Source organism: Streptomyces sp. NPDC036822, assembly GCF_055609145.1.
In genome coordinates this window covers 396,230-453,443 of the sequence record NZ_JBVJPY010000004.1, presented here as the reverse complement: position 1 = coordinate 453,443, position 57,214 = coordinate 396,230, and the positions used below count along the sequence as shown (strand labels likewise).

General features: G+C 71.1%; 46 protein-coding genes and 1 pseudogene (2 of these 47 cut by a window edge). 12 read left to right on the top strand and 35 right to left on the bottom strand.

Annotated features, from left to right (window positions below; all coding sequences use genetic code 11):
- Nucleotides 1-124, top strand: the final stretch of a protein-coding gene (locus ACZ68P_RS12575) for a DUF350 domain-containing protein (RefSeq protein WP_471005357.1). Its footprint begins 299 nt before the window's first position; only the last 124 of its 423 coding nucleotides appear in the window; its start codon lies beyond the left edge, outside the window; the stop codon is at nt 122-124.
- Between the two features lie 64 nt (nt 125-188).
- Here the strand turns inward: ACZ68P_RS12575 and ACZ68P_RS12570 are convergent, their stop codons facing one another.
- From ACZ68P_RS12570 to ACZ68P_RS12560, 3 genes are read right to left on the bottom strand one after another with little or no spacing between them, the layout of a single operon-like run.
- Complete coding sequence (locus tag ACZ68P_RS12570; RefSeq protein ID WP_471005356.1) at nt 189-659, bottom strand: hypothetical protein; 471 nt, start codon at nt 657-659, stop codon at nt 189-191.
- Complete coding sequence (locus ACZ68P_RS12565; protein WP_471005355.1) at nt 656-2,092, bottom strand: WGR domain-containing protein; 1,437 nt, start codon at nt 2,090-2,092, stop codon at nt 656-658. Before ACZ68P_RS12565 ends, ACZ68P_RS12570 begins: the two co-directional genes overlap by 4 nt.
- A 48-nt stretch (nt 2,093-2,140) precedes the next feature.
- Nucleotides 2,141-3,703: a glycoside hydrolase family 71 protein gene (locus ACZ68P_RS12560; protein WP_471005354.1), complete on the bottom strand. Its 1,563-nt coding sequence runs from the start codon at nt 3,701-3,703 to the stop codon at nt 2,141-2,143.
- Nucleotides 3,704-4,276: 573 nt separating this feature from the next.
- Between ACZ68P_RS12560 and ACZ68P_RS12555 the strand changes: the two genes are divergently transcribed.
- On the top strand, nt 4,277-5,752 hold the full coding sequence (locus ACZ68P_RS12555; RefSeq protein ID WP_471005619.1) for a sugar transferase: 1,476 nt from the start codon (nt 4,277-4,279) through the stop codon (nt 5,750-5,752).
- Between the two features lie 18 nt (nt 5,753-5,770).
- On the opposite strand, the gene ACZ68P_RS12550 is transcribed toward ACZ68P_RS12555, so the two are convergent.
- Nucleotides 5,771-6,748: a GDP-L-fucose synthase family protein gene (locus tag ACZ68P_RS12550; RefSeq protein WP_471005353.1), complete on the bottom strand. Its 978-nt coding sequence runs from the start codon at nt 6,746-6,748 to the stop codon at nt 5,771-5,773.
- 143 nt (nt 6,749-6,891) lie between these two features.
- On the opposite strand from ACZ68P_RS12550, the gene gmd reads away from it, so the two are divergent.
- From gmd to ACZ68P_RS12535, 3 genes are all read left to right on the top strand, one after another.
- A complete protein-coding gene (gene gmd, locus ACZ68P_RS12545; protein ID WP_471005352.1) occupies nt 6,892-7,905 on the top strand; it encodes a GDP-mannose 4,6-dehydratase in 1,014 nt (337 codons plus the stop codon).
- Between the two features lie 91 nt (nt 7,906-7,996).
- Nucleotides 7,997-10,777 (top strand): CBM96 family carbohydrate-binding protein, encoded by a 2,781-nt coding sequence (locus ACZ68P_RS12540; protein WP_471005351.1) that lies wholly within the window; start codon nt 7,997-7,999, stop codon nt 10,775-10,777.
- Nucleotides 10,778-10,862: 85 nt separating this feature from the next.
- Nucleotides 10,863-11,543 carry a hypothetical protein gene (locus ACZ68P_RS12535; protein WP_471005350.1) on the top strand — a complete coding sequence of 227 codons (681 nt, stop codon included), beginning with the start codon at nt 10,863-10,865 and terminating at the stop codon, nt 11,541-11,543.
- Here the strand turns inward: ACZ68P_RS12535 and ACZ68P_RS12530 are convergent.
- Nucleotides 11,522-12,664, bottom strand: a complete 1,143-nt coding sequence (locus tag ACZ68P_RS12530; RefSeq protein WP_471005618.1) for a glycosyltransferase — start codon at nt 12,662-12,664, stop codon at nt 11,522-11,524. The two genes, ACZ68P_RS12535 and ACZ68P_RS12530, sit on opposite strands and share 22 nt — an antisense overlap.
- 5 nt (nt 12,665-12,669) lie before the next feature.
- Complete coding sequence (locus ACZ68P_RS12525; protein WP_471005349.1) at nt 12,670-13,206, bottom strand: WcaF family extracellular polysaccharide biosynthesis acetyltransferase; 537 nt, start codon at nt 13,204-13,206, stop codon at nt 12,670-12,672.
- Between the two features lie 162 nt (nt 13,207-13,368).
- Here ACZ68P_RS12525 and ACZ68P_RS12520 point away from each other — a divergent pair, with 162 nt between their 5' ends.
- Nucleotides 13,369-14,874, top strand: coding sequence for a hypothetical protein (locus tag ACZ68P_RS12520; RefSeq protein WP_471005348.1), 1,506 nt, complete (start codon nt 13,369-13,371; stop codon nt 14,872-14,874).
- Here the strand turns inward: ACZ68P_RS12520 and ACZ68P_RS12515 are convergent.
- From ACZ68P_RS12515 to ACZ68P_RS12505, 3 genes are read right to left on the bottom strand one after another with little or no spacing between them, the layout of a single operon-like run.
- Nucleotides 14,847-16,088 (bottom strand): MATE family efflux transporter, encoded by a 1,242-nt coding sequence (locus ACZ68P_RS12515; RefSeq protein WP_471005347.1) that lies wholly within the window; start codon nt 16,086-16,088, stop codon nt 14,847-14,849. The genes ACZ68P_RS12520 and ACZ68P_RS12515 overlap by 28 nt on opposite strands.
- Nucleotides 16,085-17,872, bottom strand: coding sequence for a tyrosine-protein kinase domain-containing protein (locus tag ACZ68P_RS12510; RefSeq protein ID WP_471005346.1), 1,788 nt, complete (start codon nt 17,870-17,872; stop codon nt 16,085-16,087). The genes ACZ68P_RS12515 and ACZ68P_RS12510 overlap by 4 nt, the downstream gene beginning before the upstream one ends.
- Entirely contained in the window at nt 17,869-19,074 is a 1,206-nt protein-coding gene (locus ACZ68P_RS12505) for a glycosyltransferase family 4 protein (protein ID WP_471005617.1), read from the bottom strand. The genes ACZ68P_RS12510 and ACZ68P_RS12505 overlap by 4 nt, the downstream gene beginning before the upstream one ends.
- A gap of 200 nt (nt 19,075-19,274) precedes the next feature.
- On the opposite strand from ACZ68P_RS12505, the gene ACZ68P_RS12500 reads away from it, so the two are divergent.
- Nucleotides 19,275-19,748, top strand: a complete 474-nt coding sequence (locus tag ACZ68P_RS12500; RefSeq protein ID WP_471005345.1) for an FAD synthase family protein — start codon at nt 19,275-19,277, stop codon at nt 19,746-19,748.
- Here ACZ68P_RS12500 and ACZ68P_RS12495 read toward each other — a convergent pair.
- The 4 genes from ACZ68P_RS12495 to ACZ68P_RS12480 form a co-directional block, all read right to left on the bottom strand.
- Nucleotides 19,729-20,451 carry a CDP-alcohol phosphatidyltransferase family protein gene (locus ACZ68P_RS12495; protein ID WP_471005344.1) on the bottom strand — a complete coding sequence of 241 codons (723 nt, stop codon included), beginning with the start codon at nt 20,449-20,451 and terminating at the stop codon, nt 19,729-19,731. The two genes, ACZ68P_RS12500 and ACZ68P_RS12495, sit on opposite strands and share 20 nt — an antisense overlap.
- A gap of 109 nt (nt 20,452-20,560) precedes the next feature.
- Entirely contained in the window at nt 20,561-21,259 is a 699-nt protein-coding gene (locus tag ACZ68P_RS12490) for an ABC transporter ATP-binding protein (RefSeq protein ID WP_471005343.1), read from the bottom strand.
- Nucleotides 21,260-21,294: 35 nt separating this feature from the next.
- A complete protein-coding gene (locus tag ACZ68P_RS12485) occupies nt 21,295-22,752 on the bottom strand; it encodes an ABC transporter permease (RefSeq protein ID WP_471005342.1) in 1,458 nt (485 codons plus the stop codon).
- 111 nt (nt 22,753-22,863) lie between these two features.
- Nucleotides 22,864-24,261, bottom strand: a complete 1,398-nt coding sequence (locus ACZ68P_RS12480) for an ROK family protein (protein WP_471005341.1) — start codon at nt 24,259-24,261, stop codon at nt 22,864-22,866.
- Between the two features lie 311 nt (nt 24,262-24,572).
- On the opposite strand from ACZ68P_RS12480, the gene ACZ68P_RS12475 reads away from it, so the two are divergent.
- A complete protein-coding gene (locus ACZ68P_RS12475; RefSeq protein WP_471005340.1) occupies nt 24,573-25,499 on the top strand; it encodes a ketopantoate reductase family protein in 927 nt (308 codons plus the stop codon).
- A 186-nt stretch (nt 25,500-25,685) separates the two neighbouring features.
- On the opposite strand, the gene ACZ68P_RS12470 is transcribed toward ACZ68P_RS12475, so the two are convergent.
- Both ACZ68P_RS12470 and ACZ68P_RS12465 read right to left on the bottom strand, forming a co-directional pair.
- Nucleotides 25,686-26,255, bottom strand: a complete 570-nt coding sequence (locus ACZ68P_RS12470) for a DinB family protein (RefSeq protein ID WP_471005339.1) — start codon at nt 26,253-26,255, stop codon at nt 25,686-25,688.
- Nucleotide 26,256: 1 nt separating this feature from the next.
- The gene (locus tag ACZ68P_RS12465) at nt 26,257-27,591 is read right to left on the bottom strand and encodes a radical SAM protein (protein WP_471005338.1); all 1,335 of its coding nucleotides are present in this window, start codon (nt 27,589-27,591) and stop codon (nt 26,257-26,259) included.
- Between the two features lie 215 nt (nt 27,592-27,806).
- On the opposite strand from ACZ68P_RS12465, the gene ACZ68P_RS12460 reads away from it, so the two are divergent.
- Nucleotides 27,807-28,520 (top strand): hypothetical protein, encoded by a 714-nt coding sequence (locus ACZ68P_RS12460; protein ID WP_471005337.1) that lies wholly within the window; start codon nt 27,807-27,809, stop codon nt 28,518-28,520.
- Nucleotides 28,521-28,606: 86 nt separating this feature from the next.
- Here the strand turns inward: ACZ68P_RS12460 and ACZ68P_RS12455 are convergent, their stop codons facing one another.
- Complete coding sequence (locus ACZ68P_RS12455) at nt 28,607-36,514, bottom strand: polymorphic toxin-type HINT domain-containing protein (RefSeq protein ID WP_471005615.1); 7,908 nt, start codon at nt 36,512-36,514, stop codon at nt 28,607-28,609.
- A gap of 590 nt (nt 36,515-37,104) precedes the next feature.
- On the opposite strand from ACZ68P_RS12455, the gene ACZ68P_RS12450 reads away from it, so the two are divergent.
- Nucleotides 37,105-40,233 carry a hypothetical protein gene (locus ACZ68P_RS12450; protein WP_471005336.1) on the top strand — a complete coding sequence of 1,043 codons (3,129 nt, stop codon included), beginning with the start codon at nt 37,105-37,107 and terminating at the stop codon, nt 40,231-40,233.
- Between the two features lie 146 nt (nt 40,234-40,379).
- On the opposite strand, the gene ACZ68P_RS12445 is transcribed toward ACZ68P_RS12450, so the two are convergent.
- From ACZ68P_RS12445 to ACZ68P_RS12375, 15 genes and pseudogenes are all read right to left on the bottom strand, one after another.
- A complete protein-coding gene (locus ACZ68P_RS12445; protein WP_471005335.1) occupies nt 40,380-41,993 on the bottom strand; it encodes a phospholipase D family protein in 1,614 nt (537 codons plus the stop codon).
- Between the two features lie 109 nt (nt 41,994-42,102).
- Complete coding sequence (locus ACZ68P_RS12440) at nt 42,103-42,258, bottom strand: DUF6131 family protein (RefSeq protein ID WP_365722796.1); 156 nt, start codon at nt 42,256-42,258, stop codon at nt 42,103-42,105.
- A gap of 202 nt (nt 42,259-42,460) precedes the next feature.
- A complete protein-coding gene (locus ACZ68P_RS12435) occupies nt 42,461-42,634 on the bottom strand; it encodes a hypothetical protein (RefSeq protein WP_471005334.1) in 174 nt (57 codons plus the stop codon).
- 54 nt (nt 42,635-42,688) lie between these two features.
- Nucleotides 42,689-43,303, bottom strand: a complete 615-nt coding sequence (locus ACZ68P_RS12430; RefSeq protein ID WP_471005333.1) for a flavodoxin family protein — start codon at nt 43,301-43,303, stop codon at nt 42,689-42,691.
- 207 nt (nt 43,304-43,510) lie between these two features.
- Nucleotides 43,511-43,924, bottom strand: coding sequence for a hypothetical protein (locus tag ACZ68P_RS12425; protein WP_471005332.1), 414 nt, complete (start codon nt 43,922-43,924; stop codon nt 43,511-43,513).
- An 80-nt stretch (nt 43,925-44,004) separates the two neighbouring features.
- Nucleotides 44,005-44,295 carry a gas vesicle protein K gene (locus ACZ68P_RS12420; RefSeq protein ID WP_391134839.1) on the bottom strand — a complete coding sequence of 97 codons (291 nt, stop codon included), beginning with the start codon at nt 44,293-44,295 and terminating at the stop codon, nt 44,005-44,007.
- Entirely contained in the window at nt 44,292-44,567 is a 276-nt protein-coding gene (locus tag ACZ68P_RS12415; protein WP_471005331.1) for a gas vesicle protein, read from the bottom strand. Before ACZ68P_RS12415 ends, ACZ68P_RS12420 begins: the two co-directional genes overlap by 4 nt.
- Nucleotides 44,564-45,592, bottom strand: coding sequence for a GvpL/GvpF family gas vesicle protein (locus ACZ68P_RS12410; RefSeq protein WP_471005330.1), 1,029 nt, complete (start codon nt 45,590-45,592; stop codon nt 44,564-44,566). The genes ACZ68P_RS12415 and ACZ68P_RS12410 overlap by 4 nt, the downstream gene beginning before the upstream one ends.
- Entirely contained in the window at nt 45,589-46,056 is a 468-nt protein-coding gene (locus ACZ68P_RS12405; RefSeq protein ID WP_471005329.1) for a gas vesicle protein, read from the bottom strand. Before ACZ68P_RS12405 ends, ACZ68P_RS12410 begins: the two co-directional genes overlap by 4 nt.
- Before the next feature lie 202 nt (nt 46,057-46,258).
- On the bottom strand, nt 46,259-46,513 hold the full coding sequence (locus ACZ68P_RS12400) for a gas vesicle protein GvpG (protein WP_471005328.1): 255 nt from the start codon (nt 46,511-46,513) through the stop codon (nt 46,259-46,261).
- A gap of 24 nt (nt 46,514-46,537) precedes the next feature.
- Nucleotides 46,538-47,251: a GvpL/GvpF family gas vesicle protein gene (locus ACZ68P_RS12395; RefSeq protein ID WP_471005327.1), complete on the bottom strand. Its 714-nt coding sequence runs from the start codon at nt 47,249-47,251 to the stop codon at nt 46,538-46,540.
- Between the two features lie 3 nt (nt 47,252-47,254).
- On the bottom strand, nt 47,255-47,689 hold the full coding sequence (locus ACZ68P_RS12390; RefSeq protein ID WP_471005326.1) for a gas vesicle structural protein GvpA: 435 nt from the start codon (nt 47,687-47,689) through the stop codon (nt 47,255-47,257).
- Nucleotides 47,690-47,762: 73 nt separating this feature from the next.
- A complete protein-coding gene (locus ACZ68P_RS12385; protein ID WP_471005325.1) occupies nt 47,763-48,062 on the bottom strand; it encodes a gas vesicle protein GvpO in 300 nt (99 codons plus the stop codon).
- A 584-nt stretch (nt 48,063-48,646) separates the two neighbouring features.
- Nucleotides 48,647-48,903: pseudogene (locus ACZ68P_RS12380) on the bottom strand (hypothetical protein).
- A complete protein-coding gene (locus tag ACZ68P_RS12375) occupies nt 48,903-49,139 on the bottom strand; it encodes a hypothetical protein (RefSeq protein WP_471005324.1) in 237 nt (78 codons plus the stop codon). Before ACZ68P_RS12375 ends, ACZ68P_RS12380 begins: the two are co-directional and overlap by 1 nt.
- Nucleotides 49,140-49,448: 309 nt before the next feature.
- Here ACZ68P_RS12375 and ACZ68P_RS12370 point away from each other — a divergent pair, with 309 nt between their 5' ends.
- Both ACZ68P_RS12370 and ACZ68P_RS12365 read left to right on the top strand, forming a co-directional pair.
- Nucleotides 49,449-50,000 carry a hypothetical protein gene (locus ACZ68P_RS12370; protein WP_471005323.1) on the top strand — a complete coding sequence of 184 codons (552 nt, stop codon included), beginning with the start codon at nt 49,449-49,451 and terminating at the stop codon, nt 49,998-50,000.
- Nucleotides 50,001-50,008: 8 nt separating this feature from the next.
- A complete protein-coding gene (locus ACZ68P_RS12365; RefSeq protein WP_471005322.1) occupies nt 50,009-52,855 on the top strand; it encodes a M56 family metallopeptidase in 2,847 nt (948 codons plus the stop codon).
- 303 nt (nt 52,856-53,158) lie between these two features.
- Here the strand turns inward: ACZ68P_RS12365 and ACZ68P_RS12360 are convergent, their stop codons facing one another.
- The 4 genes from ACZ68P_RS12360 to ACZ68P_RS12345 form a co-directional block, all read right to left on the bottom strand.
- The gene (locus ACZ68P_RS12360) at nt 53,159-53,590 is read right to left on the bottom strand and encodes a DNA ligase-like domain-containing protein (protein WP_471005321.1); all 432 of its coding nucleotides are present in this window, start codon (nt 53,588-53,590) and stop codon (nt 53,159-53,161) included.
- Nucleotides 53,591-53,780: 190 nt separating this feature from the next.
- Entirely contained in the window at nt 53,781-55,847 is a 2,067-nt protein-coding gene (locus ACZ68P_RS12355) for an iron ABC transporter permease (protein ID WP_471005320.1), read from the bottom strand.
- 4 nt (nt 55,848-55,851) lie between these two features.
- Nucleotides 55,852-56,829 carry an iron-siderophore ABC transporter substrate-binding protein gene (locus tag ACZ68P_RS12350; protein ID WP_471005319.1) on the bottom strand — a complete coding sequence of 326 codons (978 nt, stop codon included), beginning with the start codon at nt 56,827-56,829 and terminating at the stop codon, nt 55,852-55,854.
- Nucleotides 56,826-57,214: the 3' portion of an ABC transporter ATP-binding protein gene (locus ACZ68P_RS12345; protein ID WP_365722363.1), read on the bottom strand. The gene runs 472 nt beyond the window's last position; only the last 389 of its 861 coding nucleotides appear in the window; the start codon falls outside the window, past its right edge; it ends in the stop codon at nt 56,826-56,828. Before ACZ68P_RS12345 ends, ACZ68P_RS12350 begins: the two co-directional genes overlap by 4 nt.

The window sequence follows — 57,214 nt, the reverse complement described above, 5'->3', positions numbered from 1 at the left end:
GGACCTGGTGACGCCCGGCAAGCTGGGCGCGACCCTCGTCGACCCCGAGCCGCACCCGGCGGTCTGGGTGACGGCCTCCTGCAACCTGGCTGTCTCCGCCATCCTCTCCGCCTCCATCGCCTGACCCCACGGACGGGCCGCCGCCGGGGCGGCGGCCCCATCGCGGGCGCGCCCGCGCCTCGTGCCCGTCACCCCCGCGGCAGGTGGTCGGCCGGCTCGACCTCCAGGAAGCGCCGTCCGCGCGGTCCCCGGTAGAGCAGCGCCTCCCATCCGACGCGTTCCAGGACGGGGACGAGCCCGGTGAGCGCGGGCTCCTCTTCCCGGGCCGCCCCGCCGCCCGGTGGCCCCAGCCACTCCACGACGGCGGTGCCCGGCCGCTCCCCGGCCGTGACGCGGTAGCCGGTCACCACTCGTGCGCCGGAGTCGTCGACGGCGGAGGGGACGGTCTTCGCCGCCTCCAGGGCGAGGGCGACCGCCCTGACCGGCTGTCTTCGCTCCCATTCCGCGGGCAGGGTGCGCGTGTCGTCACCCCGCCCGCTCAACCTCCGGATCTGCAGCAGCCCTTCCCAGGCCGCACGCACCTCCCTGGACCGCTGCTCGGCCTCTCCTCGCGGCGGCGGGCCGTCCCCCGTCGCCGCCTCGAAGGTCCCGCCGGTCACAGCAGTCGCCTGATGTCGCCGCGGACACGGTAGAAGCCGCCCGAGGCCGGATGCAGGGCATCCACCACGTACCGCGCCCCGGCCTCCCGGATCGCGCGGGGGAACTGCACGTTCCACGAGGGTTCGTAGCCCTCGGAGAGCACGTGCACCCGAGTCCTGCCGCCTTCCTGGACACACTCCACGATCACCGAGCCGGCCGGTGCGGCGCTCACCGCCGTCACGGCCGACACCGTCGTCGCCGGTTCGTACGTCGGCAGGGCGGCGGCGAGCTTGATGTCCCTGGCGACCGGGACCGTGCCCTCCTGGGCGGCGGAGATCGCCGCCTCGCTCGCGTCGACGCAGACCAGCGAGCCGTCCGTGGTGACCAGGTAGAGGCGTTCCTCGCGGTACTGCATGGAGAGCGCGGAGCCGTTTCCGGTGCCCAGCTTCCAGAGCCGGGTGCCGTCCTCGGCGAAGCAGTAGACCGAGGAGGCGGAGTCGGCGGCGAACACGAACCGGCCGCCCGGCGAGGTCGCGCAGGAGTACACGGGGCTGTCGCAGGCGTAGACGGCTTCGACACGCCCGTCCTTCTTCGCCAGGCGCTGCACCTTGCGGTGGGCGGTGCCCGCGTAGACGGCGGCGTCCTCCTGCCAGCCGAAGAGGACGCCGCCCGCGGTCGCGGTGTGCCACAGCTCGCCACCCCCGTCGGGGGCGTACGCCGTGACGCCCTTGCTGTGGCCGTGGTAGACGGCGTCGCCGTCGGCGCGGACCATCCAGGCGTGCTCGCCCCGGCTGTTGCGGGACCACTGGTGCTCGTCCTCGTGGTCGATGACGGTCAGCCGGCCGGACCGGTCGGCGACGTCGAGCACGCCCTCGTGGATGTCCAGCCAGAAGATGTCGACGTCCGAGGCGATGTCGTAGGCGGCGAAGGGAAGCTTCGACGACAGGTCGTACACCCGGCCGTCGTCACAGCCGGCGTAGATCCAGAAGTCGTCCGCGACCAGGCACTTCACGCCGTCCGGGAGACTGAACCGGGCCTGGACCTCGCCCGTGTGGTCCAGGGTGTACACCGATCCGGCCTGGTTGCCGACGTAGACGTGCTGGTCGTCCACGTGGATGCCGAAGGCGGCGGAGCCGGTCCTGAACCGCCACAGGACCGGGGCGGCCGCGCGTGCCGTGGAGGGAGCGGAGACGACCTCGCGGCGGGTGACCGCGCGGGCCGCGCGCTGTCCCTGCACCGCCGGGGCGTACCCCTTGCGGACCTTCTCGCCTATCTTCTTGGCCGCCGCGGCACGGGCCTTCTCCGCGGTGGGGAAGGTCGATGTCTGGGTCTGACCCGGCGAGCCGATCCGTCCGTAACGGACCGACACCACGAGGTCGTCGATCGTCACTTCGTAGAACTTGTGCGCGCCGCCGCCGTCCTGCGACAGCTCCAGATAGGTCTTCGTCGTCATGTCGAAAACCGTAGGCGCTGCCACTGACAACGGCCTGTCCGCGAGGGGTCAGCGCTGGCTGCGGCCGCTGGTCACGGCGTAGTACTGGAGGTCCTGCCGGTCGATCGGACGGCGCACCGGGTAGCGGCTCGTCACCGTCGTCGTGGTCACGCCGTCCCGCACGACGGTCGCCTCGCTGTGTCCGGTGCGCAGCGGCAGGAGTTGCGCGTGCACACCCGACGGAGCCTCGTACGCGCCCTTCACTCCCCCGGTGCCGGTGCGGATCTGCGCGGGGGCGGTGAGGAAGCTGAGCACCTCCACCGCGTCCCGGGGCGGGGCCGTGCCCTCACGCGGCTCTATCACCTTCGGCTGGGCGGCGGCGGGAGGCCTGTCGCCGGCGAACTGGACGCGGGAGGTCAGATAGAGGGTGTCCCGCACGATCTTCGGCCAGGCTCCGGTCTTGAACCGCGTGAGGTAGTAGGAGGAGAGGTCGAGGTAGGCGTAGCCGTTGTGCAGGGACGGGGCGAAGTGCGTGCCTTCGGAGTAGTCGTTCCAGGTGGTGAGTTGCACCCAGTCGGCGCCGGACGCGAGGGCCGCGCCCCAGCTCGCGCGGAGTGTCTCGGTGTTGCCCGCCTCGTCGTAGACGCCCTGGTTGGGGCGGGCGTCCTGGACGGAGACGGGCTGCATCCAGATCTTGCCGAGCTTGTGGGCGCGCGAGGCGTCGGCGGTGGCGCCGGACTGGCGGTGGTAGGTGCGGCTGCCCCATTCGGAGAAGCCGTGGCTGATGGCGGCGTACCGCTCACGGTCGGGTGTGAAGTCGAGGAAGAGCGGGACGAGCGCGGTGCGGACGCCGTGCCGGGTCCGCAGTTCGTCCATGGTCCGCTGCCACCAGGCGGGCTCCTTCTCCTCCGCCTTGAAGGGGGAGACGACGAGCCGGCCGTCGGCCAGCCGGTGGGCCGAGGGGTGGCGGGCGAGTTGCGCGAGCGAATCGGCGAGGGCGGCGGGGGTGGTGCTGAGCGAGGTCATGTCCGGCATGAGCTGGATGCGGAAGCCGGGGTCCTCCTCGGCCGCGGCGCGCATCAGCAGCTCGACGCGCTCCCAGTTGCGCCCCTTCTGCGACAGGAGGTCGACGGTGAACCCGTCGAGTCCGGCGTCGCGCGCGGTGCGGACCTCCTGGCGCAGGTGGGCCAGCTCCCACTCCCCCGTCTGGGGTCCGGCGGGCAGCGGCCGGTCGCGCAGGAGCCCGCCGTAGGCGCGGTGTTTGCCCTTCTCGCCGTCCGCCGTCAGGTAGTTGCGGCTGTAGTAGTCGCTCCGCGGCGGCTGGTTGTCGAGCGAGAGCGGGTAGGGCGTGAAGTAGTGGGCGAAGACCAACTTGCCGGAGGACCGCAGGGTGCGGGTGTCGGGCAGGTCGAAGGGGAGGGCGGCGCTGTACTGCTCCGGTCGCGCGGTGGTCCGTTCCGCGGTGTCGCCGTCGCGCAGCGCCGCCGCCGCGCCGATGCCGGCGAGCGAGCCGGCCAGCAGGACGCCGAGGACGAGCCCGGGCAGGAGTCTGCGCCGTCCCGGCGCCCGGTGGGACCGCGCGCCGCGGGTGCGGCGGCCCGGCTGGGCGGGTGGTGTGGGGGTGGGCGCCATGGGGTCCCTCCGGCGGGTCGAGGCTGCCGCGGTCCCGCGGGCTGCGCTGCCAGTAGTACAACCGATCCCACGGCACGGGACAACAACCGTCCGGGGCGTGGCGAGCGACCCTCGACGGCCCGGCCGGTACCGCTTGCGCGCCCGGCGGCGGGGGTGACCGGGGACGGGTCGGACGGCGGGTGGTTCCGCTTCGCTCTCCACCGGAGGGCGAATTCCTTTTCGTCCGGAAGGTCCTGCTGTCGATCGGGGCAGGCCACTCCCGGAGGACTGTGCTTTGCGCCACAGTGAGAACGTCCGGGAAGGTGAGGTTCACCTTCCCTCTGCCGGTCCGGGAGGTTCCTCCCCCCGCCTCACGTGCGTCAACTCCGCTTCTGTGAGCGTATTATGCGGTCGGTCATGCGGACGCGGGCCGCCTTGTCACGAGATGAACACGCCATCACCTTCTGAGGTCGTTCGCGTGAACCGCAGCGGACGTGGGCGAGTTTGTCGTACTGTTCCGCGTTGCGACGCTTGCTCATCGGTCAGGGGCCCGACGAGTACAGCCGCGAACGTCGACACGTGCCGGGGGGGTACATGTGGCATGCCCGTACAACTGAGACCCATTCTGTCCGCACTGGAACCGGTCCACGACCGGTCCATCCTCATCCGCGTGCCAAAGCGCGCTGGTATCCGGTCCTCGCGCTGGCGGTGGACGTCGTCGGGGTGGGGCTGCCCACCGCGCTGATCCTGCACGCCGAGCGACAGCCGTACGCCCTCTCGGGCCCGGTGGTCGCCGCTCTCGCCTGGGTCGGGGTGCGCGCGCTGCGGCGCCGGTACGCCGGACGCGAGCTGGGCGAGTCCCGTGGCAGCCTGCCGGTGCTGCACGACTGGCTGATCCTGCTGGGCGTGCTCGCCGTGGTGCGGGCCGCCGCCGATCTGCACCACCCGGCGCTGCTGTGCCTGGGGGCCCTGCTGCCGGCGCCCGTCCTCACGCTGACGTGCACGAAGCTGACCTGGCGCCACCTGGTCGCCGCCCGTCGGGAGGCGCAGGTCGTCACCCGGGTCCTCGTCCTGGGCGAGCCCCGGGCCGCCGGTGATGTCGCCGAGCACCTCGCGGGCCGCACCGAGCACCCGTACGTGGTGGTCGGTGTCGTCGCCATCGGTGAGGGCCCGGTCCGTACCGGCGCCCCGGTGGCGGCCCGGCTCGGGGTGCTGATGCCCGAGGCCGCCGACGGGGACACCGCGCCCGTCCTGGCCGCGGCCGGCGAGCTGGAGGCCGACGTCGTGCTGGTCGCGGCGGGTGCCCGGATGGCCGGTGAGCGCCTGCGCAGGCTCGCCTGGGGGCTGCACGACGCGGGCAAGGAGCTCGCGCTGGCGCCCGGTCTCGTGGAGTTCGCCGTGAAGCGCCTGGAGACCACGTCGGCGGCCGGGATGGCGCTGCTGAGGGTCGCGCCGCCGGTGCGCAGCGGTGTGCAGCAGGTGCTGAAGTCCGTGATGGACCGGGCGGGCGCCGCGCTCGGCCTGCTCGCCCTGTCGCCGCTGTTCCTCGGGATAGGGGCGGCGGTGCGCCTGACCTCTCCGGGGCCGGTGTTCTACCGCCAGATACGCGTCGGTCAGGCCCGGGTCCCGTTCGTGATGTGGAAGTTCCGCACCATGTACGTGGACGCCGACGCCCGCAAGGCCGAGCTGTCGCACGCCAACGAGCACGACGGCCTGATGTTCAAGATGCGCCGCGACCCCCGTGTGACGCGGGTGGGCCGGCTGCTGCGGCGCACCTCGCTCGACGAACTGCCGCAGCTGATCAACGTGCTGCTCGGTTCGATGTCCCTGGTCGGCCCGCGTCCGCCGCTGCCGGAGGAGGTGGCGCGGTACGGGGACGTGGAGCTGCGCCGGCTCTCCGTGCGGCCCGGGATGACGGGTCTGTGGCAGATAAGCGGCCGCTCCGACCTGTCCTGGGACGAGACGGTCGAGCTTGACCTGCACTATGTCGACAACTGGTCCTTCACCAGCGACGTCGACGTCATGGCCCGTACGTTCCGCGCCGTCGTCGACGGTCGCGGAGCGTACTGACGGGCCGGTCCCATGGGTTCAGTTCTGTTCGCGCCACCATGCGTAGGTGGACGCGATGCCGTCCCGGAGGGCGATCCTCGGCTTCCAACCGAGGCCGGTCAGCCGGGACACGTCGAGGAGCTTGCGCGGCGTCCCGTCGGGCTTGCCGGTGTCCCAGGCCAGCCGGCCCTGGTATCCGGTGACGTCGGCGACGGTCTCGGCAAGTTCGCGGATGGTGAGGTCCTCGCCGCAGCCGATGTTGACCGGCTCGTCGGCGTCGTACGACCGCAGCAGGACGGCGCAGGCCGAGGCGAGGTCGTCGACGTGCAGGAACTCGCGGCGCGGGGTGCCGGAGCCCCAGAGCACGATCTCCTCGCGCCCTTCCTCGCGGGCCTCGTGGAAGCGGCGGATCAGCGCCGGGAGGACGTGCGAGGTCTCGAGGTCGAAGTTGTCCCCGGGGCCGTAGAGGTTGGTCGGCATCGCGGAGATGTAGGCGGCGCCGTACTGCTTGCGGTACGCCTGGACCTGCACGATGCCGGCGATCTTGGCGAGCGCGTAGGCCTCGTTGGTGGGCTCGAGCGGGCCCGTCAGGAGCGCGTCCTCGTGGATGGGCTGGGGTGCCAGCTTGGGGTAGATGCAGGACGACCCGAGGAAGAGCAGCCGCTCGACCCCGGCCGCGTGCGCGCCCGCGACGACGCTGAGCTGGATCTGGAGGTTCTCCTCCAGGAACTGCACCGGATAGGTGCTGTTCGCCATGATGCCGCCGACCTTGGCGGCCGCGAGCACCACGGCGTCGGGACGCGTTCCGGCGAGGAACTCGGCGGTGCGTGCCGCGTCGCGGAGGTCGAGCTCGGCGCGGGTACGGGTGATCACCTCGTGCCCGTCCGCGGTCAGCCGACGGGCCACGGCGGCGCCGACCAGGCCGCGGTGCCCCGCGACGAACACGCGGGCGCGCTCCGGCAGGTAGGACGGTGCTTCCGTCCGGTCGGTCGTCGGGTCGGTCGTCGATTGAGTCATGGTCCGGATCATGCCAGGCCGCCGAGGACGACAACACACCAGATCCGGATTTTCTCCTTGTTCCATCACAGACCCGTATGTCACGGGATATTCGCACGCTACGGACCGGCTGGGGGCCGGTCCGTTCGGGAGGGGCACCACGCATGAGCAAGACCGCACTCATCACCGGCGTGACCGGTCAGGACGGCTCGTACCTGACGGAACTGCTGCTGTCCAAGGGCTACACGGTGCACGGACTCGTCCGCCGTTCGTCCAGCTTCAACACGGAGCGGATCGACCACGTCTACCAGGATCCGCAGCAGGCGAACCGGTCGTTCGTGCTGCACCACGCGGACCTCTCGGACGGGGTCGCCCTGGTGAACCTGCTCCGGGACATCCAGCCCGACGAGGTCTACAACCTCGGGGCGCAGTCCCATGTGCGGGTCTCCTTCGACGCCCCGCTGTACACGGGTGACGTGACGGGCCTCGGCGCGCTGCGGCTCCTGGAGGCGATCCGGGCGAGCGGCGTGGACACCCGGATCTACCAGGCGTCGTCGTCCGAGATGTTCGGCGCGACGCCGCCGCCGCAGAACGAGGGGACGCCGTTCCACCCGCGCAGCCCCTACGGCGCCGCCAAGGTCTTCGCGTACTGGGCCACGGTGAACTACCGCGAGGCGTACGACATGTTCGCCGTCAACGGGATCCTCTTCAACCACGAGTCCCCGCGCCGCGGCGAGACGTTCGTGACCCGCAAGATCACCCGGGCCGTGGCACGGATCAAGGCCGGTCTGCAGGACCGGCTCTACCTGGGCAACCTCGACGCCGTCCGGGACTGGGGGTACGCCCCCGAGTACGTCGACGCGATGTGGCGGATGCTCCAGCAGGACGAGCCGACCGACTACGTGGTGGCGACCGGGGTCCCGGCGACGGTCCGGCAGTTCCTGGAGACGGCCTTCTCGCACGCCGGGCTCGACTGGGCGGAGTTCGTACGGTTCGACCCGAAGTACGAGCGCCCGAGCGAGGTCGACGCGCTGATCGGGGACGCGAGCAAGGCAAACGATCTACTTGGCTGGAAGCCTGCCGTCCTCGTGGAGGAACTGGCGCGGATCATGGTGGACGCGGATGTCCGTCTTGTCCAGGATCAGCTGGCTGGCGCGACCGTTCGAATAGACCGCTGACCTGCGCATTCAGTAGGCGCAACGTACCGGATTGGTCAAGTGCGCAACGATGCCGTCCGGTTCGTCATATGGTTCGCATTCATCACATCGCATGGCACGACTTCGCGCCACATGTACTGGGCTATCACGCCTGGGGGGAACATTGCGTAGAACCTGGGGGCTCACCTCTGCCCTCGTCCTCACCGTCGGGGCGGCGGTCGCGGCCGGCGGCTCGCTGCTGGCCCCGACGGCCGCGGCACTGACGCCGCCCGTCGCCTTCACCGCGGACGATCTGCCGACCTGGCAGACGAACGGCATCGTCTGGGCACTCGCCGAGGCGAACGACACCGTCTTCGTCGGCGGCACCTTCTCCGAGGTGCGGCCGCCCGAAGGCGGCGCCGGCACCCCGAAGGGCGCCGTCAACTTCGCCGCGATGAACGCGGCGACGGGCGCGCCCACCAACTGCTCCCTGTCCTTCACGGTCGGCGACGGCACCGCCACCGTGCGGACCCTCGTGGTCTCGCCGGACAAGAAGACGCTGTACGCGGGCGGCTACTTCGGCGCCGTCAACGGCACGCCCGTCTCCAGCGTGGCGGCGATCGACATCGCCACCTGCACGCCGAAGGCGAGCTTCACGCCGAGCTTCCCCGCCACGGTGCGGGCGCTCGCCGTCACCGACACCACCATCTACGCCGCCGGCGACTTCGGCACCGTCGAGGGCCAGACCCGCGAGCGGTTCGCGGCCATCACCACCGCCGGCGCCCTGCTGCCGTTCCGGGCCGACGCGGACGAGCCCGGCCGGGCCGTCGAGGTCACCCCCGACGGGCAGCACGTGCTGCTCGGCGGCGACTTCTTCAGCGTCAACGGCGCCAACTCGCACGCCCTCGCCGTGGTCGACGCCACCAGCGGCGCCGTGACGAAGGCGTACCCCAACGGCTGGATCCCGCAGAACTCGGTCGTCAAGGACATCGAGACCGACGCGACCGGCTTCTACACCGGCAACGAGGGCACGGGCGGCGGCGTCTTCGACGGACGCATCGCCCTGAACCTCTCGGACTTCGAGCAGCGCTGGCGCGACACCTGCCTGGGCGCCACGCAGGCGGTCCGCTCGTACGAGGGCGTGCTCTACAGCGCCTCGCACGCGCACGACTGCTCCAGCGTGGGCGAGTTCCCGGATGGACGCCGCTACCACCTGCTCGCGCAGCCGACGACGTCGACCGGCAAGCTCGGCTGGTTTCCCGACACCAACGACGGCATCGGCGAGGGCATCGGCCCGCGCGCCTTCGCCATCTCCGGCACCGGCACCACGAAGTACATGTGGGTGGGCGGCGAGTTCACCACGGCCAACGGCGCTCCGGCGCAGGGCCTGACCCGCTTCTCCTCCGGTCCCGACACCGGTGCGCCGACCGTCCCCGTGGCGAGCGCCGCGGCCGTCGGACCCGGCGCCGTGCAGGTCCGCTGGCGCTCCAGCCTCGACCTGGACGACTCCAAGCTGACGTACAAGGTCTACCGCAACGGCGCGGCCACCCCGGTCGCGACCGTCGACGGCGACTCCCTGCACTGGTCGCGTCCGCAGGTCTCCTTCAAGGACACCAACGTGACCCCCGGCCAGACCTACACCTACCGGGTGACGGCCTCGGACGCGGACGGCAACACCAGCGCCCTGTCCGCGACGTCCACGGTGACCGTCCCGACCTCCCCTGAGCCGTACGCCTCCCAGGTGGTCGCCGACGGTGCCGGCCTGTACTGGCGCTTCGACGAGTCGACGACGCCGTACGCCGCCGACTCCTCGGACGCGAACAACAGCGGTCTGTACGTCAACGCCCCGGCGCTGCGCCAGACCCCGGCCGCCGTCACCGGAGCCTCCACGGCCGTGGCCCTCAACGGCACGGACGAGCAGATCCACACCGACAAGCGCCAGAACGTGACCGGCTCGTTCACCGTCGAGACGTGGTTCAAGACGACCACGAACCGCGGCGGCAAGCTGATCGGCTTCGGCAACAACACCACCCGCAACAGCGGCAGCTACGACAAGCACCTGTACATGACGAACACCGGCAACGTGGTGTTCGGCGTCTACACCGGCACCACCCGTACGCTCACCTCGTGGGGCTCGTACAACAACGGCGCCTGGCACCACGCGGTCGGCACCCAGGGCCCGGACGGGATGCGGCTGTACATCGACGGTCAGCTCGCCGGCTCGAACAACGTCACCACCAACCAGCAGTACGCGGGCTACTGGCACGTCGGAGCCGACAACCTCTCCGGCTGGCCGCTGCGTCCGACGAGCAGCTTCTTCGCGGGCCAGCTCGACGAGGCCGCCGTCTACCCGTCGGCGCTCACCGCGGCGCAGGTCGCCAAGCACTACAGCCTGGCCACCGCTCCGGCCGACACGGTCAGCACCGTGACCGCGACGGAGGACAGCTACGTCAACGCCGGCGCCCCGGGCACCAACTACGGCGCCTCCAGCTCCATGGCGGTGCGCGGTACCTCGGCGTACGAGTCGTACCTGCGGTTCACGCTGCCGTCCGCCCCGGCCGGCACCGTCCTCAAGAGCGCCCGTCTCGCGGTGAAGACCACCACGATGACCGGCGCGGGTTCGACGGACAGCCAGTCCGTCGTCCCGGTGACCGGAGCATGGACCGAGGCAGGGGTGACCTACACCAACCGCCCCGCGCTCGGCCCCGCCCCGATCGGCACGCTGAGCGGCGCCACGGACGGCTCGGCGATCTACTCGGCCGCGCTGGACACCTCGGCGATCTCGGCGGCGCTCGGCAGCTCGTACAGCGTCGCGCTGACCAGCGTAGGGACCGACCCGCTGTGGCTCTGGTCGTCCGAGGCGGCAGCGGCGGAGGGCACTCCGCAGCTGGTGCTGACCTTCGGCGCCCCGTAAGCAGCACGCAGTACACCTCATGAAAAGGCCGCGGGGGCCCGGCTCGGCCGGGGCCCCGCGGCCGACGTACCACAGGAGCTACCTCATGCGTCGTCCACTTCACCGGCGCCCGGCCGCCGCGGCGGCCGTGCTGGCCGCCCTGCTCGCCCTCCCCGCCTGCTCGTCGTCCGGCGACGACAAGGCCGACGGGCGGCCGACGGCGGGCCCGTCCCGGCCGGCGGCCGTACCCGACCGGCAGACCGAGGTGGCGCCGACCGGCCCCACCCCCTCCGCGTCCAGGGGACCGGTCGTGCCGGACGCCGAACTCAAGCCCGTCACGGGCTCGTTCACCAAGGACCAGAAGTCCTATCTGAGCGGACGCGTCCCCAAGGACACCGACCCCGCCGCCGTGCTGCAGACCGGCCAGGAGTCCTGCCAGCGCCTGGAGCGCACCGCCAAGCGGGACAAGGACGCGGCCGTCGGCGCGATCATCGCCGGCGACATCAAGGACGCCGAGGCGACGGTCGCCCATCTGTGCCCCGCGCAGAAGCCGCTGCTCGCCACCGCGAGCACCGGCTTTCCCGACGGCACCACCAAGAGCCCCGAGGCAGGCACGTACCGCGCGCTCACCACCGACCCGGCGTGCTCCTGGCGCGCCCTCGGCGACGGCGGCAAGGTCCTGGCCTCCGGACCGCCGCTCGGCTCCGACGGCCAGGTGAAGGCGAAGATCCCCGCGGGCACCGTGGAGTTCGTTTCCTCGGGCTGCTACGCCTGGCTGCCCGCCTGACCCTTCCGCGCCCTCTCGTAGACACCGAGCAGCGTGTCGAGGACGGCATCCATCGAGAACGCCTCCGTGGCCAGCTTCCGGGCCGCCGCGGAGGCGTCGTCGTTCGCCCGGGGGTCCAGCAGGGCGCGGACGGCGGGGGCCAGACCGGCGGCATCGGTGACGACGCGGCCCGCACCCGCCTCCTCGATGTCGCGGGCGAGGCCGTTGGAGGTGGTGACGACGGCCGGGGTGCCGACCGAGAGCGACTCCAGCACGGACATGGGGAACGGTTCGTCGACGGACGGCAGGACGTAGACGTGCGCCCGGCGCAGCTCCTCCAGCATCCGCTCGGCCGACAGCGGTCCCGGCCGGCTCACCCGGTCCTCCAGACCCAGTTCGGCGACGAGCGCGTCCACCGCGGGCCGCTCGCCCTCGTCGGGGCCGGCCAGGACGAAGTGGGCGTCGGGGTGGTGGCGCAGGATCTCCGGCACGGCCGCGACGAAGTCGGTGGGCCGCTTGCGGGCCTGCAGACGGGCCGCGTAGAGGACGCGGGGCGGCCCGGCCGGTGCGGGGCGCGGCTCCTGGGCGGGGACGCCGTTGACGAGCCGTACCGACCGCTCCAGCGGGACGCCGGCGACGGCGTCCAGGTCCTTGCGCTCGCGCCCGGTCAGGTGGAGGACGGCCGAGGCGCCGCGCAGGACACGCCGGACCGCCACGGCGTCCAGGACCTTGGCGAGCACCTTGCCGCTCGGGTCGACCATGCCGTGGGTCTGGAGCACGAGCGGGCGCCCGGCCCGCAGCGCGGCGAGGGCGACGGGGAGGGTCACCAGGTCCCGCGCCAGGTGCACGTGGACGATGTCGGCGTTCCGCACCAGGGCGCCGGCTCCCGCGAGCATCGCGGGCGAGGTGATGCCGCTGAAGCCGAGCGGCAGGATCGACCGGGCCTGGTAGAGGCGGGCGGGCACGCCCTCCACCTCCGTGGGCAGCGAGCCGCCCGCCGCGTCGAAGCCGTCGCCGAGCGCGGTCAGCCGCGCCTGGTGACCGCGCGAGGCGAGGCCCTGGCAGAGGTTGAGCGCCACTCGGACGGGCCCGCCGAAGGCGTGGGTGGGGCTGTGCAGCGTGACGGCGTGCAGGACACGCAGGCCGCTCATACCGGCATCGGGAGGGGTCGGCGGCCCTCGGCCGTGTGCAGGGTCAGCTCGGGCAGGTCCTTGTGCAGCGTGGTCCCGGCGGCGACGACCGCGTGGTGCCCGACGGTGACGCCCGCGAGGACGGTGGCGCGGGCCGCGACCCACGCGCCATCCTCGACGGTGATCGGGGCGTTGCGGTAGCGGAAGTCGGCCGCCCGGTGGTCGTGACTGCCGGTGCACAGCAGCGCCTCCTGGGAGACGCAGACATGGGCGCCGAGCGTGATGGGCTCCAGGTTGAGCAGCCAGGCGCCCTCGCCGATCCAGGCGTGGTCACCGACCGTGAGCTTCCAGGGCCACAGGACCCTGACCCGGTGCCGTATCAGCACGCCGTCGCCGATGGTCGCGCCGAAGGCGCGCAGCAGCGCGACCCGCAGCCGGGCCGGACAGAACCAGGCCATGAAGACCGTGTTCATCACCGCGAACCACAGGGCCTGCGTCAGCAGGCCGCGGCCCTTGTCGTAGCCGGCCAGTGTGAAGGCCGGAAGATTCCTCATGAGTTCGGTTCACCCCCCGTCGGCGCCTCCCCTGGTGCCGACGAGGTCAGACTAACGGTTGACGCGAGGTGGCCGGGGAGCGTCGGTAGACTGCCGCGTGAGGTTCCGGGGGCGGGGGCAGCGACTTCTCGGCGCGGGGCCGCAGGGAAGCCAGGGGGCGGGATGACGACCGATGTACGCGGTACGGCCACACAGGCGCGCCCGGCGCCGCCCGCGCCCGCCCCGTTGCTGCTCGCTCCCGCCGTGTCCCCGCGCACGCTGCTCTCCCGCGCGCTGTCGATCCCGCTGGTGCTCGGCTTCTCGGTGTTCCTGCCGCTACTCGTGGCGATCCAGCCGGGCGCGGGGGCGCGGGACGCCGCCTACTACCTGCAGATCGCCCTGACGATCTACGCCGGCGCCCGGCTCTCGGCGATGATCCTGACGAGCCGACGCAAGCTGCTCCAGGGATCGTTCTGGCTCTTCGTCTACATGGCGATGGGGGTGGCGCCGCTGGCTCAGGCGGTGCTCGGCCGGGTGCCGACCCCGGTGGTCGGCCCGCGGTCGGACCTGACGATGGCGGTCGCCCTGGTCCTGGTCGGCTGCGCCGCCTTCGACCTGGGGTCGCTGCTGGCCCGCGGCCGGCCGGGCGGCTCGAAGCGGGCCGAGGAGCGTCCGGCGCTCGTGCACCGGCGCCGGCTGTACTTCCTGGTGCTGCTCGCCTTCGCGTGCAGCGGGCTGTTCGTCGTCAAACTGGGCGGTCCCGCGGTCTTCTTCTCCAGCCGTCAGGAGATCATCGCGGGGATCGAGGAGGCCGGCGTCTCGCAGGCCGACTCCCAGGCCGGGCAGGCGTTCCTGCGCGGCTTCGGCACGGTCCCCGCGCTGTTCGCCCTGCTGGTGTACTGCCGGTGGCTGGTCACCTCGCGCCGGGCCCGGCGGCGGCCGATGGTGATCGCGGTCTTCCTCGCCCTGGTGCTGCTCAACGGCGTGGTGAACAACCCGATCTCCAACCCGCGGTACTGGTTCCTGACGGTGATGTTCTCGCTGCTGTTCACCGTCTTCCCGGTGAGCGCGGCGATGTACCGCTCGGCGCTCAGCCTGGGCGTGGTGATGGCGCTGATCGTCTTCCCGTTCTCCGACCGGTTCCGCTACGACGAGAAGAACTACCGTCCGGTGGAGACGACGTCGGTGCTGGAGCCGCTGGCGCTGAAGGACTACGACCAGGTCGGCATGTTCGCCAACACCATCACGCTGGTGAACTCCGGGAGCCGGCACCGCTACGGCCGTCAGCTCGCCGGGTCCGTGTTCTTCGCGGTGCCCCGCTCGGTGTGGGCGGGCAAGCCGCGGGACACCGGCGTGATGGTCGGTCAGTGGATGGGCACGGTCAACACCAACCTGTCCTCGCCGATCTGGGCGGAGCTGTGGATCGACTTCGGGGCCGTCGGCATGGGCGCCGGGATGCTGGGGCTCGGCTACGCCGCGGCGCGCGTGGACGGACGGTTCGCCCGCCGGGGTACGCGCAGGGCGCCACCGGGCAGCCTGATCTCGCTGGTGGTGCCGCTGGTCGCGGGCTACTCCTTCATCCTGCTGCGCGGTCCGCTGCTCCAGGCGTCGGGCCGGGTGGCGATCGCCCTGATCTGCATCGCCCTGGTGACCACCTGGCGTCAGGACAAGGGCGCCGTGCTGCGCTGACCCTCCGCCTGCTCCGCGAGGGGCTCGGCGCGGGTGCGGGCGACGCGGGACCACGCGGCGACGGCCTTGAGGGCCGAGCCGGCGGCCAGGCCCCAGGCGGCCCCGGCCGCGCCTGCGATGACGTAGCCGCCGAGCATCAGGGCGACCGCCAGCAGGGAGAAGACCACCTGCACGGAGAGGGTGGCGCGGGGGCTGAGGACGCGGAGGGTGACGAGCGCACAGGTGCCGGCCGCCATCACGGCGTACTGGCTGCCGGTCGCGGGCAGCAGCGCGGCGGCGGCGTCCCAGGTGTCACCGAGGAGCCGGCGGCCGAGGTGCGCGGGCAGTGCGTACAGGGCCGTCGCCCAGCCCGCCGCGAGGACGGCGAGGACGCCGGCGAGGCCGGCGGCGGCGCGCACGGTGGCGCGGCGGGAGCCGGCGCGGCCGAGGAGGGGCGGGCCGAAGGCGTTGACCGAGGTGAACAGGACGTTGAGCGGGCCGAAGAGGGTGGAGGCGCCGCGCAGCGCGCCGACGGCGAGCGGGGCGGCGAAGAGTCCGAGGCCCAGGACGGCGAGCTGGCTGGAGGCGTTGCCGACGGCGTACTCGACGACGAAGCGGCGGCCGAGGTGGCCCTTGCGGAGGTAGCGGCGCGGGTCGCCGGGGCGGCCGCGCACGTGGGGGCGCAGGAGCGCGAGTCCGAGGAGTACGGCGGGCAGCGCCGACAGTCCCCAGACGAGGACCAGCCGGGCCGGTGAGGCGGCGTGCGGCTGGAGGATCAGGGCGGGAAGGGCGCAGGCGAGGCGCAGCGTGTCGGCGGCGAGGGCGCGGTGCGGCTGCCGGAGCGCGGAGAAGGCGTAGCGCAGGCCGTCCTGGACGAGGACGACGGGGAGCACCAGGCCGAGGGCGAGGAACGCCCGGCCCGTGCCGCCTCCGGTGAGCGCCCCGCCGACGGCGAGCAGGAGTCCGCCGGTCGTGGAGGCCATGGCCGTGAAGGAGACGGCGGCGCGGGCGGCCGCGCCGACCGACGCGTCCTCGCCCTTCTCCAGGACGACGCTCTGGCCGACGAAGGCCATGTTGAGGCCCATGAGGACGGTGAAGGTGATGTAGACCATGGAGAAGGCCGCGAAGCCGTCCGCGGTGGACGCCCTCGCCGCGATCACCAGGACGGCGATGTTGGTGAGGCTGGACGCCGCCTGGTCGAGGACCGAGGCGGCGACCGTGACGGCACGTCTCACCGATCGCCGGCGTGGAGGTCGCCGCCCCGCGCGGACTTCGCCCCGCGCAGGTCGCTCGGGCGGAGCGACCTCAGCGTGACGGTGTCGGAGCCGTCACCGGGGACGACCTGCTCCGGCTCGGAGACGGGATCGGTCTCGGGGCCGGTGTCGGTGTCGGTGTCGTACTCCTCCGGCTCGGACGGCCGGGGGGCCGGGGGACGGCCCCGGCCGCCGCCGCGGCGTCCGGCGGGCTGCTTGGCGGCGCGCCCGCGGCCGGGGGTGTGGACGACGGCGCCGAGGACGGTGCCGCCCGCGCCGGCGATGAGTTCGCGGATGCGCTGGAGGTCGGCCCGGTGCACGCTGCGCGGGTCGCAGACGATCAGGACGCCGTCGACCCGGTCGACGAGCGCGAGCGCGTCGGCGTAGTTGAGGACGGGCGGTGCCAGCACCACGACGGTGGAGTTGGGCGAGTCGGCCTCGGAGATGAGCCGGGAGACGCGGGGCGCGGTCAGGGCGCGGGCGACGTTGCGGACGCGCTCGCCCGGGACGAGGCCGAAGGAGCCGGACTCGCCGGCGTCCACGGAGAGCTGGCGGCGGGAGGGCCAGCCGCTCTCCTCGGTGCCCGTGGGCTCCACCGGATGGCTCCAGCGGGGCGCGCTCGCGGCGTGGGCGCGCAGGCGTCCGGCGAGCGTGGGGGTGCGCAGGTCGGCCTCGATGAGGAGGACGTCCTTGCCGGTCTCGGCGAAGGAGGCGGCGAGGTGCGAGGCGACGGCCACGGCGGCGTCGTTGGAGCCGCGCGGGGCGACCACGAGCAGGCGTCGGCGGTCGGCGAACCGCTGGTCGTAGGCGAGCCGGAAGGCGACGGAGCGGTACTCCTCGGCGATCCGGGCGTCGGTGTGGTCGTCGGCGAGCAGGACGTCGGTGGCGCCGCGCGGCAGGGTGCCGAGGACGGGTGCGCGGACGGCGCGGGCGACGTCGCCCGCGGAGCGCGGCGAGGGGTCGAAGACGAGCCGGACCCAGGCGGCGAGCAGACCGAGGGCCACGCCGACGAGGGCGCCGAGGCCGAGGCTCATGGTGAGGCCGGGTCCGTCGGAGTAGCCGGGGGCGCTGGCGACGCGGATGATCGTGCCCGGTGACATGTCGAGCGACTTGAGCTGGCTGATCCGGGCGTCGAGTTCGTTGATGCGGTTGAGCAGGTTGGTCTTGACGCCGTACTCGGCGTCGCGAGCCGCCCCGTCGGCCATCCGGTCGAGTTCCTTGGTCTTCTGGTCGTGCTTCTTGGCGACCTCGTCGAGCTGCTTCTGCTGCCCTTCGAGCATGGTGGCCCGTACGTCGGTCCACTGCTTCTGGCGCAGGTCCAGATAGGCCTTGGTGACGGCGTTGGCCCGGTCGGCGGCCGCCTGCGGGGTGTCCGCGGTGTAGGTGAACTGGAGGACCTGGCTCTGGGGCGGGTTGGTGACCTGGAGGTCCTTCTGCAGGCTGCCGATGGTGCCGGTCCAGCCGAGCTTCTTGGCGGCCTGCTCGGCGACGCTGCTGCTGAGCGCGGTCTGCCGCTCGGACCCCATGTTGAGCGTCTTGTCCTGCGAGATGCTCGGGTTGAAGGGGTCGTTGACGGGGGCGCGGAGGACGACCTGGCTGGTGGCGACGTACGTGTCGGCGTTGGAGACGCCGAACCAGACACCGCCGAGGAGGCCGATGCCGATGCCGGCGCCGATGATGGAGCGGTAGCGCAGGAGCTGGCGGAACTGGTCCCGCAGCAGTTCCGGTTCGTCGTCCTCCACCGCGGAGACGTGCGTGTGTGTCACGTGCTCGGACCCCCCAGAGCCTCGTCGATCAGTGCGTCGATCCGGGCCAGTCCGGCCTTCCGGGTCAGGTGGGCCTCGACATGGCGGGGCCCCTGGGCACCGAGTGCGTCGGCGGCCGCCGGATCGTCGCCGAGTCTACGGACTTCGGCGAGCAGGGCGTCGGGGTCCTCCGGCGGGACGAGCACTCCGGCCCCGGAGCGCAGCACTTCGAGGGCGGTTCCGCCCTCGGCGGCGACGGAGGCGACGACGGGCCGGCCGGCGGCGAAGTAGGAGGTCAGTTTGGAGGGGACGCTCATGTCGAGGACCGAGGCGCGCTGGGTGACGGCGAGGACGTCGGCTGCGGCGAGGACGTCGGGGAACTCGTCGTCGCCGACGGGCTCCATGAAGTCGAGGTTGTCGACTCCGGCGGCCAGCGTCTCGAGGTGGGCGCGCTGGTTGCCGTCGCCGAGCAGGACGATCCGGATCTTGGGGTCGCGGCGGGCGGCCTCGACCAGGACGTCGAGCCCCTGCTTGAGGCCCATGTTCCCGGAGTGCAGGACGACGGTCTCGCCGTCACGCCAGCCGAGGCGGGCCCTGGTCTGGTCCCGGGGCGCCGTGGGACGGGCGACGTGCGACCAGTTGGGTACGAGCCGGATGCGCGCGCGGTCGACGCCGAGGGCGGCGACCTTGTCGACGAACGTCTCGTGGATGACGCCGACGAGGGCCGCCCCGCGCAGGGCGTAGCTCTCGGCCCTCGCGGCGAGGGTGGCGGCCCGGTCGCCGCCGCGGATGCCGCTCTGCGCGGCGGCGGCGCCCATGAGGTCCTGGACGACGGGCACGTACGGGACGCGCCAGCGGGCGGCGAGGCGGGCGCCGATGATGCCGCCGGCGAGGCTGGGCATCTGCGACAGGACGGCGTCGGGCCGGGCCATGGAGGGCGGGGCGAGCAGGCCGTGGGCGAGCACGCTGGCCTCGAAGGCGGCCCTCTTCAGCGCGGTCTGGCGGGGCGGGACGGTGTGGCGTCTACGGTGGACGACGACCCCGGCACGCTCCTCGGTGCGGCGCCAGGCGCGGGCGTAGGCCGGGTCGAGGGACCAGGAGGGGTAGTGCGGCATTCCGGCCAGGACGTGGGTCTCGTGACCGCTGCTCGCCCAGTGTTCCGCGATCTGGGTGGCGTACGGGCCTATGCCCGCGTGCTCGGGGGCGTAGTTGGTGGACACCATCAGCAGGCGCCGACGCCCGCCGGGCGTACCCTTTCCGGTCGACGTGCCGCTCACTGCTTCCCCCATGCCGGTCCCCCTCTTCCCCGTACCCGGACCAAGGCCCCACCCTAGTCGTTCACTCTGTCTCAACGGAACGTGCACGCTATCGTTCGAAAATCCTTCGCGCTGGGGAGCGCGAACGCACCAGGGGGGTTCCTCGTATGACCGCAGGCAGGCCGCATCGGGTCGGGTACGCACCGGGGGCGTACGATCTGTTCCATATCGGACATCTGAATATCCTTCGGCACGCGCGCAGTCAGTGCGACTATCTGGTGGCCGGGGTGGTGTCGGACGAGATGGCGGAGCTGGCCAAGGGCCGCCGTCCGATGATTCCGCTCGTGGAGCGGCTGGAGATCGTGCGCAGCGTGAAGTACGTCGACGCGGCTTTCGTGGAGACCGTGCCGGACAAGCTGGAGACCTGGAAGCAGGTCCGGTTCGACGTGCTGTTCAAGGGCGACGACTGGCGGGGGACTCCCAAGGGCGAGAAGCTCGAGCGGGATTTCGCGGGCGTGGGGGTGGAGATCGTCTACTTCCCGTACACGGTCCACACCTCGAGCACGCAGCTGCGGCGCTCGCTCGACCTCCTGACGCAGGAGGCCGGGCCGGCGGCGGGGGTCAGCGAGGGACAGCGCTGAGTTCGCGGAACCACTTCGCCAGGAAGGCGAGGAGGAACAGCGCGCTCAGGGCGCCGAGTGCGGCGTAGGCCCAGCGGAACGCCGGGCCCGCGCCGAGCAGGAGGAAGACCAGGCAGAAGACGCCGTGGTCGACGGGGAGCAGCGCGAGCGAGCGGAGCGTGGAGGGCGCCGGAGCCGGTGCCCCGGGCGCCGGGCGGGGCTTGAGCTTCTCGGTGAGGAGCCCGCCGAAGAAGGTGACGACGGCGGCGAGCTGGAAGCCGAGGGGGACGAGCAGCCAGACGTCGTCCGTCGTTCCGAAATGTCCGGCATGGCGATAGAACGCGATGAGGACGACGAGGTGCAGCGCGGTGATCTTGGCGCTGTCGACGACGTGGTCGAGCCACTCCCCCGCGGCGCTGCCGCCGCCGCGCAGCCGGGCGAGCTGGCCGTCCGCGGAGTCGAAGGCGAAGCCGACCGCGAGGCCGAGCCAGACCAGCAGGCCGAGCGTCCAGGACGGAGTGCCCAGAGCCACCCCCGCGACCGCAGCGAAGCTGAAGGCCGCGCTGATGAGGGTGACCTGGTTGGGCGTCAGGCGGGCGGCGTACGCCGCCGCCGCGAGGTACCGCCCGACCGGCCGGTTGACGAAGCGCGAGTAGAGGGAGACCCCCTTCGCGGACTTCTGGGCTGATTTCAGCTCGGTCAGCGCGGTACCGATCGTTCCCACGAACCCCCCCGGGTCATGATGCGTATGGTCACACTTTCGTATGTGATGGTCCACATCATGACAGCACCGGCGGGGCGGTCCGGACAGACCGCCCCGGGGAGGGTGGATCTCACACGTCCAGCGCCTGCGCGTGACGGTTCTCCTTGAGGGTGATCCGTCCCTTGCGGAGGGTCGCCACCCGCGGGGATCGACGGGCGATGGCGCTGTCGTGGGTGACCATCACGAAGGTCAGGCCGTGTTCCTTCCACAGCCCTTCGAGCAGCTCGACGATCTCGTCGCGCATCGACTCGTCGAGGTTGCCCGTCGGCTCGTCGGCCAGGAGCACCCTGGGCCGTTTCACCAGCGCGCGGGCGATCGCGACGCGCTGCTGCTGTCCGCCGGAGAGCTCCGACGGCAGATGCCCCCGACGCTCGCCGAGACCGACGGACTCCAGCGCCTCCGCCGCGCGCGAGCGCCGTTCGGCGGTCCTGACGCCCAGCGGCACGAGGGCGGTCTCCACGTTCTCCTGCGCGGTGAGGGTGGGGATGAGGTTGAAGCTCTGGAAGACGAAACCGATGGTCCGGCTGCGGACGGTCGTCAGCCGGCTCTCCGAGAGCGTGGCCAGATCGGTGCCGTCGAGCAGGACGCTGCCCGCGGTGGGCCGGTCGAGGCCGCCCAGCATCTGCAGCAGCGTGGACTTGCCGCCGCCCGTGGGCCCCTGGATGACCAGTCGGTCGCCCGCGCCGAGGGTGAGGTCGATGCCGGCGAGGGCGTCGACCCTCTCCTGGCCGCGGCGGTACTGCTTGGTGACGCCTGTGAGTGAGTACATGGTGGCTGCTCCTGCGGTACGGGAAGGGATGCGGGTCACTCGACGCGGCGCAGCGCGTCCGCGGGGCGCAGACGCGAGGCGCGCCAGGCGCCGAAGCCGCCCGCGACGAGCCCGCCGCCGAGGGCGAGGACCACGGCGAGGCCGACGGTGGTCGCGCTGACCGGGGCGGTCAGCGCGATGTCGAGCGTGTTGCCGGCGCCGTCGGGTGCGCCCGCGCTCCCCATGGGGCCGCCGAACATCCGGCCGCCGCCGCCCGGTCCGCCCGTCAGGGCGCCGGAACCGAGTTCGGCGGTCAGCGTCGGGGCGGCGGCGGACACGGCGTACGCGCCGGCCAGCCCCACGACGATGCCGAGGGCGCCGCCGATGAGGCCGTTGACCAGTGCTTCGCCCATGACCTGGCGGGTCACCCGGCCGCTCTTCCAGCCGAGGGCCTTGAGCGTGCCGAACTCGCGCACCCGGCGGCTGACCGCCGAGGAGGTGAGCAGTCCGGCGACGAGGACCGCGGCGATCAGCACGGCGTACGAGAGCCACCGGCCGACGTTGGTGGCGAGGTCGGCGGCGGTGTCGAGCGAGCCGGAGACGGTCTCGGCGAGATCGGCGGAGGTGGTGACCGTGGTGCCGGACACGTTCTGCTGGATGGACGCCTTGACGGCGTCGATCCGCGTCGAGTCGGTGGCCTTCACGTAGACGGTGGTGATCTTGTCCTTGGAGTCGGACAGGGTCTGCGCCTGCGCGAGCGGCAGATAGACCTGCGCGGCGGCCTGGCCGCTGTCGGCGGTGGCGATGCCGACGATCTCGAACGTCACGCCCTTGACCGCGAGCGTCCCGCCGACCTTGAGGCCCTCCTGCTTGGCGTAGGCGCTGTCGAGCACGACGACCTTCGCGTCGGTCTCGGTGGTCGTGAAGGTGCGGCCCTCGGTGACGGTGGAGGTGGTCAGGGGGCCGAGGTCCGGGGCGGTGACGTCGGTGCCGTAGAGGGTGAAGGAGTCGACGTCGAAGGCGGCGCCACCGCCCTCGACACGGCCTCCGCCGGCGCCGCCTCCCGGGGTGCCGGGTTCGGCGGGCCGTGCCTGCTGAAGCCGGCCCCGCTCGAACTCACCATTGATCTTGAGGTTGGTGAGGCTGAGTCCGCCCACGGCCGCGGCGACGCCGGCCTGCTTCTCCACCGTGGCGACGGTGGAGGCGGGCAGGGTCTCGAACCCCTGGACCATCAGCCGGTCGCTGCTCTGCTCCTCACCCTCCTCCTTGGCGTCGAACCGGAACCGCGGGCGCCGCACCTCCCCCGCTGCGGGCTCCGCGCGGGCCTTGGTGACCGTCAGGTCGGTGCCGAGCCCGTAGAGCGACTCCAGGACCCGCGTCTGCGCCTGCTTCATCCCGGAGGTGACGGAGTTGACGACGATGACCAACGCGATCCCGAGCGCCAGCCCGGAGGCGACGACGAGCGCCGCCTTTCTGCGACGGCGCAGTTCGCGCCGGAGGTAGGTGAAGAACATGGGCGCGAAGCTAGGCGCGGGGGGTGATGGCCGGATAAGGCGCGCGTGAGGATGACATGAGAGTCCGCCAGGGGGGTGGGGACGGGTATCGCGGAGCGGGTGGAGGGAGCGTCAGCCGGTGTACGAGAGGGGATCGGCGAGCACCTCTCGGATGACGACGGCGGCCGCGCCCCGGGCCGCGTCGGCGGAGGCGGACGCGGCGCGCAGGCGACCGGCGGAGGGCTTCCACAGGCCGGAGACCACACGGCGCTCCAGTTCGGCCTCGACGGCGGGTCCCAGACGGGCCATCAGGCGGGGGTAGACCCCGCCGAGCACGACCGCCTCCGGGTCGAGCAGGTTCACCGCGCCGGCCAGGGCGAGTCCGAGCATCCGCCCGGCCTCCTCGACGGCGGCCACGGCACGGGGCTCGCCGTCCTCGACCCGCCGGACCAGCTCGTCGACCCCGGAGGCGGCGAGGTGGGCGGGGAGCGGCGGGCCGGGGGCGGGTGCAGATGGCCCGGGGGCGGGGGACGACGGACCGGGAGCGGAGGGCAGCGCGCCGGATGCGGACGAGGGCGGTCCGGGGGCAGGGGGCAGCGCGCCGGATGCGGACGAGGGCGGTCCGGGGGCGGGCACGTCGGTGATGCCCGCCGCCCGCAGCAGCGCCGCCTGACCGGCGTACTGCTCCAGGCACCCCCGCGAGCCGCAGCGGCACAGCGGGCCGCCCGCGTCCACGGGCAGGTGGCCGATCTCCCCGGCGAAGCCGTGCGCGCCGCGCAGCAGTTCGCCGTGGACGACGATCGCGCCGCCGACGCCGATCTCGCCCGTCAGGTGCACGAAGCTGCGCACCGGGCCCTGGGCGCCGAACCACAGCTCCGCCAGCGCCGCCGCGTTCGCCTCGTTGTCGGATGCGACCGCGAGCTGCGGGAGCCCGGGGCGCTCGGCGGCGAGCGCCTCGGCGAAGAGCCGGTCGGCCTCCACCCGGTTCCAGCCGAGGTTGGGGGCCTGGTGGACGGTCCCCGCGGAGACGAGGCCGGGCAGGGCGAGCTGTACGCCCACCGGGTTCAACCGCCGTACCGCCGCCGTCTCCAGGGCCCGGGCGGCGATCCGGGCGGCACGCCGCAGGACCTCCGCGGGTCCGGCCGCGCGGTTGTCGACGGTCTCGGTGATCCGGACCCGGTCGGCGCCCGCCAGGTCGACGACGCAGACGGACACGTAGTCGACGTTGATCTCGACCCCGAGCGCCGCCGGACCGGTGTCCGCGGCCTTGAGGACGGTGCCCGGCCGCCCCGCCTGACCGCTGAAGGTCTTGCCCGACTCGACCAGCAAGCCGTTCTCCATGAGCTGCTCGACGAGCGAGGAGACGGCGGCCCTGGTCAGTCCGACACGAGCCGCGACGGCGGCGCGGGTGGTCTCGCCCGCCTCGTGGACGGTACGGAGCACGAGGCTGAGGTTGTGCCGGCGCACGCTCGCCTTGTCGGCCTTGGGTTCCACCGGGTGCGCGCTCCCGGTCGCCGGAGTCTTCTTCATCGTGCGCCGAGCCTAGCCGCCCCGCTGCGCGCGACCTCGTGCCCCGCTCCTCCCTCTTCCGATGGAGAGTTCGATGAGCGAACCGTTTCCGCTACGGTCGGCAGCGTGTCCCCCGTACCCGGGCCCGGTCCGGCGAGCGACGCCGACGACCCGGTGCCCCGGGCCCTGTCCCGGCCGTACCGCCTGCTCCCGCCCCTGCGCCCCGCACCGCACCACCGGCGGGTCCGCCGCCCGTCCGTTTCCAGGCGGCCCGGCCCGGACTCCGGACCCGGCTCCAGCTCCAGCTCCAGCTCCAAGAGAGGCTCACACATATGAATATCCTGGTCGTCGGCGCCGGGGCCACCGGAGGCTACTTCGGGGCCCTGCTGGCCCGTGCCGGACAGGACGTGACGTTCCTGGTCCGCCCGCACCGAGCCGCCGTCCTGCGCGAGCGCGGGCTGCGCGTCACCGGACGGGACGGGGAATGGGCCGTGGAGCCCAGGCTCGTCACCGCCGACGCGCTGAACACCCCTTACGATCTGGTCCTGCTGTCCGTGAAGTCCACGGCCCTGGAGCAGGCCGTCGAGGACATAGCCCCTGCCGTCGGCCCCGACACGGCGATCGTGCCGCTGCTGAACGGCCTCGCCCACATCGACGCCCTCAACGCCCGCTTCGGCACCGCGCCGGTCCTCGGCGGCGTCGCCAAGGTGGTCACCACCCTGAGCGAGGCGGGGGACATCGTCCGCCTCGCGCCCCTCGCCCATCTGACGATCGGCGAGCAGGACGGCCCGCCCTCGCCGCGCGTGGAGAAGATCAGGTCCGTGCTCGCCAAGGCGGGCATCGACGTCCTCGTGTCCGAGGACGTGACGGCCTCGATGTGGCACAAGTGGGTGTTCATCACCACCTTCGGCGCCGTGACCTCGCTGATGCGCGGAACGGTCGGCGAGGTCAACGCCCAGCCCGGGGGCGCGGACCTCGGCCCGGCGGTCCTCGCGGAGGCGGCGGCGGTGGCGGCCGCGGCGGGCCACCCCGTACCGGAGCGGGAGCTGACGGCGACGCTGGACATCGTGACGGCGACCGGGTCCTCCATGGTCCCGTCCCTCTACCGCGACCTGACGGCCGGGCGCCCCACCGAGGTCGAGCACCTCTTCGGCGATCTGCTGCACCGGGCCCGCGCCCTTTCGGTGGCGACACCGCTGCTGGACCTGGCCACCCTCCACCTCCGCGTGCACCAACGGCGCGCCACGGCGGCCTCCTAGTCCCCGGGCAAGGGCCCTGGCCGCGGGCCGGGGCGGACGGCCCGGCGGTCGTCCGGAGCGTCCGGCGCGGGCCGGACGTCGAACCGCACCACGGAAGCCCTCCGACCTCGCGGCGAACCGGGCCTCGGCCGGCAGGACAGGCCGGGCCCCTTTCAGGCGGCCCTCAAGAGGACGGCTCGGCGCTTCTCACACGCCGACGGCTCCGTCGATCCGTTCGCGCAGCAGATCGGCGTGGCCGTTGTGGCGGGCGTACTCCTCGATCATGTGGATGAGCACCCAGCGCAGGGAGACCGTCCCGCGCCACGCGTCCTCGCCCTCCACGTCGAGGCCGGGCGCCTCGGCGGCGAACCGCCGGCCGAACGCCACCTCCTCGCGCCATGCCTTCCAGGCGTCCCCGACCGCCGAGGGGGTGGCCGAGGCTCCGTCGAAGTCCTCGTCGGGGTGGTCGTCGGTGACGAAGAGGGCGGGCGCGTCCTTGCCGGCCAGGACGCGCCGGAACCAGCGGCGTTCCACCTCGGCGAGGTGGCGCACGAGACCGAGCAGCGACAGCGTGGACGGCTCGACGGACCGCCGCGCCAGTTCCTCACCGAGGCCGGAGCACTTCAGCTCCAGTGTGTGGCGCTGGGCCTCGAGGACGTCGATCAGCATGCGCCGCTCGTCGCCGGTCGTGGGGCCCTGGAAACGCCGGTCGGCGTCGTCACCGGTGAACAGCTCGGCCCGTCGGCGCGGGATCCGGGAGGCGTCCTGGCCTGTCATGTCAGTCGGCCGGCCCTTCCAGCCCTTCCAGGCTGTCCATGAACGAGCTGACGGAGAACACCGCGCGACCGGGACCGGCCGGGCCGTATCCGGGGGGCGAGCTGAGGCCGAACTCCTCCAGCGTCGCCCGGTAGGTCTCCAGGAGACGGATGTGGTACTCCAGCGGCGCGCCGAGGGGGTTCGCCTTGCCCAGGGGCGTGGTGGGTTCGGGGCACCAGGTGGTGAAGCGGGGCACGACACCGTTCGACATGAAGAACCGCAGCCCCTCGGCGGTGGACTCGATCGCCTCGCTGACCTTGGTGAACCCGAACGGCTCGGCCATCTCGATGCCGGCGACGAAGTTGGGGATCACGTTGCGCGGTCCGAAGATCTCGGTGGAGTCCAGGATGCGGCGGTGCCACTCGTCGCGGCCGACGTAGCGCTCCTTGCCGGGGCAGTGCAGCTGGAAGAGCCGGCGGTCCCACACCTCGAAGTTGGGGTGATAGATCCGGATCCCGTAGTCGTGGAAGCGCTGGACGGCGTCGCGGGGCAGCGCCTGGGCGACGACCTTGCCGATCCAGCGCCCGGGGAAGCGCTCCTCGATCGCCTTGGCGTAGTGACCGTAGAAGTCGGCCTCGTCCCGGCCGCCGACCTGCGAGGTGATCGACCCGCCGGTGAGCGTGTAGGCGCGGGAGGTCCCGGCGGTGTCGTACCGGTCGATGATCTCCAGCGCCTCCAGCACCTCCTCGACCGGCTTGACCCCGGTGTACGGCCGGCCGGCCGCCTTGTGCTGGCGCCAGTTGTGGTTGATGTCGCAGAACTGGCACTCCTCCTTGGCACCGAAGTACTGGCACACCCGGAAGACGGTCAGATAGACGAGGTAGCCCCACTGGATGGTGGGCGCGACCTCCATCACGGACTTGCCGTTCGACAGCGTGTGCCGGTAGTACTCCGGCATCGGCGGCAGCCCGACGTCCGCGATCCGCGTCCCGTCGAGATAGAGCCCGAGCGCCCCGTCCTCCCCGGCGCGGACGACGTACGGCGAGTCGGGATTGACCCGCACGGACACGACGGTCCGGCGCAGGTCATAGGGCCCGCCGGTGAGAACGATCTCCTCGGGCGGCCGGTTCAGCGCGGCGGCACCGAGCTCGGGGAGGGTGCGGTGGTCGAAGGAGAAGATGAAGTACGACTTCGGCTTGACGTCCCCGGATCCCCCGTCGGCCGTCCCACTGAGCGCGGACTCGTCGAAGGCCATGCCGCCCCGCAGCAGGTCCTCCTTGATCACGGCTTCCCGCGGCACGTGCGGAAAGCGCCCCATCAGTCCCTCGACCAGCGCGGTACGGCTGAGGCTCTCCATGTGCTGCTCCATCCCTGACTCCGTTGAGGATCACCTCGAAGCGTATCCCCGCCGGAAAGGGGCGCGGAGCCGGGATAGAGGGATCCGCCGGGCAGAGACCCAGGTACGGCGAGCCGACGTCTGCGTAGCGATCACAGGGCATGCGGGCCCGACCCGGGCGGCGGCGAACCTTGCTCGGACCCATTGGCTACCGCCCTTCGCCGTATGCTTCCGGCGTGGAAGAGCTCCTGCACCCCAGCAACGACAGCGTCCGGCATTTTCTCCACCGCTGGTACGGAACATCAGGCGATTCACCAGAAACCCTCGCCTTCTCGAAACCGGAGATAATCCCCCCGGAACTGGCCGACTGGCATCTGGCTGCTGCGTCGACCGGCTCGCAAGTCACCTTCCAGGACCATCCCGTGTCCCCGGCGGATCTTAAGACGGCCGCTGATGGAATGTTGGTGTTCTGGATCGAGAATCAACAAGGCTATTACTGGGCCATCGATACCGGAACAACAGAGCGTCGAGTTTTCGACCGTACGAACACCTCAGACCGTTGGAGGCCTACGGCGGAGAACCTGCAGCAGTTCTTGTTGCGCAGCACGGTGCACGAGGCACTGCTCGGGACGGAGGTGAAGTTTTCCGCCATCGTACCGATCGAGATGCTCGAGTCCGGTGCTCTCCCCGGGTTCTTCACGCTGCCGTTCGTAGCACCGATCAACCAGTCGTCATCGACCCGCTGGATGTGCAGTCGCGACGCTCTGGCAAGGGTGGCTCCGCCGCCGGCCGGATACGCCCCGCCCGGCGAGGAGTACCGGATGCTCACCGTCGCCGCGCCTCGCGGCACGGATCTCCTGCAGTATCGCACCGGCCTGGAATCCCACATTCTCGCCAGGCCCAATCGCGAGAAGCGAGGTGCCGAAACCTTGGATAAGCCCCCCTTCTGAATGCAAAGAACCGGGGCAGGAAACACGTCTGCCGGTGAAGCGTTCTTACGCTTCACCGGCAGACTGTCATCCTAGATCACCCGGAATCATCTTCTGTTTCCGACGAACGGGGCACCCGTTCGCCCACCCGCGGTAACCCAGAGTTGCGCTCCCTCGGGCAAGGCGTCCTCTATATTGACCCCTCCCTGGTAGGCTCGTCCGTCGCAGTAAGCGCAGACACTGCTGTGGTTGATGTAGATGCGGCCTACCCGGATGTTATTGAGCCGCATATAAGCCGCAGCCTGCATTTCGACGTGATGCCGGTTTTCCTCCGTCATACCCGGAATGGTCCGCCAGTCGACGACCTGGTTGACATCAAGAAACGCATTAGGGTCTCCGCGGTCGCCACTGAGGAACCCGCCCGCGTCCGGCCCGCTGCCGAGCGGAATCTGGTCGACTTGGACGTCCAGTACGGCCGAGGTGACGTGTGACTGCTCGCCGGTCCACGTCTCACACGCCTGTCCGCTGGTGTTGTGGGTGAGAACGGGAGTCCCCGCCGCCAGCGCGTAGTACGTGTGGACGTCACCTACGGTGAGGTTGTGAACCGTGGCGTTTTGAGCGGTTCGACGCCGGATATCCGCGATCTGGACATAGGTGCCGGCGCTGGTCTGGAGCCACTGGCCGGACTGAAGGTCGCCGGCTTCGATCCACGCACCCAGCTCGGGGACCCAGAAGGGATGGCCGTCGGTCGCGGTGACCTGGGCCGTCTTCGAGCCTGCCGTGCCATCAGTGTCGATGGTCACCTCGATCAGGCGCTTGAGCCCTCGTCCCTTGATCTCGGCGGTGACGGTCTCAACGCGGGTCTCCCCGGTTTCCGGATCCGTCGCCCAGACCTTGTCGCCGGTCTTGACCTTCTCGATCGGCTTGGTGGAGCCGTCGGCCATCAGCACCCTCGTGCCAGGCACGAAGCTGTTGCATGTGCCGCCGCCCTCGGCCCTGCCGGAGCCGCCGCTGCCGCTGGTACCACCCTTGCTGCGAGCAGAGCCACCCGAGCTGCCACCAGGCTTGCTGAGGCTGGTCTTGCCGCCACCGCCCTTGCCGCCGCCCTTCCCGGAGCCTGAGGAGGAGGAGGCCTTCGGGGCCGCCTTCTTCTGGGCCTGCTTCTGGACGGGGTTGCCCGTCTTCTTCTTCGCGGCGGCTGCCCTGTCAGCCGTTCTTTTCGCCTGCTCGGCCGCCTTCTTCTTGGCTCTCTGGGCGGCCTCCTTCTTGGCCTTCTCGATCGCTGCCTTCTTGGCAGCGAGTGCTGCCTCCTCTGCGGCCTTGGCTGCCTTGAGGACGGCCTCGGCGGCCTTCTTCGCGGCCTTGAACGCCTGGATGGCATCGATCGTGCGGTTGACGGCCTTCAGGACTGACGGGATCTTGCCGAGCTTGGTCCACGGGATGGCCCCGATGATCAGACTGCCGCATGACCACATGTCACCGCCGAAGCAGGCCATGGCGTCGTTGATGCCGATGAAGTCCTTGAGCGTCTCCCAGGCCACGGCGAGGATCACCGAAGTCAGGGACTTGCCCATGGTCGACTGCGCCTGCGCGACCTGCGCCGCACTCAAACCCGCACCCGCGAGAGCTGCGGCCTTCTCCGACGTGGTCAGCGAGATGGAAAGACCCGTCGGGTCCGCGTGCGTGACCGGATTGTTGTGGGCGTAGGCGTACCCGTTGGACTGGAGCGGGTCGTTCAGGTCCAGGATCGGGTCGGCGGACAGGAAGCGTCCGACCACCGGGTCGTAGAGACGGGCGCCGAGCGGCTGGTAGCCGGAGGCGTCGTCACGGGTCTTGCCCAGGAATCCCTTGTGTGTCTGCAGGTTCGCACCCGCGGTATCCGCACCACGCTGATTACCGAAGGGGTCCTGCTTGCGGATCCGGACCGGCTGGCCGCTGTAGAGGGCGACCTCCGCGTACGCGCTGCCCTGGTGATCCGTGGTCTGTGCGACCAGTGCCTCACCACCGGTGCCACTGGCATAGCGCATGACCGCCCCGCCGGGGGCGGAGTAGGTGCGCTGCGTGTTGACCAGGACGCCGCCCTGCTGGACGGTGACCTCGGCCTCGCCCAGGTGCAGGGTCGCCTGCTTGCCCTGGATGGTCAGCAGCCGATCGCCGCTGGGGCCGTAGATGTGACGGGTGTCATTCTGCGGCGACCACAACTGTGCGGCGGAAGCACCGTCACAGGTTGCCAGCACAATGGCCGTGGCATTGACGTTGGCCGCGCCCTGGACCGCCAGGCACAAGCCCGAGGAGTGAGTGAGCTGGCCGGCCGCACTGCGCTTCAGTTCCTGTGCGGTCGTGCCGTTGCACTTCTGGACCTGCAGCGCCGAACCGACCGTATTGGCCGCCGGCTGCAAGCACCACGTGTCGTACACCGACAGGGTGCCCAGGTTCGGATCCGTCTGCGGCGCACTGTCGTTACCCGGCTTCGGCGTGAACTTCCAGCTCTGCGCCACAGTGCTGTTGCACTGATACAGCTGGATCGGCTGACCGGCGGCCGCGAGCCCGGACTTGAGGTCAAGGCACTTCTGCCCCAGACCCACGTACGGGGTCTTGCCACCGGAGCCCTGGCCCGTGATCCGGTCGACCTGGCCGTCGGGCGTCCAGGTCAGCTCCTGCTTGTCACCGTTCTCGACGGAGGCGACGGACTTGGTCTCCCCCGTCAGCTCGTAGAGACGCTGAGCCTCCGCCTTCACCGCTGCGCCGGCCGGCGTGGTGAACCTCTTCGTCACCTTTGTCAGCGTGCGCGGCTGCTCCTTGGTGGAGCCCTTGCCGTAGGCGTAGTCGGTGACGGCGTCCTTGGTGGTGGCGCCGGTGAGGTCCTTCTCGGTCAGCTTGGTGCGGTTGCCGAGGAGGTCGTAGTCGTACTCCTGCCAGTAGCCGGAGTTGTCCTGGCCCGCCGCCACGTTGAGGGTGCCGTCGGTGTTCTTGGGAGTGGTACAGGCGGTCTGGTCCTTGGAGGTCCAGGCCGACTTCAGCTGACCCAGCGGGTCATAGGCGAAGCACTGCCGCTCTTCGATTCCGACGGCCTGCTCACGGACTCCCGTGACGTTGCCGGCGGGGTCGTAGGTGTAGGAGCGGTTCGAGACGAGGTTGCCGCCTGTCAGGGTGGCAGTGGTCTGCTCCCGGTAAACCCGCTGCTCTTGAAGTTCGCCGCTGCCTTCGTCGAACGAGTTCTGCGTCCATACCCGGTAAGGCTGAGCGCCCAGGGTGGAACGCATGACCTGACCGTAGGGCGAGTAGACGGTCTCGGAGCCGTACCAGTCCTTGCCGGAGATGGAGAGCGGCAGACCGTCCTTGCTGTAACGGACAACCAGCTTCTCAGCCGCCAGCTTGCCGACTGCAGGAAGTGCCGCCTCGTCCAGCAGGCCGGTGTCGGTGTAGGTGTAGCCGTAGGTGTAGTCCTTGGCCAGGCCCCAGGTGTCGGCGAGCGTCTGCGGCAGGCTCAGGGTGGTGGACGTCGGCTGGTAGTCCTTCGTATAACCGTTGACCTTCTGGGTATATGCCTGTCCGTCGGTGTAGCGGGTGGCGGTGGCGGGAAGACCCTTGCCGCCGGCCACGGTGTCGTAGGTGAGATCAGCCAGGACGTCGCCGTTGGCGTCGTTCAGTCGCTGCTGCTTCGGCCGCGACAACTCGTCATAGGCGTTCCACACCTTCACGCCGCGGGCGTTGGTCGTGGTCAGCACGCGGTCACGGTGGTCGTACGAGGTACTTGTCGTCCCAGAGTCGGGATCGGTCGCTGTCTGCATACGGCCGCGGTGGTCGTAGGTCCACGTCCACGGGTGAGTCGGGTCGGCCGACTGCGTGGCCTTCGTCATCTGGCCGAGCGCGTTGTACTGGTATCCCGTCGACGTGAAGCCGCCGGGCGCCGCCGGGTTGAATGTGTCCGTGCGGACGGTGCGGCCGAGCGCGTCGGTGTAGACCCGGTAGGACGAAGCACCCGAAGGGTGGATGACCTTGGACCAGTCCTGGCCATACTCGTAGCGGGTGGCCCGCTCCGGGTATGCCTTGGAGATGGTCTCCTTGGTGGTCGGGTCGACCCACTTCATGTACGGGGTCTCGTTCACCACGCGGCCGAGGCCGTCGTAGGCGTAGCGGGTGATGTTGGGGATCGCGGTGTCGGCGAGCGGGGTGAAGAGCTCGCCGGGCTTGGCGTCCTGGGTGAGGTAGGCGTTGTTGGTCTGGTAGACCTCGCCGGCGCTGTTGTACAGCGTGTCCGTGATCAGGTATCCGTCGCCGCTCTCCGGCTCCTCCAGCGACTGGCGCTCACGGCCGAGGCCGTCGTAGAGCGTGACGGAGGTCTCGATCCGGTCCCCGTGCCCCCGCGTATAGGTGGTGACGTAGGGAGGCTTGCGGACCTTCAGGGTGGGGTCGTTCGGGTCGGTCTCCTCGGCCGGGATCGTGTATTCGGCCTTGAAGTCCGGCACCGTGGTGGTGGCGCGGCCGGGGGCCCATGCCTCGGCGAGGCGGCCCAGCGGATCGTACTTCGCTTCGCTGACGTGGCCGTTGACGTCGGTCGTCTTGAGTCCGACGGTGCGGCCCGGCTCCAATTCCTGGACCTGGCTGTGGCCGAGGGAGTTGGCTTGGGTGACCTTGAAGACCTGTCCGGTCGGGGGGTCGTACGTGATGGTGGAGGATTTCTGGTCCGGGTCGGTCTCCCGGATGACACGGCCGATGGCGTCGAAAGCCTTGGTTCCGTTGGACTGGAAGGCGGTGCCTTCACCGTTCAGGGACCAGGACTCGGTCGCCAGCCCCCGTGTGGTACCGGAAAGCGCCGTGCCGTAGGCGCTGGCGTCATAGGCAGTACGGATGGCACTGCTGAGGGTGCTCAGATCCGACCAGTTGGCGTTCGCGCAACTCGTGGGCGAATTCGAGACCTGCTTGGTCAGGCCGATGATGTTCTTGTCGACCTGGTGGAGGTACTCGGACTTGGTGCAGGACTCGTCGCCGGTCTTGCCGGTGTCGCCGAAGGACTCGACGAGCGTCGGCAGACCATGGGTCGACTCGTACGTCGTCAGCGTCCGCACCGAGCGCTGGGTGCGCGGGTCGTCGGCGTTCGTGCCGGACGACTTGGTGTAGGCGATTTCCTCGGGCTCGGTGACGCGCCAGGCCTTGAGGTCGGTCAGGCCGTCCTCGCGGTCGCGCTTGCCGAGTTCGGTGGCCTCCAGCCTGGTGGTCGAGCGGGAGAGCCAGTTGGTGTCCGCGTCGGTCGCGTTGCTGTAGGTGAGCTCTTCGGCTATTCGGCCGGCGAAGGGCTCGCGGTCCTTGGCGATCTCGACGCCGTGGACGTCCGTGACGGGGACGGTGTCGCCCAGGCCGCGGTAGTAGCGGGTGACCGCCTTGGTGCGGGGGCTGTCGAGGCCGGGGGTGTTCTCGCCCGTGGAGCCTTCACCGCTGTCCGCGTCTGACGGCTTGGGGCCGGTGAGGACGGTGGTCTGCTCGAAGCCCGCGAACGTCGAGTACGTGCGCGTGGACTTCTTGGAGAACTCCGCCTCGGCGAGCTTCCAGCCGGCGTTCTTGTACTCGTAGGACGTCTTCGTGCCGTACGAGCCGGCGACGTTCGGGAGCTCTTCGATCGACTCGACCACGTACTTGTGGAACCAGTCGATGTCCTCGACCTCGGGGTCGGGGTTCCAGTACGTGGGGTAGCACAGGCGGTTGTTGGCCTTCAGGCCGGCCGTGTCCGTCTTGATCGGCAGACCCGTGCCGGTGGCGCACTGGCCTTCGATCGGCTTGTACGTGACGACAGTCTCGCCGCCGTACTCGTTGATCACACGGGCGATGCGCAGGCGCGAGAAGCCGGGGCGGCTGGGGTTGAACGCCTTGACCCGGTTGGGCATGTCCTCGGCGTTGGACTCGAAACGCACCGAGTTCAGCGTGACGCTCGCGTCGGTGGAGCCGTTGCGGGCGTAACCGGTGCGCTGGACGGACTCCAGCCACAGGGCCGTGTTCGGGCCGGTCTTCAGAGCCGCGAAGCTCTGGTTCAGCTTGTACTCGTCGACGACCTGCCGGGCGGTGGTGTCCGTGCGGCGCTGGGCCGAGGTGGTGATCTTGTCCAGGCGCTTACGCGTCCAGAACGTCGGTCCGGCGTTCCAGCACTTCTGCTTGTACGTGGTCGTGACCGGCGCGCAGCGCAGGTCGGCCGGGGTGTCGTACCAGATGCGGTACTTGCCCATGTCCTTCGAGGCGAAGTTCTCCTCGACACAGGTCAGCGTGCCCTCGGTGAAGCAGCGCTCCTCGACGGAGAAGTTCACCCGCGCCGGGGCAGGAGCGGAGAAGATGCTCTCCTTGCGCTGGCCGTAGTCGATGCGCGACAGGTAGCCGTCGCGGTGGTACTCGACCGGGGCCTTGAAGTTGAAGTTCCGCGCGTAGTAGTTCAGATCGCGCTTCCACCACAGCGACATGGCGTTGCCGTGGATGTCCTCGACGTAGTCGAGGTTCCAGCGCCAGGCCTGGTTGCAGAAGGAGTTCTTCCAGTCACCGGCCTTGTAGCAGGGCTCGCCCGCGTGGTTGCCGTACACCGGGACGGCCAGGACCGAGTCGGTGTAGGGGTCGTCAGCGGCGGTGCCGTTGTCCGACCAGCCCGGGAGCTTGTTCAGACCGAAGTGGTACCGCGTACCGTCCTTCGTGGTGACGACCCAGTACTCACCGTCGGCATCCTTGATCATGCCGGTGCCGGTACGCGGGTCCTTGGTGGTGTCCTTGATCCGCTCGATCTTCGAACCGTCACCGTTGGCCGTGAACCACTGCTGCTTGGCCGCGTCCCACACCAGCTCGGTCGTCATGCCACCGAGGCTCAGGGTGGCGTTCTCCGAGCCGTAGCACTGGTCCGCCGTCTTGTGGGTGGCGTTGTTCGACCCGGCCCGCTTGGAGTCCTCGCGGCAGTTGGCGTACGTACGGGTGATGGAACCCGCGTTGTAGTCCCAGCCGTCACCGATCCAGGAAGCCTGGTTGTTGGTGGAGGAGGTACGGCCGTCGACCGACTGGGACGAGTAGCCCAGGCCGATCTTCGGCATCAGGCCGCCGGCGGTCTCCGGGACCTGCACCTGGTAGTTGTAGGTGAACGCGCCCGAAGACGAGCCCGAGGACCAGGACCCGGAAGACAGCAGCGGCGAGGCGGTGAAGTCACCGGACACCGAGGAACCGGTGTCCATCATGCCGACCGCGCCCCCGCCGGTCGACGTCCCGGCGGCCGAGAAGGACGCCTTGCGGGCCGTGGGACCGGTACTTCCCTCGTCGTCGAGGAGCTGGGCGACCGGGATCGTGCCGGTCAGGACCGTGCGGGTCTTGGCGCCCTTGGCCGCGGTGGACTTGGTCGGGGCGTCCTTGGCGGGCACCTCCGCCACCGACGTCTTCAGGCGCTCGAAACCGACGCCCTCGTCCTTGCCGCCCGCCATCGTGGTGGTGCCGTCGTCGGCACACTCACCCGCGTTCGGATCCGAGTACACACACTCCGGCAGCAGCGTCAGACCGAAACGCTCAGCCGCCTGCGGACCGTAGAGGTCGGCGAAACCGGTCGTGTCCACACTCAGCGCGACCTGCGCGGCGGGGTCGACACCGGCCGGCGGTGTGACCTTCATGATCATGCCGGACACGCCGGCGTCCTGCGACGCCTCGACCGGCTTCAGGTCGACACTCCACTGACCGTCCAGCGCCGTCGGGTCCCCGCCCTCGGGAACACCGATCGCGACCGGCAGATTGGCCGAGAGCGGGACCGTGGTGCCCGGCGCGCTCGTCTCCGTCAGCGTCGCCGTACCCAGGTCCGCGACCCACGGCGTGATCGCCGTCGGTACGTACGGCGTGACCGGCACCTCAGGAGCGGTCGTCAGCGCCTTCTGCGCCGTCTCATCACCCTCGAGCTCCGTGCTCTGGGGAATGTCCGGCAGATCGACCTGCGAGGTCTGCTCCTCGCGGCTCATCCCGTCGCCCGGAATCGCCAACGCCTGCGAACTGAGGCTCGTCACCGTCAGCATCGAGGACAACAAGAGGACGGTCGCCGTGCGGCTCAGCCGCCGGCGCCGTCGTTGTGACTCCGTCACGGCTAGGCGTCCCCGCCCCAGCCATGACGGTGGACCTGAAGAACGCATCGCGTCGACTCCCACCCAGGTAATACAGACAACAGAGAAGGTGCAGAAACACCAAAGAGCGCACGTCCGTTCAGACGCGCGCGTCGGCACTGTCCGTCATGACCTGGGGAAACTCAAGATCACGCGCTGTGACGACCCTCCCGCCGAGTGAGTTGTCTCACTCGGCATTCTTGACCAGAGCACATCACTTACGATCTTTCAGAAAGATCCGGTAATAAGGGTCATCCCTGCCATTTCCTGGGGCGGAAAGCCCCAAGAGTGGAGATGTCGGTCGTCACAGAGGCCAACTCCCGCCCGTGAGTCACGGATTAATAAAATTCTCATCTGTGGACGCCCTCCTCCGGACATGTGATCGTGTGCGCGCCCATCCGCCCCACGGTTCGCCGTTGGGGCTGTCTGTGCTGTCCCATTCCGCCTGGTTTTTACGGGAGTAGACCGCCGTGTCCGCGCCGCCACCCAGATTTCTCAGCCCATTCGTGCGCACGCGCACCAGGCTGTCCCTGACTCTCGGCCTCATTCTGGCCGCCCTCACCGCTGCCCTCATCCCGTGGTGGCAGCCCCAGACCCCGCCCGTCGCCCAGGGCAACAGCAAGGCCACCGAGGCGAAGCCGGCGGCCACCGGTCCGCGTGACGAAGCCGCCGCCGTCGCCGAGGCCAAGCGGTCCAAGAAGCAGGTGCTCGTCGACACGGCGACCACCGCGACCCGGCAGACGTGGGCCCTGCCCAACGGGCAGATGCGCACCCGGATGCATGCCTCACCGCAGCGGGCGAAGAACGCCGACGGCGAGTGGGCCCCGATCGACAACACACTGGTCCGATCGGCCAAGGCCCCGCGCGGGCTCGGCATCGTCCCCGTCAACGCCGCCGTCCCGGTCCGCTTCTCCAGCGGCAGCAAGGACGCCGCTCGTGCGGACCGTTCGTTCACCCGCGCCCCGCAGCCCGGCCAGACCGTCCTCGCGGAGATGGACGTCGCCGGTCACAGCGTCGCCTACACCTGGCCCGGCGCCCTGCCCGAGCCGGTCCTCGACGGCCCGCGCGCCCTCTACTCCGAGGTCCTGCCCGGCGTCGACCTGCTGCTGGTCGCGCGTGAGGAGGGCGGTGTCGCCCAGCTCCTCATCGTCAAGACCCCCGAAGCGGCCAAGCAAGAGGCGCTGAAGTCCGTCGCGTACGGCCTGAGCTCCAAGACGGCCACCTTCCAGCTCGACGCCCCCAAGGGCCGCGTGCTCGTCTCGGACAAGGCCGGCAAGGAAGTCGCCTCGATCCCCACCCCCTTCGCGTGGGACTCCAGCGGCCAGGACCCCGAGGCGCCCCAGAGCGCTCCTCGTACGTCCGTCGCCACCCCCGCCGACGTGCTCAAGCTCTCCGGTCTGACCGGCATCGAGCCCGGCGCACAGTCCGCGCAGCTGCCCGTCACGCTCGACGGCGACAAGACGAGCACCGCGCGGCTGGCCCTCAACGTGGACGCCACCGGCCTGCTCACCAAGCCCGGCGTGAAGTTCCCCGTCTTCGTCGACCCGACGATGAACTCCGCCTGGCAGGCGTGGACGACGGCTTACAAGAAGTACCCCAACAGCAGCTTCTGGAACGGCACCAACTTCTCCTCCGGTACCTCCGACGCCCGCGTGGGCTACGAGAGCGACACCGGCGGCCTGGGCCGCTCCTTCTGGCGCATGGGCTTCGACCCCGCCATGAAGGGCGCCACGGTCACCCGCGCCTCCTACAAGGTGCTGAACAACCACTCCTGGTCCTGCACCACTCGTGAGTTCCAGTTCTACCTGACCGGCGGAATCTCCACCGGCACCACCTGGAACGCGCAGCCTTCCTGGTCCACGCACTTGCAGTCGAAGTCCTTCGCCCACGGCTGGTCGACGTCCTGCCCGGACGCGTACGAGGCGTTCGACAACGCCAACGTGAAGGCGGCCGCGCAGACGGCGGCGAACAACGGCTGGTCGAACATCACCCTCGGCATGCGCGCCACGACCGAGACGGACACGCAGACCTGGCGCAAGTTCCGCGCCACCTCCGCCACGCTCGAGGTCGACTACAACCGTCCGCCGAGCGAGCCCACCGCCGGAACGAGCACCCCCGGTGGTGCCTGCGTGCCCGGTCCGGGTGGCGGCGTCACGATCGGCAAGACCAACATCACCCTGTCGGCCAACGCCAAGGACGGCGACGGCAACCTGTCCAAGATTCGCTTCCGCTTCCTCAAGACCGGCGGCACCCCGACCGAGTACCCGGTCACCCCGAACTCCAGCGGCACCGCCACGGTGACGATCCCCGTCACGTTCCCGCTGGAAGACAAGACCATGTACTCGTGGGACGTGCGGGCCGAGGACTCGGCGGGCGCCGTCTCCTCCTTCTTCCCGCCGAACACCACCGAACCGTGCCGCCTCACGATCGACGGCTCGGCGCCGCCACAGCCCACCGTCACGAGCAGCGTCTTCAAGAGGGCCACGTCCGACGGTGCCACCTGGGCGACCGTGAACTTCGGCCAGACCGGCGCGATCACCTTCAGCTCCGCGGGTGCCGCCAAGTTCCGCTACGGCTTCGAGTTCCTCAACTTCGTCGACGTGGACGCCACCAACGGCACGTACACCAAGACGGACCTCGCTCCGCCGCACGCCGGCCCCAACTGGCTGAACGTCTACGCCCTCGACGCGAACGGCAACGTCAGCGCCCGTACGGACTACGCCTTCTACGTGCCGCCGCGCGACTCGGCCGACGGCCCCGGTGACGTGGGTGGCGACGGCATCGCCGACCTGATGATGATCGACGCCAGTGGCAACCTGCTCTCCTACCCCGGTACGCCGGCCGGCGAGCTGTACGGCGGCCTGGCCGGCTCGTACACGAGCGACAACAAGCTGTCGCCGCAGGGTCACTGGTTCGACTCGGCCACCGGCCAGGCGGCGATGATCACCAAGTACGACGACGTCTACCCCGGTGACGGGACGACCGACCTGTTCGCCCGCACGCCCGACGGCAAGTTCTGGCTCTACCCCGGTGACGGCTACGGCACGTTCAACGTCGACGACCGAATCGAGATCAGGCTGCCGTCGAACGCGCCCGCCCCGTCCACCTGGACACAGATGAAGGCCGTCGGTGACATCACGGGCGACAAGCGAGGCGACCTGGTCCTGCGTGCCGGGACGGCGTTCTGGACCCTGTCCGGCTACACCGGCGCCACGTTCCAGACGGCGACGCTGATGAACGCCGACGTCTGGGCCCGCCGGGAGATCGTCAACGTCGCGGACGTCGACCTCGACAGCACGCCCGACCTGCTGTGGCGCAGCCTTGACTCCGGCACCATCTACATCCGTCACGGCCTGCCCGGGCCGGTCGCCGGCAGCGTCGACATCAACTCACTGATGGTGGCGGCCAACTCCCGCGGCGGTGTGGACACCTCGTACGGAACGAACTGGACCGAGGCCCACATCTCGGCGATCGTCGGCATCCCCGACGTGAACGGAGACCGGATCCCGGACATGTGGGTCCGCTTCAAGGACGACGGCCAGATACGCATCTACCATCCGTCGACCACCAACACGAACGGGGCCGTCAAGGTCGTCCTCTCCGGCGACTGGGCGGGTGTGAAGGCCTTCGGCTGACGCCTCCGTTCCCACCCTGGTCCGACCCTTCCGGGAGCCCCGGACGCCTCGACGGCGTCCGGGGCTCCCGGCCTGTGTGGCCCGCCCGTTCAGTCTGTGGCCCGCCCGTCCCGGCCGGCCCCACGGCCCGGCGTACGCGCGCCCGTTCAGAACGCGTTGCGGCGCCGCAGGCGCCAGGGGCGACCGTCCGGGTCCACCAGGGCGTGGTGCAGGGGCGTCGCGAGCCCCCTGCGTACCGCGGGCAGCTTCGGCGGGACGTAGCGGCGCAGGCGGCCCGGCGGCCGCGGCCCGTGGCGGCCGCCCTCGTGCCAGGCGTCCAGTGCGGCGGCGGTCTCCTCGAAGGCGTGGAAGGCGGCCGTGGGGTCGCACAGGGCGTCCGGTTCGCCGGGTCCGGGGGCCTCGGCGTCCAGGTGTTCGCGCATGAGCTCCAGGCGCAGCTCCCGGGCGAACGTACGGGCGCCGTCGCCGAGTCCGGCGGGATCGCCCGGTTCCCGCGGGTCCGTGCCGCGGTCGAGTACGGCGCAGCTGAGTTCGGAGTCGTGCGTCCACGACCGGAGGTTGATGTTGTCGGAGCCGATGGAGGCCCAGACGTCGTCGATCACGCACACCTTGGCGTGGACGTAGACGGGTGTGCCGGCGTGGTTCTCCAGGCCGTAGACCGCGACGCGGTCGCCTCCGGCCCGGCGCAGCTCGTCGAGGGCGGTGATCCGCCCGATGAGGTTCATGGGGAGGGTGAGGCGGCCGTCCTGGTCCGGGAGGGAGGGGATGACGCCGATCAGGCGCAGCCCCGGGTGCTCGCGGAGTGCCTGGGCGAAGCTCGCCACCACCCGCGGGGACCAGAGGTACTGGTCCTCGAGGTAGATCAGGGTCCGGGCCCGTCGCAGGGCTTTGAGGTAGGCGCGGGCGATGCTGCGCTCGCCGTCGGGGGCGAAGGGGTATCCGCGCAGCAGGCGGTTGGGGTAGGTCCGCAGCACCTGCACGCTGTGTGTACCGCGGGGTTCCGGGTCGGCCGCCTGTGGGGGCAGCGAGTCGGCGCTGGTGTCCTCGTGGTGCAGGAGCTCCCGCAGTCGCGTGAGCGGGCTGCGGCTGAGCGGTGAGGGGTCCTCCCATCGTTCGCGGAAGACGGCCTCGATGTCGCCGACGACCGGTCCGCGCAGGGCGAGCTGGACATCGTGCCACGGCGGGCGCGGCCCGTAGGCGGAGGCGAGGGGCAGCGCCTGCGGGTCGCCGTGGTGGGCGGCGTCGTCGTTGCGGCTGTGGCAGAGGTCGATGCCGCCGATGTACGCGACGTCCCGCTCGGGGCGCCCGGGGTGGCGCAGTACGACCATCTTCTGGTGGTGCGAGCCACCGGGCCGTACGCGCATGTCGAGGAGGCACTCGCCGCCGCCCTCCTCGATCTCCTCGCCGAGGTGGCGGTTCTCCTCCTCGCTGAACCGGAAGTTGTCCAGGTGGGAGCGCCAGAGGAGGCCTTTGACGACGACTCCTCGTGAGGCGGCCTCGCCGAGGACCTTTCCGATCTCGGTGCCGGGGCCGTCGAGCCGCTCGTCGGGGTCGCCGCGCCAGTCGGTGAACAGCAGCAGGTCCCCCGCGCGCATGGCGCGGATCGCGTCGAGGAGCTCCGCGAAGTAGGCGGCGCCGTGGACGACGGGCCGCGCCTCGTTCCCCTCGGACCAGGTCGCCCCGCCGGGGCGGCGCCGGTCGAGGCGTGTGGCGGTGTTGCCGCGTTCGCCGGGGACGAGAAGCCATGCGTCGTGCGTCATGGCGTCGCCCCTCCGGCCGGGCGTCGCCTCCCGCTCGCTCCCCCGGAACGCCGCACGCACGGGATCCCTCCCGCTCGTGCGGCGTTCCGGCGTGGCCCCCTCATGTGCGTCACCAGTAGTGCGACCTGCCTCCCACCGCGTGCCCCGCGGCGCCGGCGACCCACAGCACGAGCCCGATCACGGCGAGGATCAGACCGATGGTCCACAGAATGGAAATTCCGGTGATGAACCCGATGATCAGCAGGATCACTCCGAGAATGATCACGACGACCTCCCAGCATCTCAAAGGATGACTCCGCCGAGAAGAACGGAGTGAAAAGGCATGGTGCGAGTACCACTGATGGAGCCGTCTCATTCATGGCGCGGGCAGAAATCTTATGAGCACCGGTCTGAACCGGCTCGGAAGCGACTCCGCCTTGATGCCGGTCGGTGCGTGTCCGGTCACTGTGGATGACACCGGTCCCGCCTCAGTCGTCGTCTTGTTCCGGCGCCGCGTCGTCATTGCCGCGCCGGTCGGCGGCGGTCCCGCCGTCGACGACCGCGTCGTCGGCCTCGCGCCGGGACTCCTCGTCGCCGCTCTCGCCCACCGCTTCCGACGGAGTGGTCCGCGAGCGGTGCTCTCCGCGCTTTTCCTCGGTCATGGTGCTCCTTCGCTTCTCTGGGGTGGCGTCCGGTCGAGCGTGTGCGTGCGCCGTTCAGGACGGCGGGTAGGGGGCCGACTTCAGGCGCCGGGCGAGGTGCGCCGTGTTGGCGGCGAGCGTCGCGGTCGTGCCGGCCGTGGCCTTGGGGATCTCGTCCAGGTCCTGGTAGTCGGTGCCCTGCATCGCTTCGCCGACCCAGTAGGTGACCGCGTTGGGGGCGAGGGTGAAGCCGACGTCGTTGAGCCCTTGGAAGAGATCGGCGCTGACCTTGTGCGCGCCGTCCTCGTTGCCGACCACGCAGACGGCCGCGACCTTCCCGTAAGTCAGCGTGCGCCCCTCCTCGTCCGTCTCGGAGAGCTCGGCGTTCAGCCGTTCCAGGACCCGCTGGGCGATGCTGGAGGGGTGCCCGAGCCAGATCGGGGTCGACAGGATCAGGATGTCCGCCGCGAGGACGGTGTCCCGGATCTCGGGCCAGTCGTCGCCGTTGCCCATGTCGGTCTCCACCCCGGGCAGGACGTTGCGGTCGGCGATGCGGATCGTCTTGCCCGTGACACCGTGGTCGCCGAGGGCGGCCATGGTCTGCTCGGCCAGCAGCTGCGAGCTGGAGGAAGCGGGCGACGGCGTGAGGCTGCAGACGAGTGCGACGGCGCGCAGTGGTGTGGTGTCCATGAGTCCCCCGCTACCCGGCGAGAGGTCCGCTATGTCAGCCGGAGCGGCATATTGCGTCATCCGAGCCACCGCGCCCCGACCGGTCCGCGTCACGGCGCTCCGGCCGGCCCCCGTACCCGGACCCGTACCCCTGCACGCCGATCCGCCCGGCCCCCTCGCGGGGAGGGGGCCGGGCGGATCGGGCGGTGGGCGGGCCGGACGGGTATCTCAGATACGGCCGCGCGCGAGCCGCGTCAGCGGCCCGACCGGGGGTTTGGCGGTGGAGCGGCCGATGGCGAAGGCGGCGCCGACGACTCCGGCGACGCCCGCCGCCGCTCCGGCGGCGATCGCCTTCCGCTGCTTGACGACCGTCCATGCCGTGGTGGCCACGGTCGCCGCCTTGGCGGCGTTGGCGGTGACGGCCTGCTGCCCGCTCTGGAGGCCGCTCGCCGCGGCGCGGCCGACGCGCTTGGTGGCGTCGCCCGCCGACCGCACGGTCGACGACGTGGACTTCTCGGCGTCGCGCGCCGCCGACTGAGCCTTGGCGGCCGCGCCGGAGGCCTTCGTCTCGGTCCGCTTGGCCGCCGTCTTCTTGGCCTGCGTGGTGGTGGAATTCCTGGCGTTGTCGCTTTCAGCAGTCATGACATTCCTCCTTGCCGTTCAACCGCAGATGAAACGGTGGGTGTCGGTACGGAATTCGAAAGGGCCGGAAACGGTGAAGGTCAGTTCCCGTCACGGGGAAGCAGCGACCCCAACGGCCCCAGATCCAGGTTGAGATCGTCCATCGAGAGGCCGTACCTCTCGCACAGCTCCTCCATGCGTTCGTGAAGGATCATCAGGGTCATTCCGATGCGTTCTTCCTGGTCCTCGCTGAGGTCGCCCTGGTCGACCCGGTGGACCGCGGTCCGTTCCATCAGCTGGCGCAGCAACTCCACGATGGTGAGGACGAGTTTCATCAGGTCCCGTTCGACCGTGTCCGGGTCGGTGGCCAGCCTGCGGGCTGTCTCGTTCACTGCGAGGACCTCCTTCCGTAGAGTTCCGGGGCCGGCTCCTCACCGGTGATCGAGCGGATGACCGCCCGGAGGTTGATGTGGACCAGGTCGACGTCGGCGATCGACAGGACGAGGTCCCCGGTCAGCACCGCTCCCCCGGTCAGGAGACGGTCCAGCAGGTCGATGAGGGCGACCGGCGGCCCGGCGAGGGGCTCGGTGTCCAGGAGCCGCCCTCCCGAGTGGACCCGGCCGACTTCGTGGAAACGGTCCTCCGTGAACGGCGGGGTACTCATCGCGGCGCACCCTCGTCCTCGCACGCGTCCGCGCCCGCCCCGCCGTCGGCGCCCGCGTCCCCGCCCACGCCGTCGGGGGTCGCGAACGAGTACGGGGCCCAGGGGCCGGTCACCTCGACGTGGACGCCCGGCGTGCGCCCGTCCAGGGCTCCGACGTACTCCTGGAACCGGCTGACGCTCTCCGCCGGCACCAGGTACGCCTCGTTGGAGAGGTTCTCCCCCCGGTGCCCGGACAGCTCGCCCTGCTGAGGGCGGTGCACCGCCCTGGCGCGGGCGAGCCCTTCCGCCACGCGCGCCGCCTCGGCGGCGACGTCCCCGGCTGCGCGGTACAGGTCCTGGGTCGTGCGCCGGCGCGCCCGGCGCTGTGCGAGGTAGGCGCGGCCCGGGCCGGAGCCGCCGCCGGACGGGGCGGGTGCGGGCGGGTCCGCGGGCGGTGGTACGGCTCCCGGGTCGGCGTAGACCTTCACGCCCAGCTCGACGTGGCCGTCCAGGCCGGCCAGGAGCTCCTCGAAACGCCGGTGCTGGTCGGTCAGCATGGCGAGGACGCGGCCCTCGTCGCGGTAGACGGTCGCCAGCCGCAGGGGAAGGACGACCGTCTCGGCGAACGCGGCGACGACCACGGCGTGATGCGCCCGGGCGATCGCCTCCAGCCTGGCCAGGTCCTCCAACTGGGCCCGCAGGGCCTGTTCGCCGAACACGTCGGCCGGTACGGACGAGACGAGCGCGGCGAGCCCTTCGGCACCGACGAGCCGCAGCGCGTGCCCGTCGACGCCGGTCAGGGCGGCGGCGGTGCGGCGCAGCGCCGCGTCGTCGCGCCCGACGGCGTAGACGTACGTCAGCTCCGGGCCGGCGTCGGAGGGGACCGGCGTCTCCCCGGACCGGGCGCGCGGGGCCTCCTCCGCCTGTCCTCGCGGGGTCTGTTCTCGCGTCATCTCGTCGCGCGTGACCTGCTCCCGCGTGATCTCGTCCCGCGAAGTCTGCTCCCGCGTGCTCTCGTCTCGCGAAGTCTGTTCTCGCGTGGTCACCGCGGCCCCTCCTCTCTCGTGTGCGACCGCCCGCCGTCCGCCGGTTCCCGCGTGTCCGCGGCCGGTTCGACGGCCGCGCGCAGCCGGGCGAGTTCCGCGCGCAGGCGTTCGTTCTCCTCGGCCAGCGGGTCGCTGCCGCCGACGGCCCGGTGGTCCGCGCCGTCCGCTTCGTGGCGGCCTTCGACGGACCGCGGCGGACGGGCCCGCGAGGAGAGGGAGGGGTCGTGCTCCCACCAGTCGATGCCCATCTCCTTCGCCTTGTCGACCGAGGCGACCAGCAGCCGCAGCTTGATCGTCAGGAGCTCGATGTCGAGGAGGTTGATCTGGATGTCGCCGGCGATGACGATGCCCTTGTCGAGCACCCGCTCCAGGATGTCCGCGAGGTTCGCGGAGGAGCCCTGTGGGCCGTGGACCGGTGAGGTGCGCGGTGGGGCCGCCATACGGCCTGCGAGTGAATCGGACACGGTTCGCCCCTGTCGTCGTGGTGCTCGTGCTCTCGGTCGGCTGTGGCGACGGGACGGCCCGCCCGGCAAGGGACGGCGGCCGTGACTCTCGTCGCGGCCGCCGTCCCTCGCCGACCCGGGCATCGGACCGGCCGGGGGCCGGGCGCCGGGCGTCACGGCCGGCGCGCCCGGGGCGCGCCGGGCCGGCCGTCCCCGGAGGCGGTCATGAGCCGCTCGCCCGTCGCCGGTACTCCTCGATCTCGTCGAGGCGGTCCAGCAGCTCGTCCTCCCGCCGGTCGAACTCCTCCGCGTCGATACGGCCTTCGGTCAGCTCCCCGGCGAGTGCGGCCAGCTGCCTGCGTACGGGCTCGGGGTCGTAGTACTCCCGCTCGGCGGCGAGCACCACCTGGTCGAGCACCCAGGCCGTACCGCGCAGCGGGGCCATCGGGAAGGTCAGAACGCCGGTGATGAGCCCCATGGTCGGTACCTCCGTCCCGGACGGTCACACGAAGCTGTACGGCGGGAGCGGACCGGTCAGGGTGAAGGTGTACGCGTCACCCAGGCGGTCGGCCTCCGCGCTCACGGCCCGTACGAAGGCGTCCGACGAGTCGGCCGGGACGAGGAACGAGACGTTGAGGAAGTGGCTCGATCCCGGCTCGGCCCGGGAGGCCCGGGCCGCTGCCGGGGAGAGTCGCTCCAGGGTCGCCTCGGCCTGGCTGCCGCCGCGGGCGACCACCTCGTGGGCGACCAGTTCTCCCAGCGCGATCCGGTCGTCGTGCGTCGCCGATTCCGAGCGGGTGCGTTCGTTGAGCTCCCGGACCTGCTCGGACTGGACCATGATCTCGCGCAGCAGGTCCTCCTCGTCCCGGGCCGCCTTGAGGTTGTACTCGACGTGGCCGTCGAGTTCGGCCAGCCGCTGCCGGTACGCGTCGGCCTCCCGGCCGAGCACCTCCGCCACCCGTGCGTCGTCGGGGCCGAGGAGGCCGAACCGCATCGGCAGGGTCGCCCCGTCCGACATCAGGGCTTCGAGGACCTGCTCGTGGGCCAGCACGTCACGTCGCTTGGCGCGGAGCCCCTCGGGGGCGTCGCTGACGACCGCGGCCACCGAGTCCGCGGTGACGGCCCGCAGGGGCGACGGCGGTTCGCCGACGCCCTGGAGGTCGTCCAGGCGCAGAGGGTGGTCGGCGGAGGTGATGGCGTATACGTAGGTGGACACCTGCTACTCCTCGCGTCGGGCGGACGAGCGGCTCGACGTGGACTTGCGCGCCGGCTGCTTCCGCGGCTCTTCCTCGTTGTCGTCGTTCTTGCTCTTCAGGGAATCCGTGAATGCCTCGACGGCACCGCTCAGTGCGCCTTTCGACTTTCCCCTGGCCCCGCTTTCGGTCATGTCGCCGACGATGTCGGTGAGCTGGGTGGGAGCCTTTCGGCCCGATTCCAGGTCGAGTCGGTTGCACGCCTCGGCGAACCGCAGATACGTGTCCACACTGGCGACGACCACACGGACGTCGATCTTGAGGATTTCGATCCCGACCAGGGAGACGCGTACGAACGCGTCGATCACGAGGCCCCGGTCGAGGATGAGTTCCAGAACGTCGTAAAGATTTCCCGAGCCGCTTCCGCCGCTCGTTGCGTTGCTCTGCTGGACGAGTGTCACGGTGAAACTCCTTCCGGTGATGCCTGTGGCGGCCGGCCTCCCGCGTGGGGGGCGTCGGCGCGCCCGTCCGCCGTCAGCGGCGGTCGATCTGGCCTCGGGCGTAGCGTTTCGTGCGCTCGTAGCCCATGAGCCGGCCCTCGGGGTCGAGAGCGACGTGGTAGGACGCCATGACGCTCATCGTGTCCGGAATCTTTTCGAGTTCGACCACTTCCACGTCGGCGGACCAGCCTTCGTCGGTGGCTTTCACCGAAGAGACCGATCCCGTTTCGCACCCGAGGAGTTCGGAGAGCTGAGCGGAGGCCCGGCGCATTGCCGTGCCGATGTCGACGCGCTCGCCGGTCTTCTTGTCGCCTTCTTTGTCAGTCGTGTTCATGATCCCGCCTGTAGGGCCCGGAAGATCGGCCGGGAGATTCTCTTCTCCGTCCGCCGTCTATGGCTGTCGTTCGCGTGCCCGGCTGGCCCGAACGTATGCGTGACCCAACCCGATTCGGCCGAGCGGCCCGGGGGGAGACGCCTGCGGGATTCCGAATCGCCGTGCCCGTACGGGGGTTGACGGCGGCCCGGGGCCGACCCGCCTCGCCGGGGAGACGTACGTCACGCGCGCGGCCCGGCCCGACCGCGGCGCCCCGGACCGGTGCCTCCTTCTCCCTGGTCCGGGCCGAGGTCATGGAGTGCGACCACGCCTCCCTGATCCGGTGGGATCCGCTGCGACGCCACCACGCCGCGCCGGCCGGCGACCGCGCCGGGAACCCGTCCTTCTTCCACCCCATAGCCAGCTCCTCAGTCGCACGTCAGCGCCGCCCGATGCGACACAGGCGGGCCTTCCGTCAGCGGAACCAGCGAGAAACACTCCCACGAGCGCCACCGACAGATGCCCCGCCGACGTCACCGGGCCCTCTCCCCGCCGGTGTAGTTCCGGGAGCCGGAAAGGAGACGACGCCCGGACTTCAACGCCGGTCAGACCTCGATGGAGGCCACGACAACGACCGTGCGCAGCGCGGTGAGGAAGTACAGGACGCGGACGGCTTCGACCTCGTCGGCGTATTGCCGTAGCTGAGGGCCTGTGGTGTCGCCGGGGATCGGGTCGCCGATGTCCGGGTCTAGGGAGATGACGACCAGGGCGTGGATCTCCGCCTCGGTGGTGAGGTTCTCCAGTTGCCTGGCCGCGGCGTCGGAGCAGCGATCCTGGCGCGGCGGCCGTGGTGTGCGGGCATCAGGCGACGGCCGGGCGCTGGATGGCGAGGCGGGCGAGGTGAAGCTCGCGCAGCTCCTCCCACGGCGTGCACTGCTCGGGGTCAGGCAGGCCGTTGGTGGCGACGCCCTCCAGGACGGCGGCGAACTGAGCGGCCTGTGCGCCTGTCTTGGCCGCGTACGCGCGCACCGCGTCGGCGGCCGCGGGCTCCAGCAGCTGCCGGGCGGTGGTGTCGGCGTGTGCCGGCTGTTCGCTCATCGACGGCTCCATGGGCCGGACGGGCGTGCACTGGCCACGGTTCTCCGGGCGCGCGAAACCGGGACCACTTCCCTTCTGGCGGGACCCACCAGCAGGCCCAGGGATGGCGGGTGATGACGAATCCTCGACCGGTGCGAGCATGGTGTGGGCCCTAACCCCTATCGTCGAGTATTGGAATGGTCCGGCCCGCGCCCTGGGCGCACCTCCCGCGGTGGGCATGGTCCCGGGTCGTGACCTTGACGGGGAGGGGCCTCTGGTCTCCTTCCCTGTCCTGATGACACGGTGGGCGACTGACTCAAGGGGGGCGTCATGGACCCGGAAACAGGTATATCCGGCACCGGTACGAGCGGATCCGGACAGCGCAGGGTGCGGTCGGTGGTCCGCGAGGTGGTGGCAGAGGTCGCCCCGGCGGAGCTGGTCCTGGTGGACGGTTTAGCCCAGTTCGACGACGCCACGGCGGTACGGCGCCTGGGCGGCAGCGGCGGGCGACGGGAGCCGCTCGGGTTCGGCCTGGGCGAGTTGGCGGCGCTGGTCACACCCGTGGTGTGGCTGGTGCTCGATCAGACCGCGAGGAAGCTCGCGGAGTCCGCAGTCGACACCTCCATCAGCGGCACACGGGGCTGGTGGCGCAGGATGCGGCACGGAACGGAGGAACCGCTCGCCATCCCCCCGCTGACCGCCGAGCAACTGGCCGAGGTGCGCACACGTGTCGTGGAGACCGCGTCACGACGCGGTCTGTCCGCGGAGGAGGCCGAGGCCGTCGCCGACGCGGTGGTGGCCAGGCTGGCGCTCGCAGCCACGGACACGCCCCCGGAGAGACGGGAGGGCCCGGCCGGCGAAGACCCCTCGGGCGAGAGCTGAGGGAGACGATGGCCGACGAAGAACTGCTCCGGGCACGCCTGGCGGATCGACCCGTTCCTGCCGGCACGACCATGCGTTTCGGGCTGCTGGTCGTCCTGATGCTCGCCAGCGGCGTCTGGCTCGTTCCCATGGCGCTGACCGCCGCCGGGCTCAACCGCGGCATCGGCTGCTCGAGCGCGGCCGGTGTCGGCTTGTGGGAGGCTCCCACCGACGACGTTCTGCGCAGCGCGGCCTACCGGGCCTGCGCTGACGAGAACGGAGTGGTGCCCTGGTGGGTCGGGCCCGCCATGTCCGCTGTTCTGGTGGTCTTGGCCTGCGGACTCTTCTACGTCCTGCCCTGGTGGAAGGCGCGCAGGAACCGGGTCGTCCCCCTGGAGGTGCTGGATCACGACGGCCAGATCCTTCATCAGCTGAGCCGACTGGCGCAGGTGGCAGGGATCAAGCGGATGCCACGGGTCGTCGTGGATCCGTTCGCCGCCTCGACAGGCGCCGCGGTCTTCGGACGCACCGGCCGTCCGACGGTGTGCCTGCACGGCGGTCTCCTCGCCCGCAGAGCAGCGGTGCCGGAGGACTTCGAGGCCGTGCTGCTGCACGAACTGGCCCACATCCGCAATCGCGACGTCACCCTCACCTATGCCACGGTCGCGCTGTGGAGAACGTTCATCGCGGTCGTCCTCGTCCCCTACGCGGTGGGCTTCGGTGTCCTCGTCTTCAACTCGTACGCCCCGGAGACACCGCCGTACGAGGTGGGACTCCCCGCCTGGCGTGCCATCGCGCTCCCCGTGTTCATGACGGTGATCGTCTATCTCGCACGCTCGGACGTACTGCGCAGCCGGGAGCTCCACGCCGACCTCACCGCCGCCGGCTGGGGTGCGCACCCGCGCGTCTGGGGCTTCACCGAGCCGGCCCCGCCTGTGCGGGTGCTGCCCCGGGCGCTGCGCTCGTTCACGGAGCTGTGGCGTACGCACCCGAGGTGGGACTTCAGGCGGGAGGCCCTGGCCGACTCAACCCCGCTGTTCGAGGCGCCTGGTCTGCTGATGTTCCTGACGGGGGCCGCCGTCGTCATGGTCAACGGTCAGCTGTGGTGGTTCGGCGCGCACTTCGGCGGTGTGGGGCAGTGGGAGTGGCACGCGGGGACGGCGCTTCCCTGCGCTGTGCTGGTCACCGGAATCGCGGGTACCGTCCTGTGGCGCTCGACGGTGCACCGGCTGCTCAACGGGCGTCGCAGACTGACCGGGGCGTGGGCGGGCCTGTGGCTCGGCGTGGGAATGGTGGTCGCCGAACTGCTCGGGAACCGGATCGCGATCTTCAAATGGCTGCCCGGCGAACCCGTGATCGTGCTGCTCCTCGTCCTGGCGGGGCTGACATTCACCTGGTGGGTGACTCAGTGCTCCCACCTCTGGGCCACGGTCTTACGGGGCCGAGCGATCCGCTCGCCGATGCTGCTGACCCTGGCGGGAGCGTGCCTGGCCCTGTGCGCATGGTTCTGGTGGTGGCAGAGCTCCGGCGTGATCCTCGCAAACGTACCTGGACTCCTCGGCGACCCGCTCGGAACTCGGCACGGCGGACCCGCGACGGACCCGACCGGGGAACACGCCGCCATTCGCCGCGCGTCCGAACACGCCGTGGCGCTGCTGAGCACCACAGTCGCCGTTCCGATCGCGCTGCCGGCGGTCACCGTGCTGTGCATCGTGCCGCTGCTGGCCTGGACGGTCCGCCCACTTCTCCCGGCCCACGGGCAAAGCGCCTTAACGGGCATCAAGGAGCGGGTGATCCCCACTACTCCGCTGCCGCGCCTCCGCCGCATCGTGATGGCCGGACTGATCGGCGGAACAGTGTGCTGCGCCGCCGCGGTGGCGGTGAAGGCGTACATGCACATGCTCGGAGGACAACCGACCAACCGGCTCCAGTGGCTCTCGCGAGCCGTGCTGTTCCAGGACGGGATGAGCGTCTCCCTCCTGGCAGGAGCCGGAGTCGCGGCTCTCACCGCAAGCCTGCTCGCGGACCGCTACCGGCTGATCGCCGGGCTCGTCGGCGCCAACGTCGCCGCGGCGGTGGGCTACGGCGGCATATGGGTCCTCACCGCTTCGGACGGCTGCGTCTCGGGCATGAGCACGTTCCTGTCCGCCTGCGACTGGCGGCCGGTCGTGGCGTGGAAGTCGTTCCGGTACCTCCTGGGCATCCTCCTTGTCCTCGTCGCCGTCGAAGGCATCGTCTCGGCCGCAGCCGTCTCTGCCGTACGACGGGCATTCCGGCGGCCGCCCGGCCCCGCGGCCGCCCCCCGGGAGGGGCGGGAGCACCGAGGCCTGCGCACCCGCCGCCTGGCCGCGGGAGGGCTGTGCGCGGGAGCCGTCGGGATGTCCGCTGCGGTTCTGTTCCTTCCGGGACCCTCGGGCAGCGCCTCCGCCGTGGCGGCAGCGCGACCCATCTCGCATCCGCGATTCACCGCCGAGGAAGCGGCGATACAGGCAGAAGCCTGGTACAGCCTGGGTGGCCGGGACCTGATGGTCCGCTACGTCAACAACCTCGACAGGCTCCTGGCTCTGGGGCCGGAGGCGCAGCGGTCTTCGGACGGTGACGCGCTCATCAGGTCGCGGCTTCCCGCCATCTGCGCCGAGTTCGGGAAGATCGCCGAGGACGCCAGAGCCTACTTCCCCGTCCCGGCCCCACGGCTTCTGCCGAGCTGGAGGACGTTCACGACGAGGGCGGCCCGAGGCAGTGAGGACTGTCTGACTGGCCTGCGCCAGAACGATGCCGTCCTTCTCGCTGCCGGAATCAAGGAGCTCAACCTGGCGACTCGCGCCGTCGACACCATAAACGGATGGGTGACCGCCGGCCGGCCGGCCCGCCCCTGAGGAGACATATGCCAGAGCGGGTTGGGCTCGTCACCCACTGGCAGGCGTCGCCCCCGCGCCGAACACCGCTACGTCCGCCGTGGTGACGTCCAGCCGCAGCCGTACGAAGCGCAGCGGATGCCGCCACGCGCCGCGGTCGTGGCGGTGTCGGCGCTGAGCTCGGCGACCTGGTCGGGGCGACGAGGGTCACGTCGAGCGGGTCTCTGTCGCTGCCCCAGGTGGCGGTGACCCGTATGCCGGTCCACGGATGGTCGATGCCGGCTGCGGTGAGGTGGCCGGCGAGCTGGCGGGCGGTGTCCGGCTTCAGCGGTGTGGTGCGGCCCATGGCGCGCAGCTGTCCGCTGGTGTCGTAGCGGCCGAGGACGAGAAGCTGGGCTGCTGGAGTGTGCCGGTGATGCCACCGATGATCGCTTCGGTCGTCTCGCGTCTCCTGACCTTGGTCCACCCTCGGACTCCGGGCCGGTACGTCTGCTGCAGGCCCTTGATGACGATGCCCTCCACGCCGGGCACGTCGGTCCAGGAGGTCAGCCATTCGCGGGCGGTGGCGGGGTTGGGGGTCATCGGGCACAGCGTCCAGGGGGCGGTCAGGCCCTGTGCGGTGAACAGGTGCTCCAGGGTGGCGCGGCGCCGTTCCAGCCTCGCGAGCTTGGCGTACTCGCCCGACCGCCAGTTCTGCCTCCCGTGCCACGCCCGCACTGAAACGCACGCCGTCGCGAGCGTGCTATCGGCGGTCACCAGAGCGGCTCCGTAAAGCACGATCGCCGAAATGAGATTCCGGGGAGGTGGGGCGGCCGTCCCGCGCGCCGCCGCCTGGGGCCTAGGACCTGCTCCGTGAGCGGGTGCGGGGCGGGAGGCCGGGCGCGGCACCCCGTCCCCTCGCCCCGGCCGGGCCAAGGCGTGTGGGCCGGAACGCCCGGCACAGGCGCTACCGGCGGCTGCGGACGAGCAGGTAGAGGAAGTACGGCGTGCCGATGGCGGCCGTCATGAGGCCCGCGCCGAGCTGGGCCGGGGCGATGACCGTGCGGCCCACCATGTCGGCGACGCAGACGAGCAGCGCGCCGAGGAGCAGGGACACGGGGACGACGCGGTGGTGCTGACGGCCCACCAGCGCGCGGGCGGCGTGCGGGGCGACGAGGCCCACGAAGCCGATCGTGCCGGCGGCGGAGACCGCGGTGGCGCTGAGCAGGACGCTCAGGACGAGGAAGCCGAGGCGCCCCTTCCCGACGTCGAGGCCGAGGAGCCTGGGCGTGTCCTCGTCGAGGGAGATCAGGTCGAGTTCGGTGCGCCGGGCGACGGCGACGACCACGCCGACGGCGAGGACCCCGGCGAGGGGCGCCACGTCGGGGAAGGTCCGGCCGTAGGTGGAGCCGGACAGCCAGGTGAGCGCCTTGGTCGCGTTGAACGGATCGGTGAGGATGATCAGCAGGCTGACCAGGGCGGCCGTCGCGGTGGCCGCGCCGAAGCCGATGAGGACGAGACGGTTCTGCTGGAAGCCGCCCCGGGCGGCGAGCCCGAAGACGATCGTGGCGGTGATCGCGGCGCCCGCGAGCGCGGCGCCCGCCACGCTCCACGGCGAGGCCAGGGGGGCCGTGGTCACCAGGAGGACGGCGCCGAGCGCCGCGCCGCCGGTGACGCCGAGGATGTTGGGTTCCGCGAGCGGGTTGCGCGTGACGGCCTGGACGAGCGTTCCGGCCAAGGCGAGGGCGGCGCCGGCGAGGAGTGCGGCGACGACGCGCGGCACCCGTGTGTCGAGGACGAAGGAGACGGCGCGGCCGGCCCTGCCCTGCGTCCAGTTGAAGACGTCGCCGAGGAGCAGCTTCGTGTCGCCCAGCAGGACGGAGGCGATGGCGGCGCCGACGAGCACGGCCACGATGACCGCCGTGGTGGCGAGGAAGACCGTACGGCTTCGGATGCGCAGCCGTTCGACCGCCGCGGCGCCCGCGGTGTCGCGGACCCGGGTGGCCATGACGATGAGGAAGACGGCGCCGACGAGGCTGGTGACGACACCGGTGGGTACGGCGACGGCGAGGTCCGCGGGGACCAGGAAGCGCAGGAGCACGTCCGAGCCGAGGACGAGCGCGGCGCCGGCGAGGCCGGTGACCGGGAGGCTCGACCGGGTCTTGTTGAACGCGCGGACGCGGCGGGCGAGGGGGCGGACCAGGGCGGGGGCGCACAGGCCGACGAAGCCGATCGGTCCGGCGAGGGTGACGGCCGCCGCGGAGAGCATGGCGGCGAGCACGACCGCCGTGACGCGGGTGGCGCGGACCGGGACGCCGAGGCCGCGGGCCGCGTCGTCGCCGAGGGCCAGGGCGTCGACCCGGCGGGAGACGAGGAGAAGCCCGGTCAGGCCGACGAGGCAGACGGGCGCCAACTGCAGGACGCCGTCGAACCCGTTCTGGGCGATGCTGCCCTGGTTCCACTGGTAGAGACCCTCGGTCTCCCGGGGGAACAGCAGGAGCAGTCCCTCGGTGACGGCGGTGAGGCCGAGGGTGAGGGCGCTTCCGGCGAGCACGAGCCGTACGGTGCCCGCGCCCAGGCCCGACAGGCCGAGGACGACGGCCGCCGCGGCGAGTCCGCCGGCGAACGCGACGCCGGCGCCGGCGACCAGCGGGAGCGTGACGCCGGTGACGGCGGCCACTCCGAGGGCCAGGTAGGAGCCGGCGTTGACGGCGAGGGTGTCGGGCGAGGCGATGACGTTGCGGCTGACCGCCTGCAGGGCGGCGCCCGCCATGCCGAGGACGGCGCCGACGAGGAGTCCGGCGACCGCCCGGGGCAGTCGGGAGGCGATGACGACGGAGGCGTCGGACGGGTCGGCCCGGCCGGTGAGCGCCTTCCAGACCTCGGGCGCGCCGACGGCGGCCGTGCCCTGGGTGATGTCGACGACCGCGAGGGCCGTGACGAGGAGGACGAGGCCGGCCGTCACCGCGGCCGCGCCCGTACGGGACACGGCCGCCGCGGGACGGGTGGCGGGGGTGGTCGCGGTGACGGCCATGGTCCTACTTCGTCAGGGCGGTGACGACCGCGTCGATGTACGTGTTCATGGACTCGGGTCCGCCGAACATCCAGATGCCGTCGGGCAGACGGTGGACGTCGTTCTTCTTCACGAAGGGCAGGGAGGTCCAGACCTTGTCCTTGGCGAGGACGCCGGTGAAGGGGGTGCTGGAGGCGTCGCCGTTGTTGCCGATGTAGGCGAACTGCACGTCACCGAGCTTGGTGAGGCCCTCGACGTCGGTGGTGCCGAGGCCGTAGGCCTCGTCGCCCTTGACGGTCCAGGCGTTCTTCAGGCCGAGCTTCTCGCTGACGGCGCCGATGAGCGAGCCGCTCGTGAAGGGCCGGAGCGAGACCTGGTTGGAGACGACGTAGCCGTCGGCGAAGGCGTAGCGCGCGCCGCCGAGGCCGGCGCCGGCGAGGGTCTTCCTGCCCTCCTCCATCTTCGCCTCGAACTGCTTCTTGAGCTTGGCGGACTGCTCGGTGGTGCCGGTGGCCTGGGCGATGAGGTCGAGGTTCTTCGTCATCCGGCCGATCGGGTCGGCAGCGTCGGCGGCACGGATCTCGAGGACCGGGGCGACCTTGCGGAGCTGCTTGACGGCGGCCGGCGGCAGGTCGGTGGTGGCGACGATGAGGTCGGGGGCCAGGCCGGCGATGGTGTCCATGCTCGGCTCGCCGCGGGTGCCGACGTCCTTGGGCTCGTTCTTCAGCGGGACGGCGGAGGCCCACATCTTGTAGCCCTTGACGTCGGAGACGCCGACAGGGGCGACGCCGAGCGAGACGAGGCTCTCGACGACGTTCCACTCGGTCGCGACGACCTTCTTGGCGGGGCCGTCGAGCTCCAGCTTGCCGCCGGAGTCGTCGGTGATCGTGATGCGCTCGGCGGTCTTCTTGGCATCGCCGTCGGCGGCGGGCTCGGTCGTCCCGCAGGCGGTCATGGTGAGGGCCGCGGCGGTGGCGGCCGCGGTGAGGAGGAGGCGTCTCATGAGGAGGTGCCGAGCCTTTCGCTTCGCGTGTGGTGGCGGCCGATCGCGCGGGTGCGCAGCCGACCGGTGAGGGTGTCGGTGTCGACTTCGATGCGGATGCCGTAGGTGTCGGTCAGCCGCTCGGCTGTCAGTACGTCGTGGGGGAGGCCGTCGGCGACGATCCGTCCGGACCGGAGCAGGACGATCCGGTCGGCGACGGCCGCGGCCTGGTCGAGGTCGTGCAGGACGGCGCCGACGGCGATGCCGTGGTCGTCCGCCAGGTCCCGTACGAGGTCGAGGAGTTCGACCTGGTAGCGCAGGTCCAGGTAGGTGGTCGGTTCGTCGAGGAGGAGCACGCCGGTCTCCTGGGCCAGGCAGCCGGCCAGCCAGACGCGCTGGAGCTGCC

Coding starts and splice junctions, on each gene's coding strand:
- ACZ68P_RS12350 (WP_471005319.1), bottom strand. CDS start 56,829: ATGAGACGCCTCCTCCTCACCGCGGCCGCCACCGCCGCGGCCCTCACC.
- ACZ68P_RS12385 (WP_471005325.1), bottom strand. CDS start 48,062: ATGAACACGACTGACAAAGAAGGCGACAAGAAGACCGGCGAGCGCGTC.
- ACZ68P_RS12415 (WP_471005331.1), bottom strand. CDS start 44,567: ATGAGTACCCCGCCGTTCACGGAGGACCGTTTCCACGAAGTCGGCCGG.
- ACZ68P_RS12480 (WP_471005341.1), bottom strand. CDS start 24,261: ATGAAGAAGACTCCGGCGACCGGGAGCGCGCACCCGGTGGAACCCAAG.
- ACZ68P_RS12470 (WP_471005339.1), bottom strand. CDS start 26,255: ATGACAGGCCAGGACGCCTCCCGGATCCCGCGCCGACGGGCCGAGCTG.
- ACZ68P_RS12400 (WP_471005328.1), bottom strand. CDS start 46,513: ATGGGGCTCATCACCGGCGTTCTGACCTTCCCGATGGCCCCGCTGCGC.
- ACZ68P_RS12540 (WP_471005351.1), top strand. CDS start 7,997: ATGGCACGACTTCGCGCCACATGTACTGGGCTATCACGCCTGGGGGGA.
- ACZ68P_RS12560 (WP_471005354.1), bottom strand. CDS start 3,703: ATGGCGCCCACCCCCACACCACCCGCCCAGCCGGGCCGCCGCACCCGC.
- ACZ68P_RS12355 (WP_471005320.1), bottom strand. CDS start 55,847: ATGGCCGTCACCGCGACCACCCCCGCCACCCGTCCCGCGGCGGCCGTG.
- ACZ68P_RS12485 (WP_471005342.1), bottom strand. CDS start 22,752: ATGTTCTTCACCTACCTCCGGCGCGAACTGCGCCGTCGCAGAAAGGCG.
- ACZ68P_RS12525 (WP_471005349.1), bottom strand. CDS start 13,206: ATGAGGAATCTTCCGGCCTTCACACTGGCCGGCTACGACAAGGGCCGC.
- ACZ68P_RS12365 (WP_471005322.1), top strand. CDS start 50,009: ATGGCCGACGAAGAACTGCTCCGGGCACGCCTGGCGGATCGACCCGTT.
- ACZ68P_RS12425 (WP_471005332.1), bottom strand. CDS start 43,924: ATGACTGCTGAAAGCGACAACGCCAGGAATTCCACCACCACGCAGGCC.
- ACZ68P_RS12435 (WP_471005334.1), bottom strand. CDS start 42,634: ATGACCGAGGAAAAGCGCGGAGAGCACCGCTCGCGGACCACTCCGTCG.
- ACZ68P_RS12505 (WP_471005617.1), bottom strand. CDS start 19,074: ATGGTGTCCACCAACTACGCCCCCGAGCACGCGGGCATAGGCCCGTAC.
- ACZ68P_RS12550 (WP_471005353.1), bottom strand. CDS start 6,748: ATGACTCAATCGACGACCGACCCGACGACCGACCGGACGGAAGCACCG.
- ACZ68P_RS12375 (WP_471005324.1), bottom strand. CDS start 49,139: ATGAGCGAACAGCCGGCACACGCCGACACCACCGCCCGGCAGCTGCTG.
- ACZ68P_RS12455 (WP_471005615.1), bottom strand. CDS start 36,514: ATGCTGACGGTGACGAGCCTCAGTTCGCAGGCGTTGGCGATTCCGGGC.
- ACZ68P_RS12490 (WP_471005343.1), bottom strand. CDS start 21,259: ATGTACTCACTCACAGGCGTCACCAAGCAGTACCGCCGCGGCCAGGAG.
- ACZ68P_RS12445 (WP_471005335.1), bottom strand. CDS start 41,993: ATGACGCACGACGCATGGCTTCTCGTCCCCGGCGAACGCGGCAACACC.
- ACZ68P_RS12370 (WP_471005323.1), top strand. CDS start 49,449: ATGGACCCGGAAACAGGTATATCCGGCACCGGTACGAGCGGATCCGGA.
- gmd (WP_471005352.1), top strand. CDS start 6,892: ATGAGCAAGACCGCACTCATCACCGGCGTGACCGGTCAGGACGGCTCG.
- ACZ68P_RS12555 (WP_471005619.1), top strand. CDS start 4,277: ATGTGGCATGCCCGTACAACTGAGACCCATTCTGTCCGCACTGGAACC.
- ACZ68P_RS12565 (WP_471005355.1), bottom strand. CDS start 2,092: ATGACGACGAAGACCTATCTGGAGCTGTCGCAGGACGGCGGCGGCGCG.
- ACZ68P_RS12535 (WP_471005350.1), top strand. CDS start 10,863: ATGCGTCGTCCACTTCACCGGCGCCCGGCCGCCGCGGCGGCCGTGCTG.
- ACZ68P_RS12475 (WP_471005340.1), top strand. CDS start 24,573: ATGAATATCCTGGTCGTCGGCGCCGGGGCCACCGGAGGCTACTTCGGG.
- ACZ68P_RS12520 (WP_471005348.1), top strand. CDS start 13,369: ATGACGACCGATGTACGCGGTACGGCCACACAGGCGCGCCCGGCGCCG.
- ACZ68P_RS12500 (WP_471005345.1), top strand. CDS start 19,275: ATGACCGCAGGCAGGCCGCATCGGGTCGGGTACGCACCGGGGGCGTAC.
- ACZ68P_RS12465 (WP_471005338.1), bottom strand. CDS start 27,591: ATGGAGAGCCTCAGCCGTACCGCGCTGGTCGAGGGACTGATGGGGCGC.
- ACZ68P_RS12430 (WP_471005333.1), bottom strand. CDS start 43,303: ATGGACACCACACCACTGCGCGCCGTCGCACTCGTCTGCAGCCTCACG.